Annotated in this window: 57 protein-coding genes and 2 pseudogenes (1 of these 59 running past the window's edge); 33 read left to right on the top strand and 26 right to left on the bottom strand. The window is 56.3% G+C overall.

Going from position 1 to position 56,612, the window contains the following annotated elements:
• The 3 genes from EKM95_RS04890 to EKM95_RS04880 all read right to left on the bottom strand — a co-directional run.
• Positions 1 to 454, bottom strand: partial view of a GNAT family N-acetyltransferase gene (locus EKM95_RS04890; protein ID WP_125696726.1) — the 5' portion only. The gene continues 77 nt to the left of window position 1, outside the view; 454 of the gene's 531 nt are visible here — the first part of the coding sequence; the start codon lies at positions 452 to 454; the stop codon falls past the left edge of the window.
• Between the two features lie 73 nt (positions 455 to 527).
• Positions 528 to 680, bottom strand: a complete 153-nt coding sequence (gene rpmG / locus EKM95_RS04885) for a 50S ribosomal protein L33 (RefSeq protein ID WP_125696725.1) — start codon at positions 678 to 680, stop codon at positions 528 to 530.
• Between the two features lie 189 nt (positions 681 to 869).
• On the bottom strand, positions 870 to 1,727 hold the full coding sequence (locus tag EKM95_RS04880; protein ID WP_125696724.1) for an RluA family pseudouridine synthase: 858 nt from the start codon (positions 1,725 to 1,727) through the stop codon (positions 870 to 872).
• Positions 1,728 to 1,813: 86 nt separating this feature from the next.
• Here EKM95_RS04880 and EKM95_RS04875 point away from each other — a divergent pair, with 86 nt between their 5' ends.
• Complete coding sequence (locus tag EKM95_RS04875; protein WP_125696723.1) at positions 1,814 to 4,333, top strand: TIM-barrel domain-containing protein; 2,520 nt, start codon at positions 1,814 to 1,816, stop codon at positions 4,331 to 4,333.
• Positions 4,334 to 4,366: 33 nt separating this feature from the next.
• Entirely contained in the window at positions 4,367 to 5,134 is a 768-nt protein-coding gene (locus EKM95_RS04870; RefSeq protein WP_125696722.1) for an alpha/beta hydrolase family protein, read from the top strand.
• Between the two features lie 97 nt (positions 5,135 to 5,231).
• On the opposite strand, the gene EKM95_RS04865 is transcribed toward EKM95_RS04870, so the two are convergent.
• Positions 5,232 to 5,900 (bottom strand): hypothetical protein, encoded by a 669-nt coding sequence (locus tag EKM95_RS04865; protein WP_164510089.1) that lies wholly within the window; start codon positions 5,898 to 5,900, stop codon positions 5,232 to 5,234.
• A 254-nt stretch (positions 5,901 to 6,154) separates the two neighbouring features.
• Between EKM95_RS04865 and EKM95_RS04860 the strand changes: the two genes are divergently transcribed.
• The 15 genes and pseudogenes from EKM95_RS04860 (at position 6,155) to EKM95_RS04795 (ending at position 19,355) form a co-directional block, all read left to right on the top strand.
• Complete coding sequence (locus EKM95_RS04860; RefSeq protein WP_125696720.1) at positions 6,155 to 6,451, top strand: hypothetical protein; 297 nt, start codon at positions 6,155 to 6,157, stop codon at positions 6,449 to 6,451.
• 203 nt (positions 6,452 to 6,654) lie between these two features.
• Positions 6,655 to 7,644, top strand: a complete 990-nt coding sequence (locus EKM95_RS04855; protein WP_125696719.1) for a LacI family DNA-binding transcriptional regulator — start codon at positions 6,655 to 6,657, stop codon at positions 7,642 to 7,644.
• 11 nt (positions 7,645 to 7,655) lie between these two features.
• The gene (locus EKM95_RS04850) at positions 7,656 to 8,822 is read left to right on the top strand and encodes a galactokinase (protein WP_125696718.1); all 1,167 of its coding nucleotides are present in this window, start codon (positions 7,656 to 7,658) and stop codon (positions 8,820 to 8,822) included.
• A 28-nt stretch (positions 8,823 to 8,850) separates the two neighbouring features.
• Positions 8,851 to 9,846, top strand: a complete 996-nt coding sequence (galE, locus tag EKM95_RS04845; RefSeq protein ID WP_125696717.1) for a UDP-glucose 4-epimerase GalE — start codon at positions 8,851 to 8,853, stop codon at positions 9,844 to 9,846.
• The gene (locus EKM95_RS04840; RefSeq protein ID WP_125696716.1) at positions 9,843 to 11,303 is read left to right on the top strand and encodes a UDP-glucose--hexose-1-phosphate uridylyltransferase; all 1,461 of its coding nucleotides are present in this window, start codon (positions 9,843 to 9,845) and stop codon (positions 11,301 to 11,303) included. Before galE ends, EKM95_RS04840 begins: the two co-directional genes overlap by 4 nt.
• Positions 11,304 to 11,332: 29 nt before the next feature.
• Positions 11,333 to 11,407 (top strand): annotated as a pseudogene (locus EKM95_RS11980) (hypothetical protein); the annotation flags it as partial.
• A 22-nt stretch (positions 11,408 to 11,429) separates the two neighbouring features.
• Positions 11,430 to 12,185 carry a threonine/serine exporter family protein gene (locus EKM95_RS04835; protein WP_125696715.1) on the top strand — a complete coding sequence of 252 codons (756 nt, stop codon included), beginning with the start codon at positions 11,430 to 11,432 and terminating at the stop codon, positions 12,183 to 12,185.
• Positions 12,186 to 12,189: 4 nt separating this feature from the next.
• A complete protein-coding gene (locus tag EKM95_RS04830) occupies positions 12,190 to 12,684 on the top strand; it encodes a threonine/serine exporter family protein (RefSeq protein WP_125696714.1) in 495 nt (164 codons plus the stop codon).
• Positions 12,685 to 12,934: 250 nt separating this feature from the next.
• Positions 12,935 to 13,969 (top strand): phosphate/phosphite/phosphonate ABC transporter substrate-binding protein, encoded by a 1,035-nt coding sequence (locus tag EKM95_RS04825; RefSeq protein WP_125696713.1) that lies wholly within the window; start codon positions 12,935 to 12,937, stop codon positions 13,967 to 13,969.
• On the top strand, positions 13,969 to 14,724 hold the full coding sequence (gene phnC / locus EKM95_RS04820; RefSeq protein WP_125696736.1) for a phosphonate ABC transporter ATP-binding protein: 756 nt from the start codon (positions 13,969 to 13,971) through the stop codon (positions 14,722 to 14,724). The genes EKM95_RS04825 and phnC overlap by 1 nt, the downstream gene beginning before the upstream one ends.
• A complete protein-coding gene (locus EKM95_RS04815; protein ID WP_125696712.1) occupies positions 14,717 to 15,511 on the top strand; it encodes an ABC transporter permease subunit in 795 nt (264 codons plus the stop codon). The genes phnC and EKM95_RS04815 overlap by 8 nt, the downstream gene beginning before the upstream one ends.
• Positions 15,508 to 16,356 (top strand): PhnE/PtxC family ABC transporter permease, encoded by an 849-nt coding sequence (locus tag EKM95_RS04810; RefSeq protein WP_125696711.1) that lies wholly within the window; start codon positions 15,508 to 15,510, stop codon positions 16,354 to 16,356. The genes EKM95_RS04815 and EKM95_RS04810 overlap by 4 nt, the downstream gene beginning before the upstream one ends.
• 75 nt (positions 16,357 to 16,431) lie before the next feature.
• Positions 16,432 to 17,226 carry a phosphonoacetaldehyde hydrolase gene (gene phnX / locus EKM95_RS04805; protein WP_125696710.1) on the top strand — a complete coding sequence of 265 codons (795 nt, stop codon included), beginning with the start codon at positions 16,432 to 16,434 and terminating at the stop codon, positions 17,224 to 17,226.
• A complete protein-coding gene (gene phnW / locus EKM95_RS04800) occupies positions 17,223 to 18,317 on the top strand; it encodes a 2-aminoethylphosphonate--pyruvate transaminase (RefSeq protein ID WP_125696709.1) in 1,095 nt (364 codons plus the stop codon). The genes phnX and phnW overlap by 4 nt, the downstream gene beginning before the upstream one ends.
• A 108-nt stretch (positions 18,318 to 18,425) precedes the next feature.
• Positions 18,426 to 19,355, top strand: a complete 930-nt coding sequence (locus tag EKM95_RS04795; protein ID WP_125696708.1) for a diacylglycerol/lipid kinase family protein — start codon at positions 18,426 to 18,428, stop codon at positions 19,353 to 19,355.
• A gap of 111 nt (positions 19,356 to 19,466) precedes the next feature.
• On the opposite strand, the gene EKM95_RS04790 is transcribed toward EKM95_RS04795, so the two are convergent.
• From EKM95_RS04790 to EKM95_RS04780, 3 genes are all read right to left on the bottom strand, one after another.
• A complete protein-coding gene (locus tag EKM95_RS04790) occupies positions 19,467 to 20,204 on the bottom strand; it encodes a GNAT family N-acetyltransferase (protein ID WP_125696707.1) in 738 nt (245 codons plus the stop codon).
• Positions 20,205 to 20,739: 535 nt separating this feature from the next.
• A complete protein-coding gene (locus EKM95_RS04785; RefSeq protein ID WP_125696706.1) occupies positions 20,740 to 21,339 on the bottom strand; it encodes a recombinase family protein in 600 nt (199 codons plus the stop codon).
• A gap of 77 nt (positions 21,340 to 21,416) precedes the next feature.
• Positions 21,417 to 21,995, bottom strand: coding sequence for a TetR/AcrR family transcriptional regulator (locus tag EKM95_RS04780; RefSeq protein ID WP_125696705.1), 579 nt, complete (start codon positions 21,993 to 21,995; stop codon positions 21,417 to 21,419).
• 141 nt (positions 21,996 to 22,136) lie between these two features.
• Between EKM95_RS04780 and EKM95_RS04775 the strand changes: the two genes are divergently transcribed.
• From EKM95_RS04775 to EKM95_RS04765, 3 genes are all read left to right on the top strand, one after another.
• Positions 22,137 to 23,132: an aldo/keto reductase gene (locus EKM95_RS04775; protein WP_125696704.1), complete on the top strand. Its 996-nt coding sequence runs from the start codon at positions 22,137 to 22,139 to the stop codon at positions 23,130 to 23,132.
• Positions 23,133 to 23,518: 386 nt separating this feature from the next.
• On the top strand, positions 23,519 to 23,872 hold the full coding sequence (locus EKM95_RS04770) for a hypothetical protein (RefSeq protein WP_191988585.1): 354 nt from the start codon (positions 23,519 to 23,521) through the stop codon (positions 23,870 to 23,872).
• 22 nt (positions 23,873 to 23,894) lie between these two features.
• On the top strand, positions 23,895 to 24,770 hold the full coding sequence (locus tag EKM95_RS04765) for an NAD(P)-dependent oxidoreductase (protein WP_125696703.1): 876 nt from the start codon (positions 23,895 to 23,897) through the stop codon (positions 24,768 to 24,770).
• A gap of 96 nt (positions 24,771 to 24,866) precedes the next feature.
• Here the strand turns inward: EKM95_RS04765 and EKM95_RS04760 are convergent.
• The 6 genes and pseudogenes from EKM95_RS04760 to EKM95_RS04735 form a co-directional block, all read right to left on the bottom strand.
• Positions 24,867 to 25,850: pseudogene (locus EKM95_RS04760) on the bottom strand (aliphatic sulfonate ABC transporter substrate-binding protein).
• Positions 25,850 to 27,385 carry an AMP-binding protein gene (locus EKM95_RS04755; RefSeq protein WP_125696702.1) on the bottom strand — a complete coding sequence of 512 codons (1,536 nt, stop codon included), beginning with the start codon at positions 27,383 to 27,385 and terminating at the stop codon, positions 25,850 to 25,852. Before EKM95_RS04755 ends, EKM95_RS04760 begins: the two are co-directional and overlap by 1 nt.
• Positions 27,342 to 28,595, bottom strand: coding sequence for an acyltransferase (locus tag EKM95_RS04750; RefSeq protein WP_225423181.1), 1,254 nt, complete (start codon positions 28,593 to 28,595; stop codon positions 27,342 to 27,344). Before EKM95_RS04750 ends, EKM95_RS04755 begins: the two co-directional genes overlap by 44 nt.
• 13 nt (positions 28,596 to 28,608) lie before the next feature.
• Positions 28,609 to 29,343, bottom strand: a complete 735-nt coding sequence (locus EKM95_RS04745; RefSeq protein WP_125696701.1) for an ABC transporter ATP-binding protein — start codon at positions 29,341 to 29,343, stop codon at positions 28,609 to 28,611.
• Complete coding sequence (locus EKM95_RS04740; RefSeq protein ID WP_125696700.1) at positions 29,343 to 30,155, bottom strand: ABC transporter permease subunit; 813 nt, start codon at positions 30,153 to 30,155, stop codon at positions 29,343 to 29,345. The genes EKM95_RS04745 and EKM95_RS04740 overlap by 1 nt, the downstream gene beginning before the upstream one ends.
• A gap of 306 nt (positions 30,156 to 30,461) precedes the next feature.
• Positions 30,462 to 31,142 (bottom strand): YoaK family protein, encoded by a 681-nt coding sequence (locus tag EKM95_RS04735; protein ID WP_125696699.1) that lies wholly within the window; start codon positions 31,140 to 31,142, stop codon positions 30,462 to 30,464.
• A 206-nt stretch (positions 31,143 to 31,348) separates the two neighbouring features.
• On the opposite strand from EKM95_RS04735, the gene EKM95_RS04730 reads away from it, so the two are divergent.
• Complete coding sequence (locus EKM95_RS04730) at positions 31,349 to 32,191, top strand: LysM peptidoglycan-binding domain-containing protein (protein WP_125696698.1); 843 nt, start codon at positions 31,349 to 31,351, stop codon at positions 32,189 to 32,191.
• A 71-nt stretch (positions 32,192 to 32,262) separates the two neighbouring features.
• Here the strand turns inward: EKM95_RS04730 and EKM95_RS04725 are convergent, their stop codons facing one another.
• Entirely contained in the window at positions 32,263 to 33,606 is a 1,344-nt protein-coding gene (locus tag EKM95_RS04725) for a threonine/serine exporter family protein (RefSeq protein ID WP_125696697.1), read from the bottom strand.
• Between the two features lie 53 nt (positions 33,607 to 33,659).
• The gene (locus tag EKM95_RS04720) at positions 33,660 to 34,265 is read right to left on the bottom strand and encodes a TetR/AcrR family transcriptional regulator (protein ID WP_125696696.1); all 606 of its coding nucleotides are present in this window, start codon (positions 34,263 to 34,265) and stop codon (positions 33,660 to 33,662) included.
• Between the two features lie 474 nt (positions 34,266 to 34,739).
• On the opposite strand from EKM95_RS04720, the gene EKM95_RS04715 reads away from it, so the two are divergent.
• Entirely contained in the window at positions 34,740 to 35,357 is a 618-nt protein-coding gene (locus tag EKM95_RS04715; RefSeq protein WP_125696695.1) for an ECF transporter S component, read from the top strand.
• Between the two features lie 46 nt (positions 35,358 to 35,403).
• Here the strand turns inward: EKM95_RS04715 and abc-f are convergent, their stop codons facing one another.
• Positions 35,404 to 36,906 (bottom strand): ribosomal protection-like ABC-F family protein, encoded by a 1,503-nt coding sequence (abc-f, locus tag EKM95_RS04710; RefSeq protein WP_125696694.1) that lies wholly within the window; start codon positions 36,904 to 36,906, stop codon positions 35,404 to 35,406.
• A gap of 334 nt (positions 36,907 to 37,240) precedes the next feature.
• Complete coding sequence (locus EKM95_RS04705; protein ID WP_125696693.1) at positions 37,241 to 37,861, bottom strand: SDR family oxidoreductase; 621 nt, start codon at positions 37,859 to 37,861, stop codon at positions 37,241 to 37,243.
• 169 nt (positions 37,862 to 38,030) lie between these two features.
• Between EKM95_RS04705 and EKM95_RS04700 the strand changes: the two genes are divergently transcribed.
• Both EKM95_RS04700 and EKM95_RS04695 read left to right on the top strand, forming a co-directional pair.
• On the top strand, positions 38,031 to 38,612 hold the full coding sequence (locus EKM95_RS04700) for a DUF2975 domain-containing protein (protein ID WP_164510088.1): 582 nt from the start codon (positions 38,031 to 38,033) through the stop codon (positions 38,610 to 38,612).
• Positions 38,613 to 38,624: 12 nt separating this feature from the next.
• Positions 38,625 to 38,840 carry a helix-turn-helix domain-containing protein gene (locus EKM95_RS04695; RefSeq protein ID WP_125696691.1) on the top strand — a complete coding sequence of 72 codons (216 nt, stop codon included), beginning with the start codon at positions 38,625 to 38,627 and terminating at the stop codon, positions 38,838 to 38,840.
• A 164-nt stretch (positions 38,841 to 39,004) separates the two neighbouring features.
• Here EKM95_RS04695 and cysK read toward each other — a convergent pair whose 3' ends face one another.
• From cysK to EKM95_RS04675, 4 genes are all read right to left on the bottom strand, one after another.
• Entirely contained in the window at positions 39,005 to 39,922 is a 918-nt protein-coding gene (gene cysK / locus EKM95_RS04690; protein WP_125696690.1) for a cysteine synthase A, read from the bottom strand.
• A 14-nt stretch (positions 39,923 to 39,936) separates the two neighbouring features.
• The gene (locus tag EKM95_RS04685) at positions 39,937 to 40,749 is read right to left on the bottom strand and encodes a homoserine O-acetyltransferase/O-succinyltransferase family protein (protein WP_125696689.1); all 813 of its coding nucleotides are present in this window, start codon (positions 40,747 to 40,749) and stop codon (positions 39,937 to 39,939) included.
• 192 nt (positions 40,750 to 40,941) lie between these two features.
• Positions 40,942 to 42,723: an ABC transporter ATP-binding protein gene (locus EKM95_RS04680; RefSeq protein ID WP_125696688.1), complete on the bottom strand. Its 1,782-nt coding sequence runs from the start codon at positions 42,721 to 42,723 to the stop codon at positions 40,942 to 40,944.
• Positions 42,723 to 44,444, bottom strand: a complete 1,722-nt coding sequence (locus tag EKM95_RS04675; RefSeq protein ID WP_125696687.1) for an ABC transporter ATP-binding protein — start codon at positions 44,442 to 44,444, stop codon at positions 42,723 to 42,725. Before EKM95_RS04675 ends, EKM95_RS04680 begins: the two co-directional genes overlap by 1 nt.
• Positions 44,445 to 44,806: 362 nt before the next feature.
• On the opposite strand from EKM95_RS04675, the gene EKM95_RS04670 reads away from it, so the two are divergent.
• From EKM95_RS04670 to EKM95_RS04655, 4 genes are read left to right on the top strand one after another with little or no spacing between them, the layout of a single operon-like run.
• The gene (locus tag EKM95_RS04670) at positions 44,807 to 45,175 is read left to right on the top strand and encodes a GntR family transcriptional regulator (protein WP_379897215.1); all 369 of its coding nucleotides are present in this window, start codon (positions 44,807 to 44,809) and stop codon (positions 45,173 to 45,175) included.
• Complete coding sequence (locus EKM95_RS04665) at positions 45,172 to 46,044, top strand: ATP-binding cassette domain-containing protein (protein WP_125696685.1); 873 nt, start codon at positions 45,172 to 45,174, stop codon at positions 46,042 to 46,044. The genes EKM95_RS04670 and EKM95_RS04665 overlap by 4 nt, the downstream gene beginning before the upstream one ends.
• The gene (locus EKM95_RS04660; protein WP_125696684.1) at positions 46,034 to 46,765 is read left to right on the top strand and encodes a hypothetical protein; all 732 of its coding nucleotides are present in this window, start codon (positions 46,034 to 46,036) and stop codon (positions 46,763 to 46,765) included. The genes EKM95_RS04665 and EKM95_RS04660 overlap by 11 nt, the downstream gene beginning before the upstream one ends.
• Positions 46,762 to 47,493, top strand: a complete 732-nt coding sequence (locus tag EKM95_RS04655) for a hypothetical protein (protein WP_125696683.1) — start codon at positions 46,762 to 46,764, stop codon at positions 47,491 to 47,493. The genes EKM95_RS04660 and EKM95_RS04655 overlap by 4 nt, the downstream gene beginning before the upstream one ends.
• 90 nt (positions 47,494 to 47,583) lie before the next feature.
• On the opposite strand, the gene EKM95_RS04650 is transcribed toward EKM95_RS04655, so the two are convergent.
• Positions 47,584 to 48,372 (bottom strand): tyrosine-protein phosphatase, encoded by a 789-nt coding sequence (locus EKM95_RS04650; RefSeq protein WP_125696682.1) that lies wholly within the window; start codon positions 48,370 to 48,372, stop codon positions 47,584 to 47,586.
• A 153-nt stretch (positions 48,373 to 48,525) separates the two neighbouring features.
• Here EKM95_RS04650 and EKM95_RS04645 point away from each other — a divergent pair, with 153 nt between their 5' ends.
• A complete protein-coding gene (locus tag EKM95_RS04645) occupies positions 48,526 to 49,746 on the top strand; it encodes an MFS transporter (protein ID WP_125696681.1) in 1,221 nt (406 codons plus the stop codon).
• 220 nt (positions 49,747 to 49,966) lie between these two features.
• Here EKM95_RS04645 and EKM95_RS04640 read toward each other — a convergent pair whose 3' ends face one another.
• The 3 genes from EKM95_RS04640 to EKM95_RS04630 form a co-directional block, all read right to left on the bottom strand.
• A complete protein-coding gene (locus EKM95_RS04640; RefSeq protein ID WP_125696680.1) occupies positions 49,967 to 50,680 on the bottom strand; it encodes a deoxynucleoside kinase in 714 nt (237 codons plus the stop codon).
• A gap of 16 nt (positions 50,681 to 50,696) precedes the next feature.
• Positions 50,697 to 51,431: a nicotinamide riboside transporter PnuC gene (gene pnuC / locus EKM95_RS04635; RefSeq protein ID WP_125696679.1), complete on the bottom strand. Its 735-nt coding sequence runs from the start codon at positions 51,429 to 51,431 to the stop codon at positions 50,697 to 50,699.
• 173 nt (positions 51,432 to 51,604) lie between these two features.
• Positions 51,605 to 52,048, bottom strand: coding sequence for a MerR family transcriptional regulator (locus tag EKM95_RS04630; protein WP_125696678.1), 444 nt, complete (start codon positions 52,046 to 52,048; stop codon positions 51,605 to 51,607).
• A gap of 81 nt (positions 52,049 to 52,129) precedes the next feature.
• On the opposite strand from EKM95_RS04630, the gene EKM95_RS04625 reads away from it, so the two are divergent.
• From EKM95_RS04625 to asnA, 4 genes are all read left to right on the top strand, one after another.
• Positions 52,130 to 53,149, top strand: a complete 1,020-nt coding sequence (locus EKM95_RS04625; protein WP_125696677.1) for an NAD-dependent epimerase/dehydratase family protein — start codon at positions 52,130 to 52,132, stop codon at positions 53,147 to 53,149.
• Positions 53,150 to 53,264: 115 nt separating this feature from the next.
• Positions 53,265 to 53,828 (top strand): cadmium resistance transporter, encoded by a 564-nt coding sequence (locus EKM95_RS04620; RefSeq protein ID WP_125696676.1) that lies wholly within the window; start codon positions 53,265 to 53,267, stop codon positions 53,826 to 53,828.
• A gap of 13 nt (positions 53,829 to 53,841) precedes the next feature.
• Complete coding sequence (locus EKM95_RS04615) at positions 53,842 to 54,180, top strand: ArsR/SmtB family transcription factor (protein WP_125696675.1); 339 nt, start codon at positions 53,842 to 53,844, stop codon at positions 54,178 to 54,180.
• Between the two features lie 345 nt (positions 54,181 to 54,525).
• Positions 54,526 to 55,533, top strand: a complete 1,008-nt coding sequence (gene asnA, locus EKM95_RS04610; protein WP_125696674.1) for an aspartate--ammonia ligase — start codon at positions 54,526 to 54,528, stop codon at positions 55,531 to 55,533.
• A gap of 179 nt (positions 55,534 to 55,712) precedes the next feature.
• On the opposite strand, the gene EKM95_RS04605 is transcribed toward asnA, so the two are convergent.
• Entirely contained in the window at positions 55,713 to 56,213 is a 501-nt protein-coding gene (locus EKM95_RS04605) for a GNAT family N-acetyltransferase (RefSeq protein ID WP_125696673.1), read from the bottom strand.
• Positions 56,214 to 56,612: the final 399 nt, after the last annotated feature.

Below are 56,612 nucleotides of genomic sequence, written 5' to 3'. Positions count from 1 at the left end.
CAGGAAGCGGCACGGTGAACTGATAGTGGAAGCCGGTGTGGCGAAGTAGCCGCACAGAACGCGCATTGTCGGGAAAGACCCCGGCCCAGATCTCGGTGATCTGGCGGGCAAACAAATCTGCGCAGACCAACCGCACCGCAGCGGTCATCAGACCCTGTCCCCAAAACGGCTGACCCAGTGCATAGCCGATCTCACGTGTCATGAATGCCGGGTCAGCCGGATCATTTGCCCGCGGGTAGACGCCGATGTGCCCCACCACCTGGCCTCGAAAAACGATTGCGTGATCCGTGTGTTCCTGGCGGTACCGCGTCACCGTGGCCACCGCCTCATCCATCGTCGTGAGTGGCGCCATTCCGGCAGGGGTTGTGACAGCCGGATCACTTGCGTAGGCAAAAAACGCTGCCGCATCGGCCACCTGAAACGGGCGGATCTGAATTTTCCCATCACTGAGCATTACGCACCTCCGACACAAAAAAAGCCCCCACCGCACAATTGCAGTAGGGCTCAAACAGGCCTGTTTGAATGAATTACTTCTTAACTTCGACGAACTCAACGCGCCGACGCAACTTTGGAGAATACTTCTTCAAAGTCAGACGATCAGGCGTGTTACGCTTGTTCTTAGAAGTCAGATAGATCCGTTCGCCGGTTTCGGCACAGGCAAGAAGAATATGATCACGCATCTTCTGTCACCTCTCTCATCAAGTCTAGACTAACTATATAAGCATACTGAATTAGCGGGAAATGTCAAGGAAAATCAATTGACAGGGTGCGTAGCGGGGCGTTTAGCCCTGAGCAGGTAGCTCGATCTGGACGATTGATGGCATCCTTGACGTCATCTTTCAGCACCGTTTCTTCCATAGTAAAGACATTCACTGCAATGCAGCCGAGAACTCAGTGGGAAGCGCCAACTCGGCCTTGATCACGTCATTCGAAAACGGATCAGTGAAGGTCAGCTTGCTTGCCTGAAGCAACTGATGATCGTCGGCCTGGCCATGACCATACAGCGGATCGCCGACTAGCGGGTGTCCCAACGAGGCAAAGTGCACCCGAATCTGATGCGTCCGCCCCGTTTCAAGACGCGCCTCAACAAGACTCGTCGTCGCCCCAAGCGTCAATGTCCGGTAATCCGTCACGGCGCGCACCCCTGCTGGATCAACGCGGCGATGAATGCTATCGGGCGCTTTGGCAAGCGGTCGATCGATACGTCCAACCGAGGGCTCAAGCTGCCCCTCGACCACGGCGCGATAGAGTTTTGTCACCGTCGCATCCACGCCGAGCTGGTCCAATTTTCCTTGGGCAAAGGGATGTTTGGCCAACAGCACCAAACCACAAGTGTCCCGGTCGAGGCGGGTGATCACAGCCGGCTGCGGTGCCGTGATGCCCTGTTCGGCCAGATACCCCGTCGCTGCATTCAACAGGCTGTGGGTGGGGTCGCTGGGACCAGGCACGCTGGCCATGCCGACCGGTTTGTCGACGATCAACCAGTCCCGCGTCTCCTTGATCACAACCAGAGGCTGGTGGCTTTGCACGATCAGCGGTTGTGTGAGCAGCGTGAAGCCAACCTCATCGCCGGGGAGCACCGGCTGATTGCCAGTCACCTGGCCATTTTTTCGCACGGCCCCTGCGGCAAATAGTTTTGCGAGCAGCCGATGACTGACGCCTTCCGCGGCCAGCTGCCGTTTGACGGTCGTGGCGCGGTCGACTGGATACGTGAATTCAAAATACACCTGCCTCGCCCCTTTCATTCCTCTCATTATACCGAATCTCACTGGGCGAATGGGGTAAACTGAAGGAAACGTATAAGGAGGCCGACATGGAAGACCCAACTCAAATCATCGACCAGCACCTCACTGAAGGGGCATTTTATTTTACGACAACGCAATGGCAAGGCAGACTATCTGCCGTCAACGACCATCTCTTACGTCTGACCGTGAAGCAAGGCGGCGCGTGGCCAACGCACCCGACGATTCCGGCCGCGCTGCCAGTCGAGAAAAATGGCGACGAAACGGTGGCAACTGGCGGCACTGACCAGGTCTATCGCACGCCGATCATCACGGCGGCAGAGACGACGCCCCTGACAGCCAGCAAAGCCGATCAAGTCAGCGTTGGCGCGGTCAAACTCACCCTCACCCACGGCCAACTGCGGCTCAGTCGAAATGACGCACCGCTTGTCACAATCTACTTGCCGACATTTTCCGACGGCGCCTGGTCCCTGCGATTACGCACCGCGACCCTGCCACATTATTTTGGCGGCGGCATGCAAAATGGAATGGTGTCGCTTAACGACCGGCTGATCGCGATCGCGACAGAGAATCGCTGGACCCTCGGCGGTGTAACCAGTCCCGTCCCGTTTGCCTGGACCACAGAAGGATTTGGGCTGCTAGCCAACACGTTTACCAAAGGCGCCTATGACTTCTCCGATCTTTTCCGCGGCGCCGAATTCAGTCATGACGACCCGGTCTGCGATGTCTATTTTGTCATCGGGCAAACACCCGCCGACATGATTCGTGGTTATTTTGAGTTGACAGGCAAGCCGGTCCGCTTGCCGCGTTTTTCCTTTTATCCGGGCCATTTCAACGCGTATAACCGCGATCACTGGGTCGCGGTCACGGCAGCGTCGGCCGGTGCCATTCAATTTGAGGATGGCAATTGGTATAAAGAATATCAGCCGATCAGCGACGAGACGTTCAACACCGGGTTTCGCCGCGGGACGATCACCGTGGCCGGCCAGTCCTTGGTCCCCAATGTTTATGGCAACGGCCAGGTGACATTTCTGGACCCAGACGAGAATGGCATGCCTCGCCGATCGATTCGCGAAACACTGAATGGCGAGCACGACTTCCAATTTTCCGCGCGCGCGGTGATCGAACGCTATCGGAAAAACGGGTTCGCGCTGGGCTGGCTGCTGCCAAATGACGGCTACGGCGCGGGGTACGGTCAAACGGCGAGCTTCGCCGGTGACCTCACCAACTTGCGCGCCTTTCGCGACTATGCGGCCAGCCGCGGCATCGCAACGGGCCTGTGGACGCAAAAAAAGTTGACGCCTGCCGACCCGGCCCATCCGCAAAAAGGCGAGCGTGATCTGGTACGCGAACTCAAAGAAGCCGGCATCACGGCGCTTAAGACAGATGTTGCATGGGTCGGGGAAGGCTATACATTCGGCCTGAACGCCACGGCTGAGGCCGGCGCCGCCATGCGTGCCTGCGATCGGCGGCCTGCCATCGTCACCGTCGATGGTTGGGCGGGGAGCCAGCGCGGCGCCTTGGTGTGGAGCGGCGATCAAGCCGGCAGCAATTGGGCCAATCTGAAAACGCATATCGGCAGCTATTTATCAGCCAGCTTATCCGGCCTCGTGAATGTGGCCAGCGATGTGGATGGTATTTATGCTGGTCGCGACCCGCTCATCGCCTTGCGCGACCTACAGTGGAAGGCGCTGACGCCACACTTTTTTGCCATGGACGGCTGGGGCGATGTCCCCAAGTTACTGGGCCAAAACGCCCCTGCCCCGTACAAAACCCTCGCCCAGGCGTACCTCGCCCTGCACACGATGCTGGTGCCATATCTGTATAGCCTGGCCGCTTTAGCTGAAAATGGGGCGCCAGTGCTGCGGCCAACTTGGTGGACCGGCGATCAGGACGCACTGACGCAAGATCTCACGGATCAGTTTTTGGTCGGCGACGACCTGCTCGTCGCGCCGCTGATCGATGCCTATGGGTTGGCGACAACGGGGGCGGCAAAACGCGCACATGTCTATTTACCAGCCGGCAGTTGGCTCGATCTTCAGACCGGCCTGTGGCAACAAGGCGGCCAGACGCTGGCCGATGTGTCCGTCCCACTTGCTGGGCTTCCCGCGTATCTGCGGACAGGCGCGGTGATTCCTTTGACCTTGCCGCACCAAAATCCGGCCGCCGCCCAACCGGATCTGATCGTGTTGGCCGTGCCTGGCGCCAGCCGCACAACGACGCTGGTCGAAGATGATGGCGCAACGCTTGCCTATCAGACTGGCGACCAAGCGCTGATCACGCTGATGACAAAAGCCACCGGATCCGATTTTTCCGTGACGATCGCGCGGAGCCAGGGCAAAAAGACCGTCGCCCCGCGGCCGGTGACGATTTTCATCCCAACCGTCAGTGGTGCCGCCGAGCTCTCAGCCACGCTTGGCGATGCGCCGCTTGCCGTGCACACCACGTTCGGCCCAGCGCCGGTCGATCCATTGGGCCGCTGGCGGCCGCTATCTGGGTTGACCATTGATTGCGGCGTGTGTGACCCGGCCAAACGCCTCACCATCAACGTAGCCGGCTTGCGCATCAACGCCACAGAGACGCGGGCATAATTCGCGTTATCATGCGCGAAAAAGGAGGACAAAATGACAGCAGAAATTGCGTATGGCACTGACGCCTTGCAGCGGGCGGATCTGTATGTTCCGGGGCACGCAAATGGGGCCGCGCTGGTGTTTATTCACGGCGGCGGTTGGTTTCGCGGCGATAAGCGCCGGGACAGTGAACTCGCGACCGCATTGGCAGAAGCTGGATACCTCGTGGCCGCAATCAATTACCGCCTCGCCCCGGCCGCGCTTTTTCCAGCCGCGCAAAACGATCTGACAAATTTCCTCACTTGGTTCAAAGCCAGCGACTACGAGTTCGACCGCCAGCGGATTGGCCTGCTGGGTGCCAGTGTCGGCGGGACCATGGCTCTGACAGCCAGTCTCGCATCAGGCTATCCAGTCGTGACATGGTCGGCGATTCTTGATTTCGCCAACTGGATCAACGAACATCAAGCCGTCATCCCTGCGCTGGCCGGCGACCAAGAATTGGGGCTGACCGACCGTCACGCGATTCACGACGCTTTTTATAAATATTTCGTTCAGACCTATCTCGGCGACCTGAGTCAGGAAAAATTGAACGCGGTCGATCCACTGGCCCATCTGACCAACACGCTCGGCCCCACGCTGCTCTTCAATGGGGCGGATGAGCTGCAGCCTCTTTCGGGGGCGCTCCAATTCGTCGCCCGCGCCGCCGCAATCGATCGCGATATCATGTTACATGTGGTGCCAGGCGCCGGGCATGCACGCGATTATACTGAGTTTGCGCTACCGAGCACATTACGCTTTTTCGCGGACCATCTGGCAAAATAAATCGCTCAGCGCTCAAAAGCGACGTGCGCGTATGCACGTAAACAAGACGGCCAGTCCCGAGTTTTTCTCAGGACTGGCCGTCTTCAGTTCAATGTCGTTACTTGGTCAAAACAAGTGGGGTGCTGGCGCCTGTGGTCCATTCAAGATGGCCATTTGCCAGTACCAGATACAGCGCATCGGCTTCGTGATCCAGCGGCGTGAAGATGAAGCCATCCCCTGCTGCCTGCGCTTGGTAGCGGCTCGTGAGCGCCTGGCCGTTTTGTGTCACGGTCATCGTGGTCGCCGTCAACGTAACGGTGACAGCCGCATTGTGCCATGTGCCGTAAAAGTTGCTAAGCGCTGGCTGCTGAGCAACGACGGGGCTTGTCGTCCTCGTCTGTGTCGCGGGCGAGGTGGCTACTTTCTTCGTGGTAGTCGCTTTTTCCGGCGAAGAAACGACTGGTGCGGCCGGCTTCGCTTGTGCCTTCTGAGCGGCCGGCGTTGATTTGGTCAGTTGCTCAGATGCTTTCGCTGCCTGCGTCTTTTTGGCAACGGTCTGTTCGCCTGAGACGCCCGCTGTTTTCTTTGTCGTCGACGCTTGGCGAATCGCAGAACTCGTCTTCGGCTTTGCAGTCGCGGCGGGCTTGCTGAGAGAAACAGCCTTCGCATTGCGCGGGACCACCGTTGTCCGGGCTGCGCTTGCCTGATCGATATGCGCTTGAACACCAAGGCCAGACGCTGCGCCGACACCCAAAACAACTAATCCGATCACAACCATTTTTTTCATCATCAACGCCTCGCTCATCTGGGCTCACCCTTATTTGATGGCTCAAGTATAACACGGTCTGAAATGTTTTTGTAATCTGTTTGTTACAAAACGATTTAAGAATGGCTTAAGAACGCGCCTGATGTGACGAGGCTGTCACATGGCAACTATTACAAAGCTGTCCGCCCCAGAGTTGCTAAGTTTTCCCCAAGCACGGCCAAGACCGGCAGCCAGTGTGCTACAATTCTGACATCACCATGACAAGGAGGTGCACCATGTCACTTATCGCCCTTTTACTCGACGGGCTGGCCTTTGCTGGCTATTATGTGCAAAATACGCAACGCGCTTATTACACGCCGGGGCTCGCCCTGCAAGTCGTGATCACTGTTTTGCTGTTGATCATGCTGTTCACCTACTCAGGCAAACGCTTTGGGTGGTTCAACTTCGCGACCTGGGCCCACAACTTCACGTTCCGTTACGCGATCATCGTGTTGTCGTTTATCATCAACGCCGCAGTCCTCGCGCTCTACATACTGAACGCGACCGGCACCAACTCATTGATCTTCCAATAACCAGTTCTGCAGGCCAGCCGCGTGCTGGTCTTTTTTTACGCAAAACGACTGCCAACAGAAAATTTAGTAAATAATTGTCCGTCTCCGAATTTCCTGATGTGAAGCGATTTTTAGTGTTGACAGCCAGCGTGTCATCGAAAGTAAGCCTTTCATTTTTGGTCTAGTTTTAGTAAACTATCCGTGACCGATCAAGAAGGGAGCTGTTGCCTATCACCACCCTAAAAGATATTGCAGCTGCGGCACATGTTTCTAGCGCCACCGTCTCGCGTGTGCTCAATGCGGACACCTCGCTGCAGGTGTCCGCGGCCACGCGCCAGCGGATCTTTGCCGCAGCGGAAAGCTTGAACTACACCAAACATCAAACCCACCCTACGACCTCGGCCGGCACCGTTGCCTTGGTGCAATGGACCACCGAGGCCGGCGAACAAGGCGATCTTTATTACCGAGCCATTCGCTGGGGCGTGGAAAATCAATTACAGGCTGATGGCTATCAAGTGGCCCGCAATTTTGCCCCGGATGGCTTGCCGGCTGCAAGTGGCCTGGCTGGCGTGATTGCGATCGGAAAATACAGCCACGAGCAGCTTGCCGCTTTTGCCGGGCTGGGAAAACCGCTGGTGGTGATCGATCAAGATACCCTCGATGACGACATCAGCTGTGTGACCACCAGCTTTGGCGCACCGGTGCAGGCAATCGTGGATCACTTTTTCACCCATGGGCGCACGCACCCCATCATGATTGCCGGCGTCGAGCAAACCACGGATGGCCAGCCGCTTCATGACCCGCGGCCGGAAGCCTTCACCACCGCCATGACGCGGCGCGGCCAAAAGCCTGTGCTGTACAGCGGTCCCTTCACCATCGAAGGCGGCTACCAGGTGATGAAAAAAATTCTGAGCCAGCCGGCTGCTGCCCACTTCGACGCGCTTTTTGCTGCGAGCGATAACATGGCGATCGGCGCGATCAAGGCACTTCAGGAACACCACCTCAACGTGCCAGAAGACGTGGCCGTGATCGGGTTCAACGACATGGCAGTCGGCCGCTTCATCAACCCGAGTTTGGCGACGGTCCATATCGCCACGCAGGAAATGGGCATCACAGGCGTTGAGTTACTTGAAAAAATGATCAAAACACCGGGCAGCCAAATACGCATCACCCTTGCCAGTCAATTGCTGGTGCGCGACAGTGCCGCTCTATAAGGAGGAGCATCATGACAGTTTCAGATTTAAAGGCAGGATTTGCCGCACGGTTCGGTCGCCAGCCTGCTCAACAGTATTTTTCCCCAGGCCGCATCAACCTGATCGGTGAACACACAGATTATAATGGCGGCCATGTCTTCCCTTGCGCGATCAGCTTGGGCACCTATGCCGCGGTCGGCGAAAGCGGCGATCAGGCCTTTCATCTGTTCTCGGCCAGCATTCCCAACAGCCCGGTCATCACGTTGCCGATCGACGCGCTGACAGGGGGCAAGGACGGCCAGTGGAGCGACTATTTCAAGGGCATGGCCCAGCAATTGCTCAAACGCGGCGCCACCTTCGACCGCGGGCTGAACATTTACATCGATGGCGACTTGCCAAATGGCGCCGGGCTTTCCAGTTCCGCCTCGATCGAGCTGCTGACCGGCATCATTCTCAAGGACAATTTTGACCTGACCGTCACCATGCTCGATCTGATCAAAGATGGCCGGGCAACGGAAAACGACTTTATCGGGGTCAACTCTGGCATCATGGACCAGTTCGCGATCGGCATGGGCACCAAGGACCACGCGACCCTGCTGGACACCAATACGCTTGATTACGAAAGCCTGCCGCTGGTGCTCGGCGACAACGTCATCGTCATCATGAACACCAACAAACGCCGCGAACTCGCGGACTCCAAATACAACGAGCGCCGCAGCGAATGCGAAGAAGCCCTGCGTCGCCTTCAGACCCAGCTGTCGATTCAAAGTCTCGGCGACCTGAGCGAAGACGCATTTGATCAAGCCAGCTACCTGATCTATGACGACACCTTGATCAAGCGCGCGCGCCACGCTGTTTTTGAAAATCAGCGCACCTTAAAGGCGGCTGCGGCACTCAAGCAAGGCGACCTCACAGGCTTTGGCCATCTGGTCAGTGCCTCGGGGGTGTCTCTGGCCTACGATTATGAAGTGACCGGCAAAGAGCTCGACACCCTTGTGCAAACAGCCTTGGCGCAACCCGGCGTGTTAGGCGCACGCATGACTGGTGCCGGGTTTGGCGGTTGTGCGATCGCCTTAGTCGCAAAAACAGCGGTGCCGGCCTTCACCGCAGCGGTTGGGCAAGTCTATCAGGACACGATCGGCTATCCGGCCAGCTTCTATGTGGCAGAGATTGCAGACGGCCCACGCCGCCTCGACTAACTCATTGACGAAGAAAGAAGGACATCACATGGCAATTGCAGTTTTAGGTGGCGCCGGCTATATCGGCTCCCACACTGTGAAACAATTATTGAACGCAGGCGAAGACGTCATTGTGCTCGACAACCTGATCACCGGCCACCAGCAGGCGATCGATTCGCGCGCGCGTTTTTACCAAGGCGACATTCGCGACTACCATTTTTTGAGCCAGGTCTTCAGCCAGGAAGACGTCGAGGGCATCATTCACTTCGCCGCGTTTTCCATCGTCCCGGAATCGATGAAGGACCCGCTGAAGTATTTTGACAACAACACCGGTGGCATGATCACCTTGCTGGAAGCGATGCACCAATTCGGCATCGCGAAGATCGTCTTTTCTTCAACAGCGGCAACTTACGGCGAGCCGACCCAGATTCCGATCAAAGAGACCGACCCGCAGATCCCGACAAACCCCTATGGCGAAAGCAAGCTGGCGATGGAAAAAATCATGCACTGGGCCGATGTCGCGTATGGCATCAAGTTTATCGCCCTGCGCTACTTCAACGTGGCCGGCGCCATGCCGGACCACACGATTGGCGAAGATCACCATCCAGAAACGCATCTGATTCCGATCATTTTGCAGGTGGCGGCCGGCACACGCGACGGCCTGCAGATCTTCGGCGATGATTACCCAACCAAAGACGGCACCAACGTTCGCGATTATGTGCATGTCGTCGACCTTGCCGATGCCCATGTGCTTGCGCTGAACTACCTGCGCGACGGCCATGCCAGCGACGCCTTCAACCTGGGCTCCGCCACCGGTTTTTCCAATCTTGAGATTCTTGAAGCGGCGCGCCGGGTGACTGGCCAAGCGATTCCCGCCACCATCGGCCCGCGCCGTGCAGGAGACCCAAGCACACTGATTGCCGCCTCTGACAAAGCCAAGTCCGTCCTCGGCTGGCAGCCAAAATTCGACAACATCGATCAGATTCTTGAGACCGCCTGGAATTGGCACCAGACCCATCCCCAAGGCTATGGTGATCGCGCATGAACGCTGTCGAACGCCAAGTCGCTTGGATTCTTGACCAAAACTCGGACTTTTCGCCGCTCGACACCATTTTTCTGACCAACCGGCTGCTGGCGGATTGCGGCGATGAGGCCCTGGCCCTGCCGGCAAAGGATGATGCCTTGGCCAACCTCGATCAACTGGTCGAAGCTGGCGTGCAGGCAGGCAAGACCCCTGATTCGCTGGTCGGCCGCCAGATTCTTGAGGCCGAGCTGATGAGCTGGGCAGCACCAAAGCCGAGCACGGTCAACCGGCTCTTTTGGGAAAAATACGCCGAGTCCCCCCGCCGCGCAACAGATTGGTTCTTCCAACTCAGTCAGGCGGACAACTATATTCAGACCCGAGCGATTGCCAAAAACATCGCCTTCCCTGCCCACACGGATTATGGGGACCTGGAGATCACCATCAACCTGTCCAAGCCGGAAAAAGATCCAAAAGATATTGCGGCAGCGGCCAAGGTCAAGGCAAGCGGTTATCCTGCCTGCGCGCTGTGCTTGGAAAACGAAGGCTATCTCGGCCGACTTGACGCGGCGGCGCGCGGCAATCACCGGGTCGTGCGGCTGGCGGTCGGTGGCCGGACCTGGGGCTTTCAGTATTCGCCGTATGCTTACTTCAATGAACACGCGATCTTCCTCGACAGCTTGCACGAACCGATGCGCATCAGTCAACAGACCTTTGCCAACCTGCTCGACCTGGTGACGCTTTTGCCCGATTATTTTGTCGGGTCAAACGCGGATCTGCCGATCGTGGGCGGCTCGATGCTGGCCCATGAGCATTACCAAGGCGGGCGCCACACCTTTGCCATGGCCAAGGCGCCGGTCGAAAAACCGGTCGCACTCGGCATCGACAATGTTTCATGCGGCATCGTCAAATGGCCGATGAGTGTTTTGCGCCTGACCAGCGATGATAAAATGGCGTTGACCGCTGCTGCGGAACAGATTCGCAAGGCTTGGGCAAGCTACAGCGATGAGACCGTTGACGTGCGCGCCACAACCAATGGCGTCCCGCATCACACCGTGACTCCGATCGCCCGGCGCAGCGGAACGGCCTATCAGCTCGACTTGGTGTTGCGCGATAACCAAACCAGTTCCACGTTTCCAGACGGTATTTTCCACCCGCATGCGGATGTCCAGCACATCAAAAAGGAAAATATCGGCTTGATCGAAGTGATGGGCCTGGCCGTTCTGCCAGCCCGCCTGCAAACGGAATTAGCTGAAGTTGAGAAATACCTGCTCGGCCGACCAAACGAAATGCGCGAGGCGCACAAACCTTGGGCCGAGCAGCTCAAACTGGCAGGCGACTGGACCGCCGCCAATTGCCACGAACGCGTGCTGCAAGCGGTCGGTCAAGTCTTCAGCCGAGTGCTTGAAGACGCTGGCGTGTTCAAGCGTGATGTCGCAGGCCAAGCGGCATTTGCCCGATTCTGTGCGACCCTGCAGTGAAGAGATAAAGGAAAAGCGCTGAGTCATCGCGACCCAGCGCTTTTTTCATGCTTGCGGGCCTGTTTCTTCTATTAAAAGGGCAACGCCGCCGGAAATTGCTATAATAAATCGAACGGAGGTGGCGTGATGGCGGCACAAAAAGAGATTCTGGACCTGGCCGGCCGCGTCGGCAAGATCTTACTGGAAAATGGGGCGGAGACCAGCCGCGTTGAGGGCACGGTGGAATACATCGGGCAAGCAGCCGGCCTGGCCCTGACGTGTCACGCAACCATGACGGCGATTTTCGTCGACGTTAACGATGACGCCACCACCCATTTGGTCAAGGTGCGCACCGGGGACTTCAACTTGCAAAAAGTCGACGAGATCAACAGTCTCTCACGCCGCTTCTCCGCTGGCCTGATCGATTACGCGACCCTGGAAAAAGGGGTCGCCCGCATCGATCGGCAGGTGATCGATTTTTCCTGGCCGGTGAAAATTCTCGGGGCCGGCCTGGTCTCTGTCGCGCCAATGCTGCTTTTTCAGGCAACATGGGTCGATCTGGCCTGGGCGTTTGGGGTCGGCATTGCCGGCTATCTGGCCGCGCAATGGACCGGCTGGCACACCAAGACACCGTATATCGCCAGTGGTGTTGGCGGCTTGGTGATCGGTCTGCTTGCGGCGCTGATTCAGGCGCTGGGGCTGGGCAATTCGGCCGACAACATTGTCATCTCCGCCTTGATGCCGCTGGTGCCAGGCGTTGCCCTGACGAATTCGTTGCGCGAGCTGATCGGCAAGCACACGATCTCGGGCATGGTGCGCGCGGTGGATGCCGTGCTGGTCGCAGGCGCGATCGGTGGCGGCGTTGTTGTTGGCAGTTTTTTGATCCACTGGATCGTGAGGTGAGCCCATGGCAGTTCGGTTGTTGATCGGTTTTATCGTCGCCTTTGCGTCTTCGGTCGGCTTTGGCATCATCACCAATGTCCCGCGCCGCACCCTTTTGCCTGCAGGGGTGACCGGCGGCGCCTCCTGGGTCGTTTACCTCGCCATGGGCACCGTCACTACCAACGTCCTGCTACCCAACTTGCTGGCCGCCGTCACCATCGGCTTACTCGCAAACGCAGCGGCGGTGCTGGTTCGCGCCCCTGTGAATGTGCTGTACATTCCCTGCTTGGTCGCCTTGGTACCTGGCGCGATCATCTACATGGCAATGAAAGATTTCACACTGGGCCAAGACAGTGCCGCTTCCCAAGGGTTCATCAAAACGCTGACCATCGCGATCGCCTTAGCCGTTGGATTTGTGATCGCCGAAGCCATTTTTGCCCAGATTCGCCCTAGCTTTCGCCGCTGGGTCGACAAACACGTCCCATTGCCCAGGACTCTGCGCGAAGAAGAGCAGCGCTGAACTGCTAAGATCTGGCATCCGAAAAAACACGCCACCCCGTCTCGCAAAAAGGGGTGGCGTGTTTTTTGGTCGTTGCGTCCCTGAAGTCGATCCTGAGGCGTCGGTTATTTGGTCCATTTATCAGCACACTTATTTTCTTTACATTCATACACACTTTCTTCACGCAATTATTACCACATCAGGCCATCGTTTTACATTGGGTCGGTATCGTCATAGACGTACCAAATATAACCGTAAAGGATGATCAACTATGACCCACGCATCGAAAACGATTTTTGGCCTCGCCGCACTGACCCTTTTTTCCGCCGGTGCTTTGACCGCCTGCTCGACCAAAACTGCAGAAGCCGACAAAGCCCAAGATCCGCTCACGATGGTCTTTTACCCAAACGAATCCGCCAAGAGTTTCGCTGGCTCGCGTGACGAGTTGAAGCGTCTGCTGGAAAAAGCCACCGGGCGCACCGTCAAATTGCAAACGACGACGGACTACAACGTCGCGATTCAGTCCCTTGCTTCTGGTAAAGCGCAGATCGCCTTCATGGGCGCCTCTGGCTACATCCACGCGCATGCCCTGAACGATAAAGTCCAGCCGATCGCTGCGATCTCCGGGCCAAAGGGAACGCTCGAGGGTGCGGCGTACAACAGCTACTTAATGGTGCCAAGCGCCAAAGCCGCCCAATACAAAGTCGGCGACAGCTACAGCCTCGACAAGCTCAAAGACGCCCGCTTCTCCTTTGTCTCCAACACCTCGACATCCGGTTTCGTCGTGCCAGCCGCAGCGATCGTCAAACATTTCAAACTCAAAGACACCCATTCTCTTGAAAAAAGCGGCGACTTTTTCAGCAAGGTCCTGTACGGTGGCTCCCACCAAGGTTCAGCCGTCAACTTGATGAAAGGTGACGTCGATGTCGCCGCGTTTGATGACGTCGATCTGCGTCCGTACCTCGAAGTGACCAAGGGCGATTACAACACCGCGGGCAGTGAGTTCACGGTGAAAAAAGATGCCCCGGAACCATTCCAAGGCTTGGCCGGTAAAAAAGCCACCGCAATCTCTGTTTTGCCTGTTCAACGCGAGCCATGGGTGCTGAACACCGAAAAACTGGACAAAGCCACCCAGGCCAAGATCAAGGACCTTCTGTTGACCAAGGAATTTGCCGATGATGAGAAACTCTTCTCCAAGCCGGATGCCAAAACGCCGATGCTGTTCGTCAAATCCACCCCAGAGACCCGACTGGTAGCCGTGGATGACGCATGGTACAAGCCGACGCACGAGTTGATCGGCAAATAATGCTGACCGTTTCGCACCTCACCAAAACATATCCGAATGGCAAGCGCGGCTTGATCGATGTCGGGTTCTCGATCGCGCCGGGCAGTGTGACCGCCATCATCGGACCCTCAGGCGCCGGCAAGACCACCTTGCTGCGCTCCTTAAACCGACTGCTCACTCCTGAAGCCGGCGAGATTCAGCTCGGCAACCAGGAGATGCGCCAGCTCCCACCACGCGCGCTTCGTTTGGTGCGCCGCCAGATCGGTATGATCTTTCAGGACTACAACCTGATTGAGCCCTTGTCCGCGCTGGAAAATGTGCTGCATGGCTGCCTCGGTCGCAAGTCCTTGGCCGCGGGGATGTTAGGGCTTTATACCAAGGAAGAAAAAAAGCAGGCGCTGACCCTACTTGAGGAAGTCGGCCTTGGCGACTATGCGCTTCAAAAAGCCGGCAGTCTCTCCGGCGGCCAAAAGCAGCGGGTCGGGATCGCACGCGCCATGATGCAGGCCCCACAAGTGATTTTGTGCGACGAGCCGATTGCCAGTCTCGACCCCGCCTCGACCCACACCGTGATGACCCTCCTGAAGGACCTCGCGATTCAGCATGACTTGATGGTGATCATCAACCTGCATCAAGTGGATCTCGCCCGCGAATTTGCCGATCACATTCTCGGCGTCAATGCCGGCCGCATTGTTTTTGACGACGGCCCCGCCGCCCTTTCAGATGAGGCGTTGGCCCATATCTATGCGGCACCAGAGGAGGCCGCTTATGGCTGAGTTGACGCAGTTTTTCAACCGACAGCGGTGGCAGCGTGCTGCGACCTTGATGATGCTCGCCCTGCTGCTTGTACTGCCGCAATGGCTGCTTCATGTCGATTTTGCCGATGCCTTGTTTGGCATTGGCGCCGGTTGGCAATGGCTGGGCAAAAATTTCATGCCGAACCAGGCGGCACTCGGTGATCTCGGGGAGATTCTGCACCAGCTGGGCCGTACGATCGTAATCGCCGTGGCCGCCACGTCGATCGCAGGGGTCGTCGCCTTGCTCCTGGCACTGGCTGGCGCCAAGACCACTAGTCGCCTGCCACTTGTGCAAATGGGCGTGCGCCTGTTTGCCTCGTGCATGCGCAACATTCCATTTGTCGCCTGGGCGCTAGTGCTCCTTTTTTCCTTCAAGCAAAATGACTTCACGGGTTTTCTCGCGCTGTTTCTGATGACGATCGGGTATCTCACGCGCGCCTTTGTGGAGACGCTTGAAGAAGTACCACGCGGGGTCATCGAAGCGCTCGAGGTGACCGGCGCGCGTTACTGGCAGATCATCGGCCAAGGCGTGCTCCCCGCGGTGTCTGCCCCCCTGATGAGCTGGCTCCTGTACATGATCGAAAATAATATCCGCGATGCCACCTTGGTCGGCATGCTGACCGGGACGGGTATCGGCTTTATCTTCGATCTGTACTTCAAAAGTTTCCGCTATCCCTCGGCCGGCTTGGTGGTGCTCGCGATCATTGCGGTGACGATCGCCATTGAATTGACCTCAACAAAACTAAGGCAGGTGCTCGCACAATGATCGAAACCGATATTTCAAGTCAGCGGCGCGCCCCTCACCCACCGGCTGCGCCACATGCGATCGCCAATCCGGCACGCAAAACCACGCGCATCCTGCTCGCAAGTCTGGCACTGATCACGCTGTATGCGCTGGCGACGATTGCCCCGGATAACGTCGATCTGGGTGTCGCCGGAAAAAGCTTCCTTCACAATCTTGACCTGATGTTTTTGCATCCACATCTCGGCCAAGACACGCTGGCCCAGCTCGTGGACGCCTTGGCCCGCTCGATTGCTTTGGCGCTGTTGACCACCTTGATTGGGGCCGTGATTGCCTTTGGCCTTGCGCTTTTCACGGCGCGCAACCTCGCCCCCGCCCCACTGGCCACGGCCATGCGTAGTCTGATGGCCCTCATTCGCGCCATCCCCACCATTTTATGGGTGCTCGTGTACGCGACCGTGATCGGCCTAGGCACAGAAGCCGCCGTGGTCGGCCTCTCCTTCCACAGTGTGGCCTACCTGGTAAAGGCCTTCGCCGAATCCTTTGAGGCTGTCCCGCAGGAAAAATTGGACGCGCTTCGCGTTTCCGGCGCCCGGTTTGGCTTGGTGATCCGTCATGCCCTTTGGCCCAGCGTCCGCCCCAGTCTTTTGAGCTGGACGTTTATCCGCTTTGAGATCAATTTTACCAATGCCGTCGCAGTCGGCGCCGCCGCTGGTACAGGCGGCATCGGCTACTACCTGTTCATGAGTTCCGCCTTTTATTTTGACTTCCAGGAAGTCGGCTTGATCGTGTACCTCGTGTTGGCCTTTGCCATCCTGCTTGAAATGATCGCCGTTGCCCTGCGGAAACATCTGGCCAAAATGGTCTAACACGATCACCCAACACAACAACGCCTCAACCGGCTATGAAGTTGGAAAAACGACACCTAGACGAGGAGTGAGACAATGCCACTTGAAGCTGTGCTTTTTGACTGGGCAGGCACCACGATCGATTATGGTAGCCGCGCCCCCTTACTCGCATTTCAACAGACTTTTGCCCATTACGGCATCAGCCTGTCCGACGAGGAGATTCGCCGCGATATGGGCTTGGATAAAATGGTCCACATTCGACAATTACTGAAAACGCCAGACGTTGCGGCCACGTTGGCGACAATCTTGCCAACCGATGACCAAGGGGAAATGGCCGCCACGATCTTTGCCCGATTCAAGCGCACCCTGCTCGAGATACTGCCAAAAACGGTGGTTCTCAAGCCCGGCGTTCGCGCGCTGGTCGACTACCTGGACCTGGTCAAGATTCCGTATGGCACAACCAGCGGCTACGATGCCGACATGATCGGCCGCATTTTGCCCCTGGCCAACGTCGCCGGTTACCATCCGCGCGTCAATGTGACCTCGGAAATGACCGCGGGTATCGGCCGGCCTGATCCGGCCATGAACCGCTTGGCCATGGCCCAGCTCGACGTGAGCCATCCCAGCCAAGTGCTGATCGTTGGCGATACGATCAACGACATCAAGGCCGCCTTAGCCGCTGGGGCCCAAGCTGTGGGCATCATCGAAGGTTCCAATCTACTCGCCTATTCCAAAAAAGACTGGCACGCGCTTGACGATGACGTGCGCGCCGCATTGAAGGAACGCGTGCGCATCCAATACGAAGCGGCCGGGGCGGATCTGATCGTCGATGACGCAAGCGAACTGTTGCGCTTGTTGCAACAGGCACATAAAGAGGAGGTCACGGCATGACCCCCTACCTGCTTTTGACCCCAGGCCCACTGACCACAACCGCCGCGGTGAAAAACGCGATGATGCGCGATGTCAGCACCTGGGATGTCGACTACAATGCAATCGTTGAACAGTTCCGCAAAGACCTGCTCGAAGTCGCGCAAGTCGATGCCACCCGTTACGCCGCAGTCCTGCTTCAAGGCAGTGGCTCCTATGCCGTGGAAGCAACGATCGGCACTGCACTGCCAGCGGATGGGTGTTTGATGATCGCCGTCAACGGCGCGTATGGACGCCGGATGTGTGAAATGTGCGACATCTTAGGCATCAAATACGTCGCCATCACCTTTGATGAGACGACTCCCGTTAATCTGGCCACCTGCGAGCAAGCCTTGATGGCCCATCCGGAAGTTACCCATTTTGCCGTGGTCCATTGCGAGACCACGACCGGGATCCTCAACCCGATTCAGACGCTCATTCCGGCCATGCACCGCCGCGGGTTGATCACGATCGTCGATGCGATGTCCAGTTTTGTAGGGATTCCGATTCACACGGACGCGCTGCACATCGACTACTTGATCTCAAGCGCCAATAAATGCCTCCAAGGCGTGCCTGGTTTTGCCTTCGTCATCACCCGCCGGCGGGTGATCGAGGCCACCAGTGGGAATGCACGGAGCCTATCACTGGATCTCTTCGATCAGTTGCAGACCATGGATGCGCATCATGGCAAATGGCGCTTCACCTCCCCAACCCATGTCGTCTTGGCGGCGGCCGAGGCCATGCGCGAACTGCAGGATGAAGGCGGCGTAGCGGCGCGCAATCAGCGCTACCGCGACAACCAACGCCGCCTCACAGAAGGCATGCAGCAGCTAGGTTTTAACTTGATCATCGCCGCGCAGGATCAAAGTCCCATCATCACCAGTTTTGAATATCCGACTGCCAATTTCGACTTCGCTGAATTTTATGATCAACTCAAAGCACGCGGCTTTGTGATCTATCCCGGCAAAGTGGCACGAATCCCTAGCTTCCGCATCGGCAATATCGGCGCCGTTTACCCCGCCGATATCGACCGCCTGCTCGAAAGCATTGCGCAAGTGATGGCCGCCTTGGCATAACTCGCGCGCCGACTGTCAAATGACAGTCGGTCTTTTTTTCTTTCATTCGTGAAAAAATTAATGTAGCATAGTTGTATCTTCACATTTCAAATCATTGGAGCCCACGCTATGTCTTCTGCAGAACTGATCATCAATGAACACGCCGGTAACGCCCGTGAAAAGGACGCCCTGCCGGCACTGATCAAAACCGTTGCAACCGTGTTTTCCCCGGTGCACGAAAATCATACGCAAGCCGCTGGTGATGCACGCACCATCGCGGCGCAATTGGTTGGCCAATATGCCGACCGCCTGGATGAACTGACCATCATTGTGATCGGCGGCGATGGCACTCTCCACGATGTCGTCAACGGCCTGCAACAGACCGGGCATCCGGAAGTGGCGATCGGCTACATTCCCACTGGCACCGGGGACGATTTTGCCCGCGCCAATCACATTCCCCTGAAGTCCCAGGAAGCGGCCAACGCCCTCGTGCATGCGGTGGCCAAGCCGATTCGCATCGGCCAGATCACCTCCCGCGAGTATGGCCAGCAGTGGTTCATCAACAACTTCGGTATCGGCATCGATGCGCTTGTGGTCTATGCGACCAACCATTCGGGCTCGAAAAATCTGCTGAATGCGTTGAAACTCGGCAGCTTGTCGTATCCGCTTCATTTTGCCACCGCGCTGGCGAAGCAAAAACCCTTCACCTCAACATGGACAAATGCCCGAGGCGCCCATCACTCCGACCGCTCCTATCTATGTGTCTTCACCAACCATCCGTTCCTCGGCGGCGGCATTCGGCTGATCATGCCCGAGGCCGATGATCGCACCAACCTGCACCTGGTGATCGTCGAGCGCGAACGCTGGCAGGTGCTCGCCAAGGTTTTGCTGGGAATCTTGCGGCACCAGCCAAATGATCCAGCGATCCACCATTATGTCAGCCCACAGTTCGAATTTTCAACAGAGGCGAACGAACATATCCAAGTCGACGGCGAAGAGTTATCAACGCCGCTTCACGCCACATTGACTCAAACCACGCAACTGTTCTTACTGCCGTGAATCAAATAAGGGCCGAGACGCATTGCCTGTCTCGGCCCTTTTGATTCCCCCAAAAATTGGCGTAGCGAATCTAACTGGCCGCGCTGCGCAACCAGTGGAAGCGGCGCCGCCTCAATGCCGCCTGATCGGACTGAACATCGGCTCGGTCCACCCAACACGAAAACCCTGATCGATCGCCAGATTCATCGATCGCATGTGGGAAAACTGCGTGCCATAAACCACCAGCCAGTCCGGCCGCCGTTGTTGCATCTCAGCGGCCAAGCCACGCACCACCATGCCCGCTAACCCGCGGCGGGCAAACGCCGGATCAAGCACTTCGATTCCGATCTCCCAAGTGTAGCGGCCATTTTGATTGGCGCCAGCCACGATCTTCAGCTGATTTCCTTCAAAGTAGCCCATCCCCAACAGATCCGGATCATCGTCATCAAACGCAAAGGCTTCGTGGATGCGGGCATCAGTGCGGAAAGCTGCGATCTCATCTCGCTCGATCAGTCGCAGATGTGGCTCGGTCGGCTTGGCGAGTGGCCCCTTTGGCAGGAAAAACGGCGCGTGGTTGGTGATCTGCCAGCCAAAAGAGTGTAAGAGCTGGTCCAACTGCCGAAGCGTTGACCACTCGAAGAACCATTGTCCCGGCGTCTGCGCGAAAGCCTGTTGCAAACGAGCCGTCAGCTGGGCATTTGTGCACCGCACAAACAGATGGTCCTGATAGATCACCATGTCACCGGCGCCGCGTGCCCAATACCTGGCGCCGGCGTTCGCCTGACCCGTGATAAAGACATTCGCGTCCCCCTGAAAAGTCGCTGGCGCAAGGCCAAACTCTAGCGCAAATTGATTCGTGATCGTTGTCACCCTGTCCACTTCCTTTAGCTGTATCGTACCTGCTCCAAGGCAAAACCGCCAGCACGATATATGAAGCAGGGACGGAAAAAAGCGCACCGAATTTTTTTCGATGCGCCTTCCGCAAACACGCTGACAAATCGGCAGAAAATGGCTGTATCCCTGCTCACAGCACGACAAAGAGGCCCCGAAAGGCCCCATTTTTATCTTGATGCGATTACGTGACTGCAGTGCCCTATGTGACCGCCAGCATGCGACCAACTGGCGGGACCCTTTTCACCTCGTGTCCACGGACGATGTTACTGTCCGCGGCCCTGGCCACAATTGTAAGACTCGTGGCCGTCGTGGCTTCATACCCCTTGAAACTAGGAGATCAATCCTAGTCCCAAGCGGCCCCGGGAAAAGCTGATGATGCTCGGAACCCGGCGCACCGGGTGGATCTCCGAAAAATTGAACAGGAGAGCAGTAGGTTAGCAAGGCCTACACCTGCAATCGAGAATTCTACTTTATTTTATATGGTAAGCGGTTTCTCGTCAACAAAAACTGCTCACTTTTTGTCAGCAATTTTCGACTGTGCTTGTTCCGCCAATGCGGCGTCTTTTGCGCGTCGCACTGCCCGTGTCACAGTGGCACGGGAAACGCCATAATGGTCGGCCGTTTGGATCTGCGTGTGGGTCTCCAAGTAGCGTAACACGGCGCGCTCCTTGACTGGGGTCAAAACAGGTGGCCGGCCCTCCCGAAAGCTCGGGTCCTGCATCATCTGCACCTTGCCAAGCCGCATGCGCTCCTGCAGGAGAATCCGATCGGCCTGAGTCGCCACGGCCAGCAGCGTCATTTTTTCTTGCGTCAAGTCGGTCATGGCCCCATCGCGCGCCACGAAGTCACCAGCCGCCCCGGTGGCTACTGTGATTCCGGCGGCAAGCAATTGCTCCAGAAGCAACACGATGGCCTCCAACGACATGCCAAGCCGATCCAGACTCGCCACGATCAGCGTGTCGCCTGGCGCGAGTTGGTTCTGAAGCGCCAGCCAAGCACTGTTATCCGTTGCGTCATCCTGGTAGATCACGTCCGGTCTTTTGGCCGCGACTTGTGCGCGCTGATGAGCTGCCTCTGAGTCATCCCACGCACGGATATAGCCATATTGCATGTGCACGCCTCCTCATTGCAATTTTACAGTTTGATGATACCCCAAATTTTGGCGCGACACCAAGATGACGCCTCGCATTATTTAGCGCGCAAGGCCTCTGGCAATTCCTCCAGCAACAGATTGAGATTTTTCGTGAAGCTGTCCAGCTGGCTGAATGTCTTATTCTGGAACCAGCCCGAGGCAACGTTGACGATCTCGCCAACGACATAATCGCGAATCAGCCGGTTCAGCAGCACCCGCTGTGGCTCATCGGCGGCCAGCTCGATCAAAAGTGCCCGCACGCGTTCCCGAAACGTGGCCATGGCCGGATTTCGGTCATAGCTGATCGTGCCTTCGCTGCTGAGGCGCATGGTCATGGTAAAAACAGGATAGTTCGCCAGCCCGATTGTTCGCACAGTCAAAGCCAGCGCGCGGACGGCCGCTTTACCGCTGAGTCCCGCCATTGCCTTTTCCGATTCCTGATTCAACTGATCGATGAACCAAAGCGCCACTTGCCGGATCAAGTCGCGCTGCGTTTTAAAATAGGGATAAAGGGCCTGCGAATGGCAATCGAGTTGCCGGGCCAGAGACGAAAATGTGACCGTTTCACCGCGATTCAGGCTATTGACGGCCGCCTCGATGATGAGTTGTTGCGATAATTTGCGTGGTTTTGACATATGACGCCTCCAATAGGTCTACTCAACCACTTACTTACAGGTTTGTAAATAAGAAGTTAGGGATGCAACTTGACACCGAACACCGCAGCGCACTATGCTCAACAAGATAGCGATTACATTTTGTCAATCAGGAGGCGCTTTATGCAATACACCACTTTGGGTCACACTGGCCTACGCGTTTCGCGCTTGTGCCTGGGCACAATGAACTTTGGCCCTCGCACCAGCGAAGAAGAGGCCGATGCGATCATGGACCGCGCACTTGAATTAGGCATCAACTTCTTTGATACCGCCAATGTTTACGGCGGCGGTAAAGGCGGCCACCAAGGCTGGACCGAGGAGATCATCGGTCGCTGGTTCCAGCAAGGTGGCGGCCGCCGGGAAAAAACGGTGCTGGCCACCAAGTTGTATGGTGAAATGCACGATCCGTTAATGGGCCCCAACGATGCGGCCGGCGTTTCTGCGTACAAGATCTACCGCTCGCTGGATGACTCGCTGCGCCGCTTGCAGACCGATCATGTCGAGCTGCTGCAGATGCATCATATCGACGAGGCCATCAACTGGAACGAAGTCTATGGGGCTTTTGAAAATGTGATCGCGCAAGGCAAGACCTATTATGTGGGCTCCAGTAATTTTGGCGCACGTCATCTTGCCTACGCGAAGGCCGAAGCCAACAACCGCCATTTTCTCGGCTTGGTCGCCGAACAGCATAAGTACAGTCTGTTATGCCGCTTGCCAGAATTAGAGGTCCTACCTGCTGTTCGTGAACTGGGGATGGGGCTGATCGTTTGGAGTCCGCTGGCTGGCGGCTTGCTCGCGGAAAACATTCTCCACCCGGATGACGACCCGAACAGCCGCCGAAGCCAGGCCGCGAAAGCTCTCAGCGAAGCACAACGCACGCAGCTTGAAGGCTACGAAGCCCTTTGCCAGGAGCTCGGGGAAAGCCAATCCACCGTCGCCCTGGCGTGGTTATTGCAAAATCCAGCCGTCACCGCCCCGATCATTGGCCCCCGCACGATCGACCAACTGGAGGCCGCGGTCCACGCGCTCGACGTTGAACTGACACCAGATGTCTTGGCGCGTTTGGATCAGCTGTTCCCAGGACCCGGCGGCCAGGCGCCACAAGCGTATGCATGGTAAGTAAGCGACCGCCCAAGTGGGCCATCGCACGCCCGGCCCAAACTACCTACCCACCCCTAAACGCTCGGCTCCGCACCCTCTAGTTGGGTTCCGCCGAGCAGGGGTGGGACATCTAATTGGCCCAGTCGCTCGGGGCAAGGTCGCCCCATGCGCCAGGGCCAAATTAGCTACCCACCCCTATACGCTCGGCTCCGCACCCTCTAGTTGGGTTCCGCGGGGCAGGTCTGAGACAGGTAGTCGACCCAGCCGCTCGATGGCATAGTCCGCCATCAATCGTCCAGGCCAAACTACCTACTCAGACCTAAGCGCCCCGCTCCACACCCTAAGTCAAATCAGTTGCGTTTCGCCTCTTTTGCGGTTACATTTACGGCAAAGGGGGCGTTATTATGTTAGATGTTCAAAATAGTCTCGCCAATCTGCAGTGGACCGTGGATCACCATTTCCTGCACATTCAAAATCAGCATCCGTTCATGCGGGCCTGGGCCGTTCAATTCGAACTGGCTTACACCGATTTTCGCGTGATTCAACTGGCCCTGCAGCTGGCCGGTGAGCACGACCTGCTCGCCCAATTCACAAAGATCTATGACCAGCTCTATACTTTTGAATACGCATTTGCGGAAGATGGCCTCGAGGGGTTCAATGCAAAATTCGGCGATCAGCTGACCACCTATGCGGACACCGTGAAGGCCTTCGACGCCATCCTCCCCACTATCGCGGCGCACCAAGTCACCAACAACTGACACGACTGAAAGGAAGACCAACATGAAGATCGGCTTTATCGGCACGGGCATTATGGGCACCGGAATCATCAACAATCTGCTCAAAAAAGGGGAAGACGTCACTGTCTTCAACCGCACCAAGGCGCATGCGGCCGCGGTTCTGGCCAACGGCGCAAAATGGGCGGCCTCCGCCAAGGCTGTTGCGGAAGCCACCGACATCACGTTTTCGATGGCGGGTTTTCCAGCAGACGTCGAAGCGATCTATTTTTCGCCTGAAGGAATTCTGGCCGGCACCCACCCAGGTCAGGTTGTGGTCGACATGACGACCAGCACCCCGGCACTAGCGGCGCGCATCGCTAATGAAGCGGCCAAGCAACAGGTCGTCGCCCTTGACGCGCCTGTGTCTGGCGGCGATATCGGCGCCAAAAATGGCACGCTGACGGTGATGGTCGGCGGCGACCGCGCTGCCTTTGCCACTTTGCAGCCAATTCTGGCAAAAGTCGCCACCAGCATCACCTATTTTGGCGAAGCCGGCAAAGGGCAACACGCCAAAATGGCAAACCAGATCATGATCGCCGGCACCATGACCGGCCTCACCGAGATGCTGGTATACGCCCAGGCGGCCGGGCTCGATCTCGCCGCGGTGCTGAAAACCGTTGGCGGCGGTAGCGGGGACAACTGGAGCCTAGAAAATTATGGGCCGCGCATCCTTGCCGGGGATTACACACCCGGATTTTTCGTCAAACACTTCGTCAAGGATCTGGGTATCGCGCTGACTGAAGCCGATGCGCTGGGTATTGAGTTGCCCGCCACACGCGAGGCCAACCGCCTCTATCAAGCGCTCATCGCCGCTGGGCAAGGCGATCTCGGAACGCAAAGTCTGATCACCACGTACGCCAGCTGGCACAACCTTGCGTAACCAAACCAAGTCAACGCGTCCGTTTCCAGGCCGCGCAAATCAGCGAACCAAAAAAAAGCCGGCAATTACGCCGGCTTTTTGCGTCTCATCGATCGATCAATTGAGATCTGCGACCGCGTCTTTGACGTCGATCTTTTTGTCGATCACGCCGTTGTCATAAAAGACGTCAGCAATGGTCTGTTGTTCTTCGACGATGGCATCGGTCACCTTACCCATTGAGTAATCGCGGCGATCGACCATTTTCGTCACAATGGTCTTGGACAACTTGAGCGTCTTGGCCAACATCGTGATCAGGTCAGACTTGTTGTTGTTCGCCCAGGTCATGTCGGCGGCCAAATACTTGATCAGCAGCTTGGACACGTCCTTGTTGTTCTTCTCGTAGCTTTCCGTTGTCAGCAGGAAGTCGCGGTTCTTAGCCAGCCCCGTATCATCCACCAGCATCGTTGCATTTTGCTGAACTTCAGCCGTGGCGGTGTATGGATCCCAGGTCGCCCAAGCGTCCACGGTACCCTTGGCAAATGCAACACTCGACGCGCTTTGATCCATGTTCACCAATTTCACGTCATCTGTGGTCAGGCCCGCCTTCTTCAGTGCCTGCAACAACATGAACTGGGCGGAGGTGCCCTTGGTGTAGGCAATCGTCTTGCCCTTTAAATCGGCAAGTTCTTTGATGTCGCCATCCTTTTTGACCAAAATGCCGGAGCCTTTGACCTTATCGGAGCCGGCTGCGACATACACGAAGCCGAGGCCCTGTGCCTGGTCAGTGACTGGCGGTGTGTCGCCAAGGCGGGCATAATCGATGCTGCCCGACCGTAGCGCCGTTGTCAGCGCCGTCCCGTCCTGGAATTCCTTGAAGACGACCTTGTACCCCTTGGCCTTCATTTCCTTGGCGAGCTCACCGCGCTGGCGGGAAATGTCGACCGGATCTGCCTTTTGATAGCCAATGGTGACGGTCTTCAGCTTTTTCGTGGTGCTGGCGCTGGCGCCGCCATTTGAGGTCCATTAGCCATACCCGGCAACCCCGATCAAGGCGAGGACAACGACGAGTAAGATCAAGAGACGTGATTTTTTCTGCTTCATTATTTATTTGCTCCTACCATCATGAGTTGGTCGCGCAATTGTGGCCGCAAGACCTTGCCTGTTGGGTTGCGCGGCATGTCGTTGACAAATTCAACACGCGTGGGACTTTCAAACTTGGCGAGGTGGTCCTTGGCATAGTCGAAAATGGCCTGCCGCTCTTCCGCCTCGTTTTTGCCAGGCGTCGTGGAGACCACCACTGCGGTCACTTCTTCACCATAGAGTTCATCTGGCATGCCGATGACTGCCAGCTGCTCAATGAACGGCAATTCATTGAGCGTATTTTCCACCGCTGCCGGGGCCACTTTTTCCCCGCCACGGGAGATGATCTCCTTTTTGCGTCCTTTGACGTAGAGATAGCCATCTTCGTCAAAGTAACCGAGATCACCCGTCAAAAGCCAGCCATTTTTAAAAGACTCCAGATTAGGATCCATGTAATGCGTGATCACGTGATCGCCGCGGATCCCGATCTCGCCAAGGACATTAGCCGCTTTGGTGTGCGCACCCGACGCAGTGAAGATCTCGACATCAGTGGCATACGGAATGCCGGCCGAGCCGATCTTCGGCGCGTCAAACGGATTGATCGTGCACTGGCTCGCCGCTTCGGTCATGCCATAGCCTTCAACGACCTGCGTGTGGAACCGAGCCTGAAAATCGCGGAGCCGCTCTTGTGGCAACGCAAATGAGCTCGAACGCACATAGCGCAGGTGGACCTGGTCCTTGAGGCGATCATAAGCGGCGTTGGCCTTGTCGTTCAAAAGCAGAAACGAAATGATCGTCGGCACCACCGAGACCCAGGTCACGTGGTCCTCGGCACACTGGTCCCAAAACCGCGAGGCGGAAAATTTCGGCGTGACCACGATGCGCGCGTTGACCACGCGACTCGAAAGTGTGGACATCACCTGGGCATTGATATGAAACATCGGCATGTTGATCATGGCGACATCATTTTCCGTCATGTGGTTCGACTTCGCATTGTGCTGGGCCGCATTCAAGATCATTCGGTGCGTGAGGCCGACCCCTTTTGGCTTGCCGGTAGTACCAGATGTGTTCAAGATCAACGCCAGATCATCGTCATCCGGCGTCTGGGGCAAAGCCGGCTGGCGGGCACCAAGAAGCGCACGCGAGGTCAGCACCTGCAGGGTCGGATTCGAGAGGAGTGGCGCCGCCAAGTGGTCAAAGGCCGGCAGCGACCAAGCATCGGCCAATTCCGGCGTGACCAGCATTAATGGGTAGCGATGTTCTTGCCAATCCGCCTGAAGTTCTGCGATCGGGGTGGAGGGTGAGATTGGATGAATGATAATGCCAAGGTCCCAAGCGGCCTGGTTGATCAGCGGAAAAACGGCTGAGTTTGGCAGGCACACCAACACCACATCTTTGCGGCGCAAAATGGCGGCGCGGAACATTTTTTTCAACGCGGCAACATCTTGCTGCATTTCCTGGCCGGTGAACCACCGGCCCATGCCTTCGTCCTTGATAATGCGACGAGTTTGATTATTTTCTAGCTGCTGCAACAGCAGTTCTGTCAACGCGGTCATGCGCACCGACTCCTTTTCGATTGTGTTTTAGAATATGCCACTGCGGCCGGCCAATCAGGATGCCAAATGGCGGCACCTTGAAGCAGAACCACGCAATGCCAAACGAGATGCCGAGCACCAGCAGATAGCCAAACGGAATCAGGACCAGCAGCGCCGTGTCCGATAGCGTGACTTGAGCCAGGAGCGCCCGCAAGATCGTCAGGCCGATCGTTTGATCCAGATAAATGCCAAACGAGATCTTCGCCCCGTTTTTGACAAATGTTTCAAACCAACGCGGAATGCCATTTTTGCGCCAATCCGCATAGCGCTGACCCAGCCAAAAGACGAAGATGATCATCATCGTGTCATAGATCAGCATGTACGGTTGGTGCGGCGACACAGCGGCCGAATGCGTGCGGTCGAGCACAAGGCGGTTCCAGAAGTAATACGGCACTGTCCCAATCGCCAGCAGCCCGGTCGCCGTGGCGATCGGCTTGATATGTTTGCGAATAAACGCGCTGACGGCCTGGTAATGCAGTGAGACATAGGTCCCGAAGATGAAATAGAACTGATAGGTGAAGACGTTGACGCCATATGCACGGAACCACCAGAGCCAATTGCTGCGATCGATACTCGGCAATGCGTATTTGATGAAGAACATCAGGCTCAACTGAATGAGAAAACTGATGATCACGATGCGGCCATGTGCGTGTTCGAAATGTTTGAACAACGCCACCATCAGTGGGAAAAGCAGATAAAGCTGCAACGTGACCAAGATGTAGTAGAGATAGAATTGATCGCCATGAATCAGCGCAGACCAGAATGTCGCTGGAAAATTCGCCCAGGTGTAACCCGGTAGCGAGAGCACCACCGCCAAAACAAGCAGACCAAAATTCCACAGCAGGTACGGCCAGCCCGAGCCGGCGAACCGTTTTTTGAAAAATGTTGGCCAGTCATCGCGGTGATAATAATTCAGCGTCAACACCAGCCCGGTCATGAACATGAAGCCCATCCGAGTAAAATGAATCAATAAGTGTGTCGATAATAGCGCCATATGTTGCCAGCCAGTGGCGTTAACCATTTGCTGGGAAAATGCGGTGGTCGAGTGATTCAGCAAGACCCCAAAGATGAAGAAGATCCGCATCATGTCGACTTCGTAAAGGTAAGGCTTCTTTTTCTTCGGCGTGGCCGCTGCCGGCGCATCGCCGGCCTGGGTTGCGGCGCTCGCCATCAGCTTGGTCCTATCAGTCACGAGCGGCCACCGCCTCTACTTGGGTTGGGTCGTCGTCTGGCCGCAAAATCACCTGCAGCACTTCTTCGGCAACCTTGGCCACCGTTTCCGCGTTTTGGCCTTTTGCCCCCGCAGCCTCATAGACATTGGTCCCGTTTTTGATCACAATGATTCGGTCCGCCATGCGCGCCGCCTCATCGACATCATGTGTGATCAACAGGGTCGTCAGGTGTCCCTGGTCACAGACTTGGCCAATGAATTGTTGCATGTTCCGCCGGGTCAGGGCATCCAGCGCGCCCAGTGGTTCATCAAGAAGGAGCAGCTGGGGATCCGCCATCAACGCACGCGCTAAGGCGACTCGCTGTTTTTGCCCCCCGGAGAGCTGGTTGGGATACTGATCGGCAAAATCCTTGAGGCCGACACTTGCCAGCGTTTTTTTCGCTTTGTCTTGCTGGGCCTTGTCATGGCTGTCAAAAGACAAATTATCCAGCGTCGTCATCCATGGCAGGAGCCGATCGTTTTGAAACATGACTCGCACGACCAGATCCGCCTGTGCGCGTGTAATTGTGCCTGCTGTCGGTTGTTCAAGCTCGGCGATCAGGCGCAAAATGGTGGATTTCCCGCCGCCGCTCATGCCGACCAAGGCCACGAACTCACCGGGGTAGATCGTAAAATTCACATCATGAAGCGCCGTCTTGTCGCCGTACGTTTTGCCAATTCGATCAAGGGTGATCAAAGTGGTTTCCATTAGCCTTCGCTCCTTCCTGTTTGCTGCCAGCCGAGGCAAATGTCTTCAAGCGCCTTAGCAATCAGGTCAGAAGCCTTGCCCAGCAGCGCATACATCAAAATGCAAAGCAGGACGGTATCCATGTTCATGAACTCCTGCGCGTTGGTTGCCATGTAGCCGATGCCGCTGGAGCTGGAGATGGTTTCAGCCACGATCAGCGTCGTCCACATCACCCCAAGTGCGTAGCGGATGCCGACCAAGATCGTCGGCAGCGCCCCGGGAAAGATCACCTTGGCGAGCAGTTGGCGCTTGCTCAACCCATAGGCCTTGCCCATTTCGATGAGCTCCGGGTCCACCCGCGTGATGCCGTGATAAGTATTGATATAGACTGGGAACATGACGCCGACCGCGACCAGCGAGATCTTCGCCCCTTCGCCGATGCCCAGCAAAATGATCACCAATGGAATAAGGGATAAGTGCGGGATGTTGCGAAGCATCTGAATCGTGGAGTCAAAAAGCGCGCGGCTAACTTTCGACAGACCATTTGCCATGCCGAGGATGAACCCGATCGACCCGCCGATCGCAAAACCGGTCAACGCGCGAAACAGACTGATGCTGACATTTTTCATCAGCTCACCGGACGCGGCTAGTTTTACCCCATCTTGCAAAACAGCCAGCGGTGATGGCAACAGATTACTATTCAGCCAGCCTGCCGACACGGCCACTTGCCATGCAAGGATGATCAACACGGGAATCACCCATGGCAACACCCGCTGCCAAGAAAGCGGTCTATGAGTTTTCTTTGTTTTCGTCATTCCTGTCACATTTTCCATCTCTTCATCTCCTGACGTATGAGAACAACATTAGAGTTAAAATGTGATAATAGTGTGAACTAATTGGGATGAAATCCTAAAAATATCAGGTGTTACTAAGCCGCGATTCCCCTGCTGTCATCCGGGTCCCCTGCTCATGAGGAACAGCCGTCTATGAAAGCGGCAACACCGAACCGTTTTCTGTGGAAGCTCTCATTTCACAAACGTTTGTTCCACGTGCTTGGAAAAATCGGGCACAGCAAGACACAAATAGGCGCAGGACCTGTTTTCGTCCTGCGCCATTCGCGTTTGTTCCTATTAAATGTCTCAATCCGTCTGATGAGCTTGCCGCATCCGGGGCAAATGACCGGCAACAAGCACCAGCACCACCAGCCCCGCTGTCACAAAGATTGTGGCTTGCTGCAAAAATGGTTGCAATGCCCCGGCCAACGCAACGCCAGCCAAAAATCCGAGGAGGACCCCGCCCATGTTGGTCGCTCGCAATTTGGCTGTACGATCCCGCCGAATCCAAAGATCATATAGCGCCTCGACAAACGTCCGAAGGTTCCCAGTCATCATTAACGGAGTGAAAGGCTTGCCGCGCAACTCACGAAATTCCTGCAGTTGCGTGCCGGCCACCATCGACAGCAAGCCCGTTACCCAAGGCAGGGACGTCAAGGTCGCAAGCGCCCCGGCAAGCAGAATCAGGCCCAGCTCATAGGCCAACATGACGGAGCTTCGCGTCCACCGCGCCGTTTTTGGGTACCGATGCTGAATCAGCCGCGCAATCAGCGTCCCTAACCCAAACATCACCAGTGGCGTCACATAATGCCAGGCTGCCTGCCACTGTCCGGCGCCCAAGTGAATCCCCAACAAGATCAAATTTCCCGTTTGCAGGCCGGCAAAGACTTGGCCTTGCGTCAGATACGTGTAACCATCGAGACTGCCCGCGACCGCCGCCAACCCCATCGCGACCAGTAATCTTGTGTAATCTGGTTGTTTTCGCATGTTCCCCCTCCTTTAAATACGCAGACTTTACCGCCATTTTTTCGCAAAGGCAAGTCACACGATCGTCATTTTTGTCATGGTTGCGAGAATGCAACAACCTTGTGACAATGTTGCATTTCACAGTTTATTTGTCATCCTGTTGTTTTTTGACTGAGACTTCGATCTTGTATGCTGAGCCTTGTCAAAAACGATAGGAGTGACCCAATATGAAAAACAAACCCATGACCTTCCTGTTCGCCACTGCCGTCACGCTCGGCGCCACCGCCCTTTTCGGCACGCGCCAACAAGTCAGCGCCAGCACTCAAGCCGGCAGTTATGTTGTTAAAGCGGGCGACACCTTATCCGCGATTGCCGCCACACAGCAAACGACCGTTCAACAACTCACATCCGTCAATGCGCTGAAGGATCAAAACCTGATCGTGGTCGGCCAGACACTGCAGTTGACCAGCAGCAAGTCGACAACGGCTTCCAACACGACAGCCACGCCCAACACCTATACAGTTAAAAGTGGTGATACGCTGTCTGCGATCGCGGCCTCGACCGGGGTCGCGCAGACCACACTGATCAGCCTCAATCACATCTCAAACGCGAATCTGATCTACGTTGGGGAGAAACTGCAATTGACAGCGCTGACCCAAACCACGGGGACGCAGGCAACCACTCAGACATCAGCGAGCGCAAACGCAACGACCCGAACTGCGGCCACCGTTACCACGACGACGAATACAACGCGCACCTCAACCACTTCAAAAAATTCGACCGCTTCCACATCCGCGACGAGCAGCGCCGGCACCTATAAGCTGACCTTCTACGATCCGGCTGTGCTCGGCTCCTCGCTGGGCTACAGCGGTGTGGCCGCAAACCTGTCCGTTTTTCCACGCGGGACCAAGCTCAAGATCACGCTGAGCGATGGTACCACCTGGATTCGGACGGTCAATGACACCGGCACCTTTGCCGCCAGCAACCCGCGGCAGTTAGACGTCGCAATGCCAAGCAGCTCAATTCCTTCCGCCGGCGTGTTGTACGCGACCGTCGAAGTGATCGGCTAATTCTTCAGCTAAATGATCAGCACTCAAATACAAAATCGGTTCGTCATCACTGGCGAACCGATTTTTTTGCATCAACTAATATGGCGCCATTTCGGATCCGTCAGCACGCGGGCCACCGCGAGCCCCAGCGGCAAGGCGATCACGATCAAGACCGCACGCACCACCCAAGAGGCCCCGACATCAAAACTCCCGCCGCCCAAGTTGAACATCCCGCGATACATGTACAGACCAGGCACCATGATCACGATTGCGGGCACTGTCAGTGAGATCCGCGGATACCCCGCCTTCCGATTGGCAAGTGAGGCCAACAGCCCCGCAAGCAGCGCGCCGAGAAAAGCGGCTGCGGCCGGTGGCATCGTCAGATCGACCAATTCCAAGCGTAGCGTATTGGCGCAGGCTCCGATAACCCCTGCGACCGCGGACATGGTCACGGGACTATTGAACATGATCGAGAACCCAAAGACCCCGCAGAAACTGGCCACCAAGCGACACAGTAGCAGCACCCCTGCCGACAAGCCCAGCGGCAAAAAATTGGCCGGCGACAGATGAACCAGCAGGGCAACCAGCCACCCAGTCACCGTGGCCACCGTGATCACCATGATTGCAAACATCCCGCGTTCAAGCCCCGAGCGCATGTCCTGCTTGAAAATATCGAGGCCGCTGGTGATAAACGGGAAGCCGGGAATGACAAAAAGCATCGCCCCGATATACCCGGCCTCATGCCCCGACGCGATATGAAACCCGGCGCGAAGCAGTAAAAACAGCAGCGTATACGACAGACAGGCCGCCGCAACCGACAACGCGGTGCTGGCCATGACCGTAATGTGGTGTCGCCCCATGACACTACGCAGATAATTACCCACTCCTGCGCCGACAAAACAGCACAGCATCTCGATCGGCCCACCGCCCAGCAAAAAGACGAACGCCGCACAAGCCAGCGCGGAGGCAAGCCCTAATTGCAGCGGCGAAAATTGGCCGGGCTGGTGCTGGATCTTATCGAGGCGACTATGAATCTCGTTTGGCGTCAGCCCCAGGCACGCATCGAAGTGGTCCACGAATTGCTCCATCGCCGCAAGCTTTGCGGTATTCACCCCGCTTGCTGGCAACGACAATGTCTGGGAGTAATGATGCCCTTTTTCAAAACAGGAAAAAGACAAGGTGATCAGCCCAACATCTGCGGCGCACGTCAACCCAAGCGCCCGCGACACGGTGTCCATTGCCTCGCGCACGCGCCAAGCCCCGGTGCCACAACTGAGCATCACGATGCCGACGCGACCGACCAATGCGGCGCGCGCGGTGAGACTCGTCTCCCTGATTGGCGTGTCCTGGTCGTGTTCAAAACTGTGCCAGGGAATCGCCATGTGGTGATTCGGAGAGATTTTTGGTGTGGATGCGGGTTTTTCCGCGGCAGTCATGGCGCTTCCTCCTGTTGTTTCTGAAAATGTGGATAGTCTTACGATACCACTTTTCAGCCCGCGGTGCGGGGCAGCAGTTGATTCAGCTGGGAAAATTGGGCGTCGATGCGGGCCTCGTCGATGCCGCCAGTCAAGGCCATCACCGACAAACCTTCGATCACGATCATGATGTGCTCCGCGATCACGGCCAGTGGCTGCTCGGTCAGCACCCCTTGCGCAACGCCTTGCTGAAGCATCACCATGATGGTCTCTTTGATCAACACAAATTGGGCGCGCTGGAAAGCATGATCCGCCGCCGTTTTATGCGTGAAATAATATTCGTAGACCGCCTGAAGTAGACCGCTGTCCACCCGGTGCAGCAGCCGCTCTTTTTGTCCGGCCAGATAGATCTGCCAGAGCTGCTCAAAGGCCGTGCCAGCTGCGATTGCATCTTGCATATCCTGCAGACTGTGACTGTTGCGCTCGCTGAGCACTTCGGTAAACAGTGCATCGATCGATGAAAAATACAGATAAATACCACCGCGGCTGATGCCGGCCTCATCGATCACATCCTTCATCGTCACATCAGAAAAGCCCTTTTCCTGAAAGACTTTTTTGGCGGCGCTCAGAATTTGCGCGCGCTTTTCGGCTTTTCGCTGTTCGTTGGTTCGAACTGGCATGTGTGAGACTCCTTTCAAGTTGTGTGTCGGTCCGAATGACGGGGCCATGTAGCTGAATGGCTAAGTGCGCCATCAACCGCCTAGGCCAAACTACCTGCCCCGTCATCCCGCGGGCTTCCGCACCCTATACAGTTGGGCTTCAGCCCGCATGGTCGAGACATCTAACTGGCTCGTCCACTTGGTGGCAAGGTGCGCCACCAAGCACCCGAGCCAAGTTCGCTGCACGACCATCCCGCGGGCCTCCGCACCCTATACAGTTGGGCTCCAGCCCGCATGGCGGGGACATGTAGTTGACCCGGTCGCCCGATGGCTAAGTGCGCCATCAAACGCCCAGGCCAAACTACCTGCCCCACCATCCCGCGGGCCTCCGCACCCTAAAATAATTAGTGACATTACCGTCATTATATTCTATAATCGGCCTTATGAAAACTGGTGACACACGTGTCATTAAATTTATTTTCGTTGGAGCAAGCTATGAGCGATCGTCAACATACGTTTAAAATCGTGATTCGCGCTTTGTTTATTGCCATTATTGCCCTGCAGGCGACGGTGCCGATGTTCGGCTTCATTCCGCTTGGATTCATGTCACTGACCATCATCCACATCACCGTGATCGTTGCGGCGATCATGCTTGGGCCATGGGACGGCATTTTCGTCGGCCTCGTCTGGGGCGTCATGACGATCGTCCGAGCCTACACCGCCCCAACGACGCCACTGGATACATTGGTCTTCACCAATCCGTTGGTCTCCGTCGTCCCACGGGTGCTGGTTGGGCTCGTGGCGGCGCTGGTTTTCTGGGGCGTCTACAAGCTGGTGCACCGCGTGTCCGTGGCCAGCATCGTTGCCGCCTTTTTCGCCACTTTGACCAATACCATCGGCGTGCTGTTTTTCATGGGCATTCTGTATACCGACCAAGTCGCCTCTGCCTATAAGGTCCCGTCAAGTGGCCTCTTGAAAGTTTTGGGCGGCCTGGTGGTGACCAATGGCATTCCTGAAGTGATCGGCGCCGTCATCATCACGCCGCTGATCGTCGCAGCCCTGAGCGCAGCCACACATATCAAGCCTTGGCGCACCGCGACAAAAATCGCCTGAGCACACAAAATACCCGCAAGCAGAATTTTTTGCTTGCGGGTATTTTCTACCTATTATCCGAATTCAGCGTCACGACCCGCGTTGCTGTTTTGGCGATGAAATCCTGGTCATGCTCGACAAACAGCATCGTGGGCTGATACGCAAGAATGCTGGCCGTCAATTGGTCCTGGTTGAGGAGATCCAAGTAATTCACCGGTTCGTCCCAGATCAGCAAATTGGCCGGGGTTGCCAGTGACTTGGCCAACTCCACTTTTTTCTGCTGGCCCATCGACAACTGTTCGATCGGCGTGGCAAATGCGTTGCGCTCAAGGCCAAGTTTCCGCAAATTGTTCAAAAACGCTTCGAGATCGAGTTGGCGGCTGGCGGCAAAATCCTTCAGTAGCCCACGGTTATCCGGATAAAGCTGACGGACCTGGCTAATGGTCACCGACGACTTGATCACGACCGTCCCCTGCACCTCGCCGTCAAACTGCCCCAAAAGCGCCGCCAAGAGCGAGGACTTGCCGCTCCCATTTGGCCCGATGATTGCCAAGCGCTCCCCCCGATGCAGCTCAAAACTCACGGGCGCAAAAAGGGGCTTCCCATCATAGGCCAGCGTAAGCTCAGCCACGGCCAGATAGACCTCGTGATGATCCGGCTGCGTCGCGATCGTCAACGGCGCGACTTCTTCGATATTTTGCAACAGGTGCGACTTCTCATCGATTGCCTTATCCATGCGCTGTTCCAGGTTCTTGCGTTTTTGCATCACCCGCGCCGCCCGCGCCCCGATGAAGCCTGTGTCCCCGATCGCCCCACTGCCGCGTTTATGCGGATCGCCGTATTTATCTTTTTCGCGAGTCGCCGCCCAGCGCCCTTTTTTCGCCGCTGTTTCGCGGAGGCGCCCGATGTCCTTTTTCAGCTTCGCATTTTCAGCTAATTCGGCGGCGTCCTGCTGCTTCTTGGCCGCCTCGTAAACACTGTAATTGCCCTGCGTCAGCGAGATCTTGCGCTTGTCGATGGCCAGCGTGTGATCGCACACCGCATCGAGAAAATGGCGGTCGTGGCTGATCACGATGAAGCCCTGCTTCAACTTCAGGTAAGCCGCCACCTTGGCCCGGCTCGCCGCATCCAGGTGGTTGGTCGGCTCATCGATCAAGGCAAAGTGCGTCGTGTCGGTAAAAAGAAGCGCCAGGCGTACCTTGGTCTGCTCCCCACCGGACAGCGAGGCGTACGGCCGCCACAAGACATCGAGGTCGACCGCCAGCAAATTGAGCTCCCGTTCCAGTTGCCACTGCTCAGCCTCAGTGATTGCCTGCATCGCATACAGCGTCAGCTGACTTTCATCCTCGATCGGCTGGGGAAAATAGTTCAGTGGGACCGGCACCGTCAGCCGTCCCTGATAAGGCAGCTGACCTTGCAGCAATTTCAAAAGCGTGGTCTTCCCCCGCCCATTGCGGCCCACCAGCCCCAACCGCCAAGAGGTATCCAGGTCAAAATTCGCATCGTCAAACAGCAGGTCCCCCTGGCCATCATAGCCAAAGGTCAAATGCGAAAGTGAGATCGTCGTCATCTGCATCATCCTTTCCTGCAAAGAAGGTGCACGCGATCTTTTCCCAAAGGCAGTGTGCGGCAAACGCGCCGAGCCAAGTTAGTCGTTCCACCATCCCGCGGGCCACCGCACCCCACAAAAAAAGGCGCGGCTGCCCGCACCAGTTGCGGAAGCCATTGACGTCGCCATTGGAAAAAAGTCGAGATTGCGCCAATTCTTTGCGCGACTCTGTGACTTTTCTGCAATGGGCTTACTTCAATGGCTTCCACTCCGTTTCGTTGATGTTGAGTTGACTATATCAGCTTTTATCGCCAACGACAAGACCTAGACGACAAGGGCGCGGGCTGGAACCCGACTACAAGACCTGAGCAATCGGCACGGCGCCGTTTGCAAGCTTGATCGTCTCGCGATGGCAGTCGGATTCGACCGCTCGCGCCAGCACCGAGGCGACATCCTGGCGCGTGATGGTGGCACTGCCGGACGGCTCGATCGTGATCATGCCGGTCGCCTCGTCATTGGTCAACGCGGCGGGCTGGACGATCACGTAATCCAGCTGGGTCCGTGTTTTCAGCCACTCATCCGCGTAAAATTTGGCGATGTAGTAGTCATGAAGACCGGCCGGCCAGTTCGCGCGCGACTCGGCATTCAGCGTGCTGAGTTGGATGAACCGTGTCACGCCAGCTTGTTCGGCGGCCAGCTGCGTTTTCACTGCCCCGTCGAGATCCACGGAAAGCAGTGCCTTGCCCTGTGAGCCTGCCGCAAAGATCACCGCATCATGGCCAGCCAAGGCGGTAGCCAATTCAGCAACTGGAGCCGTTAAATCAAAATGGACCGCAGCGAATGCCTGACTTCCAGCCTCAGGGGCCTGGTGCGCCGGATCGCGATAGCCGCCAGTGACTTGATAATCATTGTCGAGCAGCGTTTCCACCAGCAACCGTCCCACTTGGCCGCTTGCCCCAACCACAAAGATCTTCATGCGTCTGCCTCCTCATTACCTACTTTTGGTAAGTCCATCATACCGCCTTTCCCGCGCAAATACCATTTTCAGCTGCGAACCAACGCCCAATTTCAGGAGTGGCCGGTTCGCGAATTATCGTTTGACAATAATCGCGTATTGTTTTACGATAATCACGGAGGTAGGAAAAATGGAAGCAAAGGCAATGATTCATGGTGTCACCCGGTTCGCCTTGAGTTTTTTGCATGTCATGTGTCGCATCGGTCAGCTCGCAAGTGTCATCGCTGGCATCTTGATCGTCGTGACGGCCACCCAAGGCCATGTGTTATGGGAACACATGACCCTGTATGGGAAAAACATCGACCAACTCGTGCAAAATGCCGGCGTGGCCGGAATCGAAACCGGAAATGGGCTGAATGGCGCAGATAGCGACATGGCGTCGGCGTTGTTAGTCTTGGTCGTGATTGCGGCCGTCTATGCGTTGATCTTGATATTGATTGGCCTACAAGCCTTCATCAAGCTGATCAAGAACGTCAAAGCCGGGCATTTTTTTGTGGCCGACAATGTGCACCAGCTGCGGCGGCTCGTGTGGATCGAAGGGTTTGACCTGGTGGGTGGCTGGGTCTTCAGTTTGCTGGCCGCGGGGGTCACGCAACACTACGATCTTTCACTTGATCTGGAGCCGTTGGTGCAACTCGCGGTGACGTTCGTGATCTATATTTTGATGAAATACGGTGTCGCCTTGCAACAGGACGCCGATGCAATGATCTAAGGAGGTAGGCCAATGATCGAAGTCGATCTCGATAAACTCATGCTGGCACGCGGCATGCTAGGCACAGATCTGGCCGCCGCCATCGATATCACCCCGGCCAACCTGTCGATCTTAAAGACGGGAAAGGCAAAAGGCGTCCGCTTCAATACACTGGCGGCGCTTTGCCAGGCCCTAGACTGCCAGCCCGGGGACATCCTGCGCTACGTCCCAGACCAAGAACGGAAGTAAACAAAAGGGCTTGACCAGAACCGCATCACGCGAACTTTGGTCAAGCCCTTTTTGGGTCTAAAATTTTTGATGTTGATTGTGACAACGCCCGAATTTTTAGTCACAACTTTCTGCAGATCTTCGCCAGCACCCTAACGTTCGGGCACCGGCCCAGCAATCACTGATCAGAACTTAAACAGATCTGTGGACAGGTAGCGTTCCCCATTATCCGGCGCAACGGTGACGACCGTGTGCCCCGCACCGAGTTTCTTGGCAAGCTCGATGGCGCCGAAGATGTTTGCGCCAGCGGAAATACCCGGCAGGAAGCCTTCTTCACGGCTGACCTGTTGCGCCATCTGAATCGCCTGATCAGAGGTGACCTCAACGATACCGTTATACAGATTCGTATCCAGGACCTCCGGAATGAAGCCCGCGGAAATGCCTTGAATCTTATGCTTACCGCCGTGGCCTTCCTTGAGCATCGGGGACTCAGCCGCCTCAAGCGCATAGATCTGAACGTCCTTGTCCGCCTTGCGAAGCGCGCGCCCAACCCCGGTCAAAGTCCCACCAGTGCCGACCCCCGCGACAAAGGCATCCGGCGCCTTGCCGCCCAACGCCTTGAGAATCTCCTGCCCGGTCGTGTGCGCATGCACATCGGGGTTCGCAGGATTGGCAAACTGCATTGGCAGAAAATAACCATTCTCCTTGGCCAGCGTTTCCGCCTTCTTGATCGCGCCAGGCATCCCCTCGGCGCCAGGCGTCAAGATCAACTCGGTGCCATAGCCCTGAATGATCGCGCGGCGCTCGACACTCATGGTCTCTGGCATCGTGATGATCAAATGATACCCCTTGGCGGCGGCGACCAGCGACAGCCCGATGCCCGTGTTGCCAGACGTCGGCTCAATGATCGTCCCACCCGGCTGCAACTGGCCGCTTTGCTCAGCGGCTTCAATCATCGCCAGGCCGATTCGGTCCTTGACCGAACCACCCGGGTTGAAGAACTCGAGCTTGACCAAAACATCCGCGGCCCCTTCCGGCACGACGCGGTTCAATTTCAATAATGGGGTGTTGCCGATCAGTTCAGTGATTGAATTTGCGATCATGATAAAAACTCCTTTCAGTGTTCCGTCATGGCGACTGGTTCTTGGACCCGTGTCAGCCAATTGGCGAAAAACAGACGCTGGGTGTCCGCCCATGAAAACTCTGGGCCGCACATCGCAGCAGGGTCAGCAAAATAATTTTCCGGCTTGCGGTAAGTCCGCTCGGGATGCGCCGCGACTTCGCGTTCGTATTCCTGCATCAACCCTAACCGGCCGTATTCCAGATGCGCAAACAAAAATGTCTGACGCCGCGCCGCGTTTTCGACTAGGAATAACTCGTCGTTCACCGTGGTGGCGGCAACGGTAAGATCCGGGTCGCGCGCGATCTGTGCTTGGTTCATTTCCGCATAGCGGGCATGAGGGGCTGTAAAGCCGTCTCGCAGACCTGTCAACAACGGTGTTTGCATGCGAATCTTCTGTGGATACACGCCGAATAATTTGTGAGGCAAAATATCTTTGCGAATTTTATAAAAATAGTCAAGGGCTGCCATGGCGCCCCAACACAAGTAGAGCTGGGTCACATGGTGCTGGTCCAACGTCGCCAGCAACGCCCGGAGCTCCTCGATGTAAGTCACATCATCGAAGGCGATGGTCTCAATGGGCGCACCGGTGATGATGAAGCCATCCATGTCGGCGGCAAGCGCCAGATCCAGGGGCTGCAAGATCGCACTCACTGCCTCTGGTACGGGCCGGTCTTGATAATGTTGCGTTGGGTAATAAAAGTGTAACTCAACGGGCAACCCGCTAGCCGTCAGGGCATTGCGGAGCCGCTGGTTCGTCGCCAGCTTATCATGCATCACGTTCAAAATCCCGATCTTTAGTGCACGCATCGACCATCCTCCTTTCCAGTTAATAGTTATATTCTAATAAAAAGTAAGCTGACTGGCAAGCGTTCACACGTTTTATCACCAGCTTTTCATCTTTGCGTTCAGCAAAATTGGTCCAGGTGTTGCGGGCGCTCCCGCCAGCTCGCCCCTGCACAAAAAAACCGGCCCAAGCGCGGTCGGTTTCAGAGTCAGTTCCTATTCAAACACCATCTGGTTGTGATACAGCTCGGCATAAAAGCCGTTTTCCTTGAGTAGCGCATCGTGGCTGCCCTCTTCGATGATGGTACCGTCCTTCAACACAATGATCTTGTCAGCGTTCAAGATCGTCTTAAGGCGGTGCGCGATGACAAAACTCGTGCGGCCGGCGATCACATTGTCCATCGCGGCCTGTATCTTAGCTTCGGTCACCGTGTCGACATTTGAGGTGGCCTCATCGAGAATGAGCAACTGTGGATCCGTCAAGATCGTGCGGGCGATCGACATCAACTGTTTTTGCCCGGCGGAAAAGACGCTTTGCTCATCCGACACCGTGGTCTCGTACCCTTCCGGCAGACTTTCAATGAACTCATGGATGTTTGCCTGCTTGGCCGCGTCGATCACGCGCGCCATGGAAGCCTCCGGGTCGCCATAGCGAATGTTATCGGCGATCGTGCCGGTGAAAAGCTGCGGATCCTGCAACACGATCCCCACATGCGCCCGCAGCGCCGTCAGGTCAAACTCACGGACATCCGTGCCATCAAACAAGATCGCGCCCGAATCGACATCATAGAAGCGATTCAGCAGGTTCATCACCGTGGTTTTTCCCGACCCCGTTGGCCCAACCAGCGCCACCATCTCACCTTTTGCCACCTGCAAGGAGACCCCGTGCAGAATCTCTTTGCCCGGCAAATAACTGAAGTGGACATCGTCGAGCACTAAATCATGATCGATACCAGTGAGGTCTTTTCCGTTCACCGGTCGCGTCTCATCCGGTTGGCTTCGCACCTCATCGATGCGCCGCGCCCCGGTGATTGCTAACTGAATCATGCCATACAAACTGGTCAGCGAAATGATCGGCTGGTAATACTGCGAGGCGTAATTGACGAACACCACGACCAGCGCCAGCGCCGCGCCTTGCGACATTGTGCCGCTCAGCGCGAGCCACGAGCCGACGAAAATGACGATCGCCAAATTGAGCAGCGACATCCCCTGCATCAACGGGTTCAAGATACCGGACCAGATCTGCCCACTCAAGGCGGACTTACGCACCGTTTCGTTGTACCCCTGGAATCCGCGGACGGAATCCTGTTGCAGACCGTTTGTGATAATCACCTTTTGGCCCGTGATCTGCTCGTTGATGTACCCGTTCAACCGCCCGATATCATCCTGCTGGCGATCGACGGTGGTGCCGGCTTTTTTCATCACGAAGGCCGCCACGATCAGCGCGATCGGCGTCGACGCCATCGTGACCCAGGCCAGGGTCGTATTTTCACGAAACATCATGATCAAGATGCCGACGAATTGGGCCACGGCCAAAAAGACTTCCAGCAGCGCTTGATTCATCGCGTTGAAAATATTGTCCAGGTCAGACGTATACCGCGCCAAAATATCCCCATCTGAGTGGCGGTCAAAATACTGCACGCGCATCCGCTGCATCTTGCGGAAAAGGCCAATGCGCATCGTGCCCGTCGCAAACGCGGAGATTCGGGCGAAGATCAGGCTGGCGATGAAGATCGTGCTCGCGTCCCCAACGTACAGCAAAATATAAATGATCAAGGTCCGGTGAAACGCGTCAAAGTTAGCCGTGGCCCGCGTCGCTGGATTTCCCCACAGCTGCAAGTAACTGGTCAATTCCTTGACCGCCTCACCAAGATAGGTCGGGGCGACGACAATGCACCAAGTGGAAAAGGCGATCATCAAGGAGGCCACGAGAAAGCCCAGCCGATATTTCTTGAAGTAATGGGCATAATAGCGCCCGGCATTTTTCAAGTCCTTCATCAGATGCCCTCCTCTCGTGCCTTTTGGGTGGCATAGATCTCTTGATAGACAGGATTGTTGCGGACCAGCTCATGATGTGTCCCCACGCCGACCAGCGCGCCATCGTCCAGCACTAAGATCTCATCGGCGCGCAGAATCGAGCTGATTTTTTCGGCGATACACACCACCGTGGTCGAGGTGAGCTCACGGTCCAGCGCTTCCTGCACCAATTTTTCAGAGCGCGCATCCAGCGCCGAGGTGGCATCGTCCAGAATCAGAATCTCAGGATCAGCAATGACCCCGCGCGTGATCGACAGGCGCTGCTTTTGCCCGCCGGAAAAATTCGCAGAGCGCTCTTCGACTGGCGCGTCATAAGCGTCTGGCAGAAGATCGATGAACTCCGCCGCCTGCGCAATGCCGGCCGCCCACTGCATCCGCGGTAAGGTCGCACTCGGCTGGACCTGTTTCAGATTCCCAGCAATGGTGCCGGAAAACAGGGTCGAGCGTTGAAGCACATAGGCGACGGTATTGCGGATCGTTTTTTCCGGTAGGTCGCGCACATCCACCCCACCGATGCGGACCGTCCCCGTATCCGGATCATACAGCCGGGCAATCAGCTGGGCCAGCGTCGTCTTGCCCGAACCCGTTGCGCCAACGATGCCGACCATTTGCCCAGCCTTCACGGAGAAACTGACATCCTTGAGCGTTGGGGCGGCGTCGCCTGGATACGTGAAGGTGACATGGTCGAAAGTGATGTCACCCGGCAGATCGGCCACCTCGCCCGTCGTCGGATAAGCCATGCTCGGCTGGGTGTCAAACACCTCACGCAACCGCCCCAAAGAGACCAGCGCGCGGGACGCAAATGTCAGCATGAAGCCCCCGTTGATCACGGCAAACAAGATCTGATTGAGATAGGAGATAAAACTGGTGATTGCCGCCAAATAAGTCGGATGGACGGTGATACTTTGGCCGACCAAGAAGACCGAAACGCCGATCGCGAGATTTGCCGTCATGAAAAAGGCCGGCATCAACACGGCAAACAGATAGCCGATGCGCGCGGTCACGTCGGTCAACCGGTCAGAGGCCGCCGAGAACTTCTTGATCTCGGTTGGCTCCTGGACAAACGATTTCACCACGCGAATACCCATCAAGTTTTCGCGAGCCAGTGTGTTGACCTTCTCGATGTCCATCTGGGTCTGGGCAAAATACTTCCCCATTCGCCGAAACGCGACCAGGGACACCCCGATGATGATCACCATCATCGCAATGATCACCCACCACTGCTCCGGCATCGTCGTCAACGCCAGTGCAAAGGCGCCGAGAAAAAGCAGCGGAATGCGCGTCACCTGCTGGAAAAAGGCCATGACGATCTGCTGGACCTGGTTGATGTCATTGGTCATCCGAACGACAAGGTTGGAGGCAGAGAATTTTTCAATGTCCGCATACGCCAGCGTCTGGACCTTGGCATAAAGATCGGCGCGCAGATCTGTGGCCACACCCAATGCGACCCGCGCCGAATAAACGGTATTCAAAATACCGGCCACAATGCCCACCGCGGCAAGGACCAATAGCCAAATGCCGTTGACCAGCACCGCATGCTTGTCATTCTTCAAGATTGCTTCCATGACCACCTGCAGCAAGCGCGGCTGCCAAAGTGTCGCAAACACCAGCACCAATACGCTGAGTGTCGCAAACACACCGTCCTTGCGGTAGCGCTTTAGATACGGGACCAAGACCTTCATCACGTGCCTCCTTCAAATCGATTCAGTCCTTCCATGTTATATGAAACAATTAATATGAGCAAGTGTTTTGGAAAAGGGTGCGGAGGCTCGCGGGATGGTGGAACAGCTAGGTCGGCTCAGGTGCTTGGTGGCGCTCCTTGCCACCGAGTGCCTAAGACGCCTAGATGTTTCCACCATGCGAGCCGGAGCCCAACTGCAAAGGATGCAAAGCCGAGCACTGAGGGGTGGCAGGCCCGCTTTTCAAATATTCTTGTTGACACCCCCGCCCCAAGGCCGTATAGTTTCGTTGTCGGTTAGTTACTCATGCAACTAACCAAACAACTAACCGAATAACCAACTCACACGAAAGGATGGTGGCACGCGTGCACTTTGATGCAGAGAGTCTCACGCCGCTTTATCAACAGATCGCCGATGCGTTTGCGGACGGAATCTTGAGCGGCGCGTTTGCGGAAGAGACACAGATTCCCTCCACGACCCAGGTTGCGCGGGAATATCAACTGAATCCCGCAACGGTGTTAAAGGGGATGAATATCTTGGTCGATAATGGGTTGATTGAAAAACGGCGCGGCCTCGGGATGTTCGTCACCCCTGGCGCCCAGGCGCAACTGGTGCGGCAAAGCAAAGATCTTTTTTACAGCGAGCAAGTGACAGCGCTGGTGACCCAGGCCCGCGCGCTACACATCAGCAAAACGGAATTATTAACGGCGATCGAAAAGGGGTATGCAAAATGACTGAGTTGAAAGTGACAAACGTGGCCAAGCATTTTGGCCGCAAAAATGTGTTGAACGGCATCAATGTGACCTTCACGGATGGCCAAATCTATGGATTGCTCGGCCGCAACGGCGTCGGGAAAAGCACCCTGCTTCGCCTGATCAATAACCGGCTGCTGGCTGACCGCGGCCAGATCACCCTGGACGGCGCCTCCGTCGTTGATAATGAAGCGGCGCAGAATCGCATTTTTCTCATGAGCGCCGAGATGCTTTATCCAGCCGAGCAAAAAGTCAGCTGGGTCTTCAAGATTACCAAGCAATTGTATGGCGGCTTTGACGATGCCCTGGCCGCGCATCTCGTCTCTGTTTTCCATGTCGACACGACCAGCCGGCTGTCGCGCCTCTCGACCGGGTACAAAACGCTGGTGAAACTGATTGTGGCGCTTTGCGTACCATGCGATTTCGTCTTGTTGGATGAACCAGTGCTCGGCCTCGACGCCCCCAACCGCCACCTTTTTTACCAGGAATTGATGGCCACCTTCACTGACCGGCCGCGTACTTTCGTCATTGCCACCCACTTAATAGAAGAAATCAGCCAACTGGTCAACCAGGTCGTGGTGATCGAGCGCGGGGTCGTGACGCTTGACCAGGACGCCGACGAATTGCGCCAGCGCGGGAAAATGATCACCGGCCCCGCCGCCACGGTCCGCGACTGGCTCGCAGATGTGAAAGTGTTGCGCACTACCGCGTTGGGCGGCATGCTGGCGGCCTACACCTTGGACGCCCCACTTGAAAAACCGCTGCCGGCTGGCGTCACCATGGAGGCAATGAATCTCCAGCAACTGTTCATCGAACTGACCAGAGAGGAGGAAGGTTCTCATGAGAGTTAAGGTGCTGGTCAAATACAACTTACATACCCTGTTGCCGACCACTCTGGCCCTCCTGCTGGTCGTCCTAGTGTTCAGTTGGCTCACCGCCCACGTCATGCATTTCAATAGTACCGAGACGCTTACCTATTTTGTCTGGGGGCTGGTCTTCGCCTATCCCTTTGTGCTGGGCATGGCCAATCCCGACTTCGCGTTTCAAAATAGCATGATCAGGCCACAGCTGCGCAAGGCCGCGCTCATCACTTTGCTGGTGATTGCGGCATGCGGGGCACTGACACAACTATTTATTGCGCCGCTTCAAAATTGGCTTCTCACGGGAACGGCAACAAACCCCGTTGCCACTCAAGGCGCCTCAGTCTTTCGCCTCACAGCAAGCATGCCACTGACGAGCCAGGTGCTCATGAACTGGCTTCTCGATCTGGCGCTTGGGACCTTTGGCTACATCTGCGGCCTGCTGTCGCTGGGCCAAAATAAACGGCGGACGGCCCTCCTGATCTTCCTCGTCTGGACTGGCGGCGCGGCGCTGCTCGTACTTTTGGCCATCCTGCTTCGCCAGTTGCCGCAGTTTTCCCCATTGGTCGCTGCGATCGGCAATTTTGCCGCGATGAATCTGGGCAAATTGATTCTGGCCGCGCTGAGCTGCCTCGTGATGATTGCCTGGTTGGCAGCCATTGTGCGCCGCGTGCAAACGGCGCCAGTTAATGGAAAGAAGGGCCTCGCATGAAGCTAAAAACGCTGATCCGTGTGCAGCTCCAAACGCTCCTGCCTGGCGCGCTGATCTACTGGGGCGCCATCCTGGTCCTCACAGCCGGGCTCAACCTCCTCCTGACCAAGATGGGTGGTGCCGTTTCCGGCGGTACTCTGATCAGTCTTAACGTTGTGTATTTGCTGATCATCTGCCGCCATGTGAATGGCTGGGCTGATTTTGGCTTTCAAAATGGCATCAGTCGCCGCAACATGTGGCGCGCCACCCTGCTGACCTGGTTGCCGCAGACCATTCTGCTCGTGGCCGGCCAATCTATATGGAACCTCGTGATGAGCTTACAAGCTGGCTCGGGTTTTGCACATGGCTGGTGGCAGTCGATGATGCTGATCGAGCTCGGCTACAAAGGGACCTTGAACGCGCCTGCCGTTTTAGCCACCATTATCTTCGAAATGCTCTTGCTGGGCGTCTTTTTCCAGCTCGGCCAGCTGATCGCGCTTGGCACCCGCGCCAATCTGGCCGCCAGCGTCGGGGTGGTTGTTGCCTTGGTCCTTGCCATCGCGGTGCTCATCAACCGCACCACCGCCTTTTGGGCAAATAATGACAACGCGCTGGCCCTATTCGTCCGCCGCTTGACGAATGGCGGCACAGCAAGCACGCCATGGCTTGCCGTCCTGGCACTGCTGATTTTGGACGCGCTGTTCGCGGCTGGCGCGGGCCTCATTTACCGGCGCTTGCGCGTTCGCTGATCACTCCCATCGATTTGCCAACGAAAATAGGTCCTGAACCGCCCTCATTGTGAGAATCGTCCAGGACCTGTTTTTGTGCACCGACCAAAACTAGATCAGATAAAATTGTCGCAAATCTTTCAACTCGCCGCCGGTCAGCTGCAACGCCTGATGCAGGTATTGCGCCATCGAGCCGTAATGCGAGTCGATCGTTGCCAGCGCGGTATCCAGATACTCGGGCTTGGCCACCCACAGATCCGTCAGCCCTTGCAACATATTGGCGTTCGCCCCGCCCGCTTTGGCCTTATCGAGCACCGCCTGTAGCGCGCCGCCCACATAATCATTGGTCGTCAGATAATCCGCGCGAATGGTCGCCTCATCCACACCCAAAGCCGACAGCAAAAATACCGCCGCCATCCCCGTTCGATCCTTGCCGGCTGAGCAATGAAACAGCACCGACTGGCCACTATTTTCATTGGCCAACAGCACGTCGAAAAATGCGCGGTAGGCTTTTTGCGACGTTGGATTGACGATCATATCACCGTACGTGCGAATCATATTGTTGTGACCGCCCAGCGCATCCAGCGAAAACGCCTGTTGCTCTTCCGCCCAGGACTTGCTGACCTTGGTCTCATCATGTGGAAAAACGGGGTCAAAATGATAGACGGTTCCCTCTGGCACACGATCCGGCGCCATCTTTTTTTCATCTGGCGAACGGAAATCGACGTCATCACGCACGCCATATTCCGCCAAATAACTCAGGTCGCGGTCGGACAGATCCGACAACTTGCCCGCCCGCACCAACTTATGCGCGCGCAGGGTCTTGCCGTCTTGCGTGTGATAGCCGCCGAGGTCACGGAAATTGTAGCCATGATGAATATTCAAAAGGTTGACTGTCAAAAAGATCACCATCATTTCTATAGAATGCTGATTCCATTGTAGCCTAGACGCCGCAACTCCGCCAGTGGCCGCTTTCTGAAAAGTTCACAGAAAGTTCACAATTAGAGCGCATTCTAGATTATTGGTTATTTACAACATGGAAGGATGACGAGGATGGACGAGGAACAACGACAAAACAGCCCGTGGCGGCGCAACTTAACGATATTATGGGGGTGCACCTTCGTGGCAGGCATCGCGTTTTCAGAGATCACCCCGTTCATGTCCCTATATGTTGGGCAACTCGGCGATTTCACCAAGGCCGAAGTCAGCTTTTACTCGGGCATCGTCTATGCGGCGACTTTCTTCGTCACCGCGATCGTCTCACCGATGTGGGGCGCGCTGGCCGATCGCAAAGGCCGCAAGATCATGCTGATCCGCGCGTCGATGGGGATGGCCGCCGCCATGTTTTTGATGGGCCTGGTCACCAACATCTGGGAGTTGATCGCCTTGCGTGCCCTGCAAGGCGTCTTTTCCGGGTTCATCTCAAATGCCCAGGCGCTGATCGCGTCGCAAACACCGCGCGAACACGCTGGCAAAGCCCTTGGCACCCTGGTCACCGGCTCGACGTCAGGCATGTTGATGGGGCCGATCTTAGGCGGCATCCTCGCACAATTTTTCTCGATTCGCGACACCTTTTTCATCACCGCCGCCTTACTTTTCATCGCCGGCATCCTGTCAGCCACGCTGGTCAAAGAGCAATTCGTCCCTGTCCCACCGCGGCCAAAAGACGCAGGTGGCAACGCGCTACAGCGGCTGCTCGGCCAATTCGCCAATCCGAAGTTGATTATCATCTTGTTGATCTCGACCATGATCGTGCAGCTCGGGAACACGTCGATCTCACCGATCATCAGTCTGTATGTCAAAGAGTTGATGCATAATGCCGGGCCGGTTGCCCTGATTGCCGGCATCATCGCGGCCTTACCCGGAATCTCCAACATTCTCACGGCGCCGCGGCTCGGGGCGTATGGCGATAAACATGGTTCAGGCAAAATTCGCGTCGCCGGCTATCTCTTTGCCGTCCTTGTCTATCTCCCACAGGGCTTTGTCACCAGCGTCGTTGCGCTTGGCGTGCTGCGCTTGTTCGTCGGGATCTCCGATGGCGCGCTGTTTCCAACCATTCAGACCCTGCTGACGAAAAACTCGCCGGCAAGCGCCACCAGTGCGATTTTTTCATGGAATCAGAGCTTCCAGGCCCTCGGCAACATGTTCGGCTCCCTGCTCGGCGGCACCTTAGCCGGCCTCTTCGACTACAACGTTGTATTCATCTCGACTGCGATGCTCCTCCTGCTCAACTTTATCTTCATCTGGTTCGCCGCACCACAACTACGAAAATAGGGTGTGGAGGTGCGCGGGATGGTGGGGCAGCTAGCTTGGCTCGGGTGCTTGGTGGCGCACTTAGCCACCGAGCGCACGAGACAGTTAGATGTCCCCACCATGCGCACCGGAACCCAACTGGAGAAGGGTGTGGCGCCGAGCGTTCCCGCCCAACAAAAAAACGACGTGCCAGCAAAAACTCGGCACGTCGTTTTTGAATCCAATATGTTCTTGTCAGACCCTACTTCAGCTTCGCACGACTTGCCTGCAAGCCCGCAAACCGCTGCGGGGACAGCTTGCCCAAGTCAACCAGCTTCTTTTCGATCTGGTCCAACACCGCATTGCGGTCAGCGGTGTTGTTCATGAAGTCGAAGCGGTCACGATCGATGGTGATGATACTGGAGCGCGTGTACCCCTTCGCCCAGTCGCGGTACGCCTTATTCACGCGATGGTAATAATCGACCAGCTCTGGCTTTTCGCGAACGTCTTCCATTTCGCGGCCGCGGCTTTGGATCTCGTCGATTTCGTGCTCTGGGTCGATCTTCAGATAAATGGCCAGGTCAGGCAGGCCATTCCAGGGACTGCCGTTGACGTTGGACTGCATTTCCTGCGACAACGTGATGTAAATATTGAAGTCGATGTCATCGATCTCGCCATTTTGGTGAAGCTGCGACGCCATCACGTAATCTGATTCCAGGGAGGAATCCATGACCGCATTTTCCTGCACCAACGCCTTTTTCAGCTGCTGGTAGCGGAAGGTCAAAAACGCGATCTGCAAAATCGTACCGGTCGTCTTGCGACTATCCTGACCCGCGGCATAAAACTTTTGGAGCATGTTGGCGATCATGCCGTTGCCTTCAACGTCTTCATAATACGCCGGTGCCTGCAGGTCTTCTGACAGGACTTTAGTCAGCGACGTTTTGCCGGCGCCGATACTGCCTAAAATATAGATCATTGTTTTCCCTCTTCGCTCAGTGAATAGATTTCAGCCCCATGCGCTTGCGGCCAGCATTGAACCACGGGCTGACGGTGAATGCCAGAATGTCATTGATGACATAAATACTGGAATTGATCGCCATGCCAAGGCTTGCGTCGCCTTGTGCATACGTGATGCCCCAAAGAATCAGCTGGGCGATGCCGGACGCGAGCCACCAGAAATATTGGTTGTTGTAGCGCAAGAAGCAAACGATGCCGCCAGTCAGCGAGATCGCAAAAGCCATCCCATCGTAAACCGGACGAGGGTCGCTGGTCAAGGTACCGATCAAAAAGGCGGACAGCGCCCAGACGATCAACGTGAAGCTGATCGAAAGCACCCACTGCTTGGCCGCAAAGGTGCGCAGATGATTGTGCGTGTCATCGTTCCAGCTGCGAACCGAGATCAAAACAGGCAGATCCAGTGTGATGACGTACGCGAGCTGCTCAAAGATCGACAGATAATTGCGGGCAGTGAAACCGACGAAAACAAAGCACGCGGCCGACACCAGCCCCAGCCAGCCATTCACGGCCTTGGTGGCATTGATTGCCAGCACACATAAAACGCCGAGCGTGGTGCCGATAAACGTGATCACCGAAACCGGCGTGAGCGGCGCGGCCACCAGCGTCATCAGCTGACAGCCAAACGCAAACCAAAAGAGATAGTAGTTCTGTTGCGGCCAGCCCTTCAATTGATTGGCTAACCAGGAAAAATAATTTTGTGAAGATTGCATGCAAACCGCTCCTAACTAATTTGCTGCCGAGGCAGCGACTAGAAGCTAGTATGCAACAAGCAAAATTGAAAATAAAGACTTGTATCCACTTGATATTGTGGTATGTAGATATCGACCACCACATCTAGTTGTAAAGCCCAACGAATCCCAGCGCACGAATCTGGCTACAACACTCAGTGAATCCCGGCAAACGCATCCGGTAAATTTGCCGCTTGTTTATCCTGTGAGGCAGCCGCAAGCTCCCGGGCCACCAGCTGCGCGGCCTGCGGATCTTCGTACATGGCGAGCTTGTAGTCGATCTCTTTGAGGTTTTCGGCAATGGCGCGCTGCTTGGCGGCCACCGCCTCCCGATGCTTTTGTAGCAAGGCCCGGCGCTTGGCAACTGTACTGGTGCCCGCCATCACATACTGAATATAGGTGCGGATATCGTCGATGCGCATCCCAGTGTTTTTCAGACAGATGATTGTGTGCAGCAAGGCCATGTCCCCGTCCGTGAAGGCGCGGTACCCACTGGCGTCGCGCGCGACAAACGGCAACAGCCCCGCCTTATCATAATAGCGAAGCGTATATTCACTGAGACCACAGCGCGCGGCGGCCGCTTTGATCGAATAAGGCAAACTTTTTTCCTCCTTGGGGTTGCCTTAGAGCACACTCTAAGGTCTATGCTGACCATCATAACAGACAAGGAGCACAATTCAATGACAGAGACGATATTAGTGACCGGCGCGACCGGCTTTTTGGCCAAGCACGTGATCGAGGCCCTTTTGAAAAATGAGTATGCGGTTCGCGGCACCTTGCGCGACCTCAGCAAGGCCGCAGCGGTTCAGGCGACGCTGGCCGCCAACCACATCCCCCATTTGGACCGCCTGAGCTTCGTCGCCCTCGACCTGACCCAGGACGCCGGCTGGGACGACGCCATGCGCGGCATCGATGCAGTGATGAGTGTGGCGGCGCCCGTCTTCGTGAATGGCGAAACGGCGACTAGCACCATGACCACAGCCGCAACGGACGGCACGCTGCGGCTTTTGAAGGCGGCGGATCGCGCAGACATTCGCCGAATGATCATGACGGCCAATCTCGGCGCCGTCGCCTTTTCGCAATTCGACCGCAGCCGCCCGACCACGGAGGTGGATTGGACCGACCCGGAACAGGTTAGCCTATCCGCCTATGAACGGTCGAAGCTGATCGCCGAGCAAGCCGCGTGGGATTTTGCCAAAACAAGTGGCGGCCGCCTGCAACTAACCACCATCAATCCCGGCGCGATGCTCGGCCCGAGCCTCGATGATCACGTGTCGGGCAGCTTCGGCATCGTCGCCAACCTCTTCGACACGCCGCTGATTCCAAATGTGCCGATGCACCTGGTGGACGTCCGCGACGTCGCCGACCTGCATGTCAAAGCGCTGCAAAATGACGCCGCGATCGGCGCGCGGTTCATCGCTGTAACCGACGCGGCGATCACGATGCCACAAATGGCGGCCGTCATTCGCGAGAACCGGCCGACACTGGCCAAGCGTCTCTCGAAACGGACCCTGCCCGGCTGGCTGATTCGCGCGGCCGGCCACTTCAACCAACAGGCCAAGCAAGGTGCGCTGTTCCTGCGCATCCAGCCCGAGATCGCCAACCAGCATGCGAAAACTGTGCTGAGTTGGCGGCCACGTAGCAACCAGGAAGCCATTTTGGCCGCGGTCGACTCACTGCAAAAGGCCGGCAAACTTTAACATGCATCGTCGAAAGCGGGCCACGACGCATCCCACAGAGTTGCGTCGTAGCCCGTTCTTGTCTATATGTCATGAAACGCATATACTAGCCCCGACAGAGAAAGAGGGGCTTTCGATGAACTTTGGGTTGCTTGGGTTGACGTTTCTATCGGTCAACTTGGATTTCTTTTTCATCTTGCTGTTTTTGCTGAAGCGCTATTCCCTCAGGCAGGTGCTACTCGGCTACTTGCTTGGCGTGTGGCTACTCTTGACGCTGAGTTTTGGCATCGGCAAGGCACTGGCCGCGTTTCTACCGGAATGGGCGCTTGGCGTGCTCGGCGTGCTGCCACTTTGGCTGGCCTTTCGAAAAGACGATGATGCCGCCCCTACCGCAACCGCTGGCGGGCTATGGAACGTGATGACCACCTATCTGTCCGTCTGTGCCGGCTGCAACCTCGCCATTTTCCTACCCGTGTTGGCGGGGCAAAGCTGGTCGCATTTTCTCATCGCAATGATTTTTCTCGGCGGGCTGACGCTGCTGGTCACCTTGCTGGTCCGCGCGATTGGCCGGATTCCCGCGGTGACGCGCGTCATGACTGCACACGGCGAGCGACTGATGCGCATCTGCTATGTCGCAGTCGGCCTGTGGGTGTTTTGGGACAGCGGGTTGGTCACGCACCTACTCGCGCTGTTTTTGTGAAAGGAGACGAACCATGTCTGAAGTGAACGAAGCCCTGATCGGCGAAGCGGCGCGCATTTTTCACGTGCTGAGCAATCCCGGCCGCATCCGCCTGCTGTATGCCTTGGAAAAAACAGCGTGTGATGTCTCCACATTGGTGACCACCTTGCACCTGGATCAACCGGTCGTCTCCCACCAGCTGGCCCTGCTGTTTGATTATCAGCTGGTCGCGCGGCGCAAAGTCGGGCTGCATGTCTACTACACCCTGTCCGACCCCCATATCATCGAGATCATGGACGCGATGCTGGGCCACGTTGAACACGAGATCACAGGGGCGCCGCATCCTGCCAGTCTGCAAGAAACGCATGACTGAATCTTTCGCTTTTCATTTTTTGCCAGGCGTGCTAGACTAGCGGCAAGTTAAAAAAACAAAGCCAGAAGAAAGACCAGTAACCAAGTCCCCTGCGACAAAGTGACTCGCGATCAGTGGAAACGCGAGACGCAGCCTTGGTGAATAACCCTTTTGCCAGGCGCTGCCCCAAATGACTCGGTCAAAGTAGGCGCAGCCGCATGCGGCCCGTTACGCTGCAAGCACATGAACACGTGTGTTGAGGTGGTCTGCAGATGCAGGCAAGATGGGTGGTACCGCGAAAAAAGTCTTTCGTCCCGTAATAATTTGGGGCGAAAGACTTTTTTTGTCTCATCAAGGAGAAAAACCATGCATTTGATCAAACCCACTGCCTATGACCCCCATTTGTCGGTGCGCGAAACACAGGAAGCGATTCGCTACATCCGTGAGACGTTCCAGGACGAATTCGGCAAAGAAATGAATCTGTCGCGCCTGTCCGCGCCGATGTTCGTCGAACGGGCAACTGGCCTCAACGACAACTTGAATGGCGTCGAGACGCCGGTGTCTTTTCAGATGGCCGACCTGCCCGACCAGACCATCGAGATCGTCCATTCGCTGGCCAAGTGGAAACGTGTGGCGCTGAGTCGCTACGGCTTTGGCCTGCACGAAGGCCTGTACACGAACATGAACGCCATTCGCAAGGACGAAGACCTCGACAACTTCCATTCGATCTACGTCGACCAGTGGGACTGGGAAAAAGTGATCGCCAAAGCCGAGCGAACCCGCGAAACGCTGGAAAATACGGTGCGCACGATCTTCAAGGTGATCAAGCACATGGAAGATGAAGTCTGGTACAAGTACCCGACCGCTGTGCACCATTTGCCGCACGACATCCACTTCGTCACCACCCAGGAGCTGGAAGACCGTTGGCCGGAAAAAACACCGAAGCAGCGCGAAGATGCGATCTGTCAGGAATTCGGATGCGTCTTTCTCGAACAGATCGGCGGTTTGATGAAGTCCGGCAAACGCCACGATGGCCGCGCCCCCGATTACGACGACTGGACATTGAATGGTGACATCCTGTTTTGGTATGAACCACTCAACTGCAGCCTTGAGATCTCCAGCATGGGCGTGCGCGTGGATGAAGCCGCCCTGCGCCGGCAGCTGAAGGAAGCCGACGCGGAAGACCGCCTCACATTGCCGTATCACCGCTCACTTTTGGCCGGCGACTTGCCCTACACCATTGGCGGCGGTATCGGTCAATCGCGGCTGTGCATGTTGCTGCTGGGCAAGGCCCATGTCGGCGAAGTCCAAGCCAGTGTTTGGCCGCAAGCGATGCGCGACGAATGCGCGGCCGCCGGAATTCATCTGCTGTAGGTGCTAGTCTAGCTTGTTGGGCTTTGGTCCGCATGATGGGGACATTTAAGCGTCTCATGCATTCGATGGCTCATGCGCCATACGCGCATGAGCCGACCTAGCCGCCCCACCATAAACGCGGACCCCCGCGCCCTGACAAAGAAAATATCGCCAGCCTTTTGCGAGGACTGGCGATATTTTTAGTTACGATAATGGCGACCCATGATATCCAAACTGGCGGCGCGGCCATCCAGATCAGCGATCTCCGGCAGATGGGCCCAGCGCGCAAACCCATTTTTCGTGAATAAGCCCAGGCTCGGCGCGTTGTGGCTGAAAATATAAGCGAGCAACGTGTCGACATTCAGCGCTGGTAGCTGACCGGCAACATAATCGAGTGCCTGCTGGCCAAGGCCTTGATGTCGATACGCCGCATCGATATAGATGCTGATCTCGCAGGTGCGTTGATAGGCTGGCCGGCCATAAAAGGATTCAAGCCCCACCCAGCCGGCGATGGTCTCGCCATCCTTCATTAGCCACAGCGGCCGCGTTGCCGGGTCAAAGGCGGCAAACCAAGCCTCACGGGACGCCACAGTGACTGGCGTTAGGTCGGCTGTCGCGAGGCGACTGGGGATGATCTCGTTATAGATCTCAATGACGCGCGCAAGATCGGCGTGGGTCGCAAGGGTGAATGTGATGGACATGGGTGACCTCCTCAGGCATTATTAACTTGAGTGTAGGAGTTATCATGTCGGGTTTCAATGAAAAACATAGTGGGCGATGCTGTATTTGGATTGGGTTACATTAACCCGCACGTCATGGTTTAGACCCGCCCGTTGCCACCGCGAAGCTGATACCACTGATCACCGTAAATGATTCCCATAACGCTCACTTCCTTTCAGGTAAGAACACAGATTTGAGAGACAACGATGACGTATTATTTGTTAGTGTGTATTATAGTGGCTGTTCAAAAACGTGTAGCATTTGATACTAGTGATTTTAGGTCATTACTGTCATATAATAAATGCATACGAAATTCCGGTTTTCAGACATTTCCCGTGCATTTACGAAATTCACTCGGAGGTTTTATCCATGGTTTATCG

It is taken from the genome of Lacticaseibacillus yichunensis, from assembly GCF_003946405.1.
Lineage (GTDB): Bacteria > Bacillota > Bacilli > Lactobacillales > Lactobacillaceae > Lacticaseibacillus > Lacticaseibacillus yichunensis.
Note: the sequence above shows the minus strand (reverse complement) of the source record. Positions and strands in the feature narration are given on the sequence as shown.

Coding starts and splice junctions, on each gene's coding strand:
- rpmG (WP_125696725.1), bottom strand. CDS start 680: ATGCGTGATCATATTCTTCTTGCCTGTGCCGAAACCGGCGAACGGATC.
- EKM95_RS04875 (WP_125696723.1), top strand. CDS start 1,814: ATGGAAGACCCAACTCAAATCATCGACCAGCACCTCACTGAAGGGGCA.
- EKM95_RS04870 (WP_125696722.1), top strand. CDS start 4,367: ATGACAGCAGAAATTGCGTATGGCACTGACGCCTTGCAGCGGGCGGAT.
- EKM95_RS04865 (WP_164510089.1), bottom strand. CDS start 5,900: ATGAAAAAAATGGTTGTGATCGGATTAGTTGTTTTGGGTGTCGGCGCA.
- EKM95_RS04860 (WP_125696720.1), top strand. CDS start 6,155: ATGTCACTTATCGCCCTTTTACTCGACGGGCTGGCCTTTGCTGGCTAT.
- EKM95_RS04850 (WP_125696718.1), top strand. CDS start 7,656: ATGACAGTTTCAGATTTAAAGGCAGGATTTGCCGCACGGTTCGGTCGC.
- galE (WP_125696717.1), top strand. CDS start 8,851: ATGGCAATTGCAGTTTTAGGTGGCGCCGGCTATATCGGCTCCCACACT.
- EKM95_RS04840 (WP_125696716.1), top strand. CDS start 9,843: ATGAACGCTGTCGAACGCCAAGTCGCTTGGATTCTTGACCAAAACTCG.
- EKM95_RS04835 (WP_125696715.1), top strand. CDS start 11,430: ATGGCGGCACAAAAAGAGATTCTGGACCTGGCCGGCCGCGTCGGCAAG.
- EKM95_RS04830 (WP_125696714.1), top strand. CDS start 12,190: ATGGCAGTTCGGTTGTTGATCGGTTTTATCGTCGCCTTTGCGTCTTCG.
- EKM95_RS04825 (WP_125696713.1), top strand. CDS start 12,935: ATGACCCACGCATCGAAAACGATTTTTGGCCTCGCCGCACTGACCCTT.
- phnC (WP_125696736.1), top strand. CDS start 13,969: ATGCTGACCGTTTCGCACCTCACCAAAACATATCCGAATGGCAAGCGC.
- EKM95_RS04815 (WP_125696712.1), top strand. CDS start 14,717: ATGGCTGAGTTGACGCAGTTTTTCAACCGACAGCGGTGGCAGCGTGCT.
- EKM95_RS04810 (WP_125696711.1), top strand. CDS start 15,508: ATGATCGAAACCGATATTTCAAGTCAGCGGCGCGCCCCTCACCCACCG.
- phnX (WP_125696710.1), top strand. CDS start 16,432: ATGCCACTTGAAGCTGTGCTTTTTGACTGGGCAGGCACCACGATCGAT.
- phnW (WP_125696709.1), top strand. CDS start 17,223: ATGACCCCCTACCTGCTTTTGACCCCAGGCCCACTGACCACAACCGCC.
- EKM95_RS04795 (WP_125696708.1), top strand. CDS start 18,426: ATGTCTTCTGCAGAACTGATCATCAATGAACACGCCGGTAACGCCCGT.
- EKM95_RS04785 (WP_125696706.1), bottom strand. CDS start 21,339: ATGCAATATGGCTATATCCGTGCGTGGGATGACTCAGAGGCAGCTCAT.
- EKM95_RS04780 (WP_125696705.1), bottom strand. CDS start 21,995: ATGTCAAAACCACGCAAATTATCGCAACAACTCATCATCGAGGCGGCC.
- EKM95_RS04775 (WP_125696704.1), top strand. CDS start 22,137: ATGCAATACACCACTTTGGGTCACACTGGCCTACGCGTTTCGCGCTTG.
- EKM95_RS04770 (WP_191988585.1), top strand. CDS start 23,519: ATGTTAGATGTTCAAAATAGTCTCGCCAATCTGCAGTGGACCGTGGAT.
- EKM95_RS04765 (WP_125696703.1), top strand. CDS start 23,895: ATGAAGATCGGCTTTATCGGCACGGGCATTATGGGCACCGGAATCATC.
- EKM95_RS04755 (WP_125696702.1), bottom strand. CDS start 27,385: ATGACCGCGTTGACAGAACTGCTGTTGCAGCAGCTAGAAAATAATCAA.
- EKM95_RS04750 (WP_225423181.1), bottom strand. CDS start 28,595: ATGGCGAGCGCCGCAACCCAGGCCGGCGATGCGCCGGCAGCGGCCACG.
- EKM95_RS04745 (WP_125696701.1), bottom strand. CDS start 29,343: ATGGAAACCACTTTGATCACCCTTGATCGAATTGGCAAAACGTACGGC.
- EKM95_RS04740 (WP_125696700.1), bottom strand. CDS start 30,155: ATGGAAAATGTGACAGGAATGACGAAAACAAAGAAAACTCATAGACCG.
- EKM95_RS04735 (WP_125696699.1), bottom strand. CDS start 31,142: ATGCGAAAACAACCAGATTACACAAGATTACTGGTCGCGATGGGGTTG.
- EKM95_RS04730 (WP_125696698.1), top strand. CDS start 31,349: ATGAAAAACAAACCCATGACCTTCCTGTTCGCCACTGCCGTCACGCTC.
- EKM95_RS04725 (WP_125696697.1), bottom strand. CDS start 33,606: ATGACTGCCGCGGAAAAACCCGCATCCACACCAAAAATCTCTCCGAAT.
- EKM95_RS04720 (WP_125696696.1), bottom strand. CDS start 34,265: ATGCCAGTTCGAACCAACGAACAGCGAAAAGCCGAAAAGCGCGCGCAA.
- EKM95_RS04715 (WP_125696695.1), top strand. CDS start 34,740: ATGAGCGATCGTCAACATACGTTTAAAATCGTGATTCGCGCTTTGTTT.
- abc-f (WP_125696694.1), bottom strand. CDS start 36,906: ATGACGACGATCTCACTTTCGCATTTGACCTTTGGCTATGATGGCCAG.
- EKM95_RS04705 (WP_125696693.1), bottom strand. CDS start 37,861: ATGAAGATCTTTGTGGTTGGGGCAAGCGGCCAAGTGGGACGGTTGCTG.
- EKM95_RS04700 (WP_164510088.1), top strand. CDS start 38,031: ATGGAAGCAAAGGCAATGATTCATGGTGTCACCCGGTTCGCCTTGAGT.
- EKM95_RS04695 (WP_125696691.1), top strand. CDS start 38,625: ATGATCGAAGTCGATCTCGATAAACTCATGCTGGCACGCGGCATGCTA.
- cysK (WP_125696690.1), bottom strand. CDS start 39,922: ATGATCGCAAATTCAATCACTGAACTGATCGGCAACACCCCATTATTG.
- EKM95_RS04685 (WP_125696689.1), bottom strand. CDS start 40,749: ATGCGTGCACTAAAGATCGGGATTTTGAACGTGATGCATGATAAGCTG.
- EKM95_RS04680 (WP_125696688.1), bottom strand. CDS start 42,723: ATGAAGGACTTGAAAAATGCCGGGCGCTATTATGCCCATTACTTCAAG.
- EKM95_RS04675 (WP_125696687.1), bottom strand. CDS start 44,444: ATGAAGGTCTTGGTCCCGTATCTAAAGCGCTACCGCAAGGACGGTGTG.
- EKM95_RS04665 (WP_125696685.1), top strand. CDS start 45,172: ATGACTGAGTTGAAAGTGACAAACGTGGCCAAGCATTTTGGCCGCAAA.
- EKM95_RS04660 (WP_125696684.1), top strand. CDS start 46,034: ATGAGAGTTAAGGTGCTGGTCAAATACAACTTACATACCCTGTTGCCG.
- EKM95_RS04655 (WP_125696683.1), top strand. CDS start 46,762: ATGAAGCTAAAAACGCTGATCCGTGTGCAGCTCCAAACGCTCCTGCCT.
- EKM95_RS04645 (WP_125696681.1), top strand. CDS start 48,526: ATGGACGAGGAACAACGACAAAACAGCCCGTGGCGGCGCAACTTAACG.
- EKM95_RS04640 (WP_125696680.1), bottom strand. CDS start 50,680: ATGATCTATATTTTAGGCAGTATCGGCGCCGGCAAAACGTCGCTGACT.
- pnuC (WP_125696679.1), bottom strand. CDS start 51,431: ATGCAATCTTCACAAAATTATTTTTCCTGGTTAGCCAATCAATTGAAG.
- EKM95_RS04625 (WP_125696677.1), top strand. CDS start 52,130: ATGACAGAGACGATATTAGTGACCGGCGCGACCGGCTTTTTGGCCAAG.
- EKM95_RS04620 (WP_125696676.1), top strand. CDS start 53,265: ATGAACTTTGGGTTGCTTGGGTTGACGTTTCTATCGGTCAACTTGGAT.
- EKM95_RS04615 (WP_125696675.1), top strand. CDS start 53,842: ATGTCTGAAGTGAACGAAGCCCTGATCGGCGAAGCGGCGCGCATTTTT.
- asnA (WP_125696674.1), top strand. CDS start 54,526: ATGCATTTGATCAAACCCACTGCCTATGACCCCCATTTGTCGGTGCGC.
- EKM95_RS04605 (WP_125696673.1), bottom strand. CDS start 56,213: ATGTCCATCACATTCACCCTTGCGACCCACGCCGATCTTGCGCGCGTC.